We start from the raw sequence: 57,671 nt of genomic DNA, 5'->3' as shown, positions 1-57,671 counted from the left end.
TACACTTAAAAATTATGATTAGGAATATAGGTAAATTTAGATGCGAAATAATATGTGTCTAGGTAATAAGAAAAATTGAGGATATAATAATAGGGATTTTTATGTAATAAAGTAACTGCAGAATATTCAGCAGTTACCCGAGCTAATTATATTAAAACGTGTAAAGCATCAGCACCTTAAGACGCGTAAAGCATCTGCTACTTTTCTTGCAAAATTTAAAGGTTCATCAATAGATTCAAAGTGAATATACATGAGTCTTGGATTATCAAATAACCAATGGTTATGGAGAGCAGTAACTGTTATTCCATGTTCTCTAAGAATTGTAATGAAATCATTAATTTCTTTCTGTAAAATTACTGTTTCACCTAAATTAAGAGTTCTTCCACAGCTATCGGTAGATTCGAAAGAGAATAAAGCAGCTAAAGCTAATGGAGAATGAGTTGGTCTTCCTAATATTGTTGCATCTATATCTCTAAGAAATGTCACAACGCATAAATCTCTTGTAGATGTTAAAATTTCTGCTCCAAGTATCCTGGCAAATTGGTTACAAAGATTACAAGGATTTTTAGTGTGGCTGCAAGAATCTTTAGTTTTTTTATGACAATCTGTCATCTTAAGTCACCCCTATAATATTTTTTAGAAAATCAAGATTATAGCTTGTCCTTAGTCTTTGAGTAAAACTTGATTTTCTATGTAATATGGAGTGGGTACCTGTGGTAATATGATATGCAACTTACTTATATTTGTGCCTAATCAGGTATAATTCCTATAAAATCAAGCGAAAGAGAGAATATGTATGAGTAAGCAATATGTGAGATTAGTGCTAGAAAATATGTACGCTATAGAACATGCATTACAACTTAAAGTAGAAAATAAAAAGATAATGCTTGCGTTCGCTAAAGTAGCCGCTGACTTAAGTAAAAACATTATGAGGAATCTAAAAGATTTCTACAATGGAAATATGGGTATAAGCCAAAGTCAGTAGAAGAGATAGCAGACCTCATGAACTTGGCAAGGGCAGCAGCTTATAGAAAAGGAGAGGAATTAGTAGAAGATATAGCCCAATGGTGCAACTTTATAAACTGAATAATTTGTGACATAAGCATTAGACTGAGAATTGTTGGTAGAATGAAGGAAAACATCTTGATATAGAGAATATGTATATTGCAAATAAAAGATAGACATAAGGGGGATAATAGGATGATAAATTTATTAAATATGAATGATGTTTCAATGGAATGGAGGAATTTTATATCAATTGTTAAAAATAATCCAACAGTGAGACCAATTACATTAGAAGCTTGGAAAAGGTGTACAGAACTAGGATTAAAACCTAATAGCATAAAGTTTAAGTTTCTATCGGATAAAGAACTTAAACAAAAGTTACAAAAGAATTCGAAACTAGTTGAAACCTCAGCGGCATACATGGATTCTTTATCATTGAGTTTAACTGGAATACCTCATATAGTTGCTTTGTCAGATAGTGAGGGGTGGATTATAGATTCTAGGGGCACACCAGAAGAGTTAGGTGGAAGGACAGTTGGTATTTGCCTTGGAGCAAGTTGGGCTGAGAGGAATATCGGGAATAATGGTATCGGAACTGCGTTAGCAACAGGTCAGCCGGCTCTAGTGTATGGCATAGAACACTTTGGAATGGTATATGGGTCCTGTGCTTGCATAGGTGTACCTATTAGGCATAATGACGAAATTATAGGAGCAATTGACATAAGTGTACCTGTTCAGTATGCACACCCAGCAAGATTGCATATAGCTGTTGCATGTGTAACTTCTATTGAAGCTACAATGTCAAATCTTAATAATTATTCACAAAGTGTTTCATCAGACACAAAGTTATCAGCGACAAGTGAGTTAATTGCAACAGCAGTGCATGATCTTAAAAATCCTTTAGCGATAATAAGGGGGTTAGGACAGTTAGGTAACCTGACTACAGATAAACATTTAGCCCAGAACTATTTTGATAGAATAATTAAACAAGTTGACGAAATGAACAGTATGGTAACTGAACTTCTAAGTATATTTAAACCTGAAGAACTTATACCTCAGAAGGTAATTCCTATAATAAAAGAAGTTTTAGAATCATTTAAACCTATATGTAATTCTAGAAATATTAGCTTATATTTAGTTAACAACGTAGACATATATATCAACATGTGTGAAAGGCTTTTTAAGAGAGCAATTGAAAATTTGATAAATAACGCAGTACAGATAATGGGAGACAATGGGATGATTCAAGTAATGACTCAAATAGATAAGGATTCCATAATAATCTCAATTAGCGACAATGCTGGTGGGATACCTGAGGAATTAAGAGAAACCTTATTTGAACCATTTTCCTTTAAAAGGAGTGGTGGAACTGGATTGGGTCTGTTTATGGCATATCATACAATTACTAACACTCATAAAGGACAAATTTGGTTCGAAACAGAAACAGGTCATGGAACTACATTTTTTATAAGATTGCCAATCACCCAAAATGGAGAGAGCAATACAATGAGGCAGTATCAATTAATTTAAATTATACTAATCTTATTTAGTTAAAACCATGAGATAAACTTGAGATTTTATTGAGACAAAAAACTGTTAAAAGTGATTTATAATAGTAGTATAGAAATTTGGACTAAAGGCTGTATTAGGCAATGGGAATTACATGATAGGTTTGAATCCTATTTGTTCCTACTAAACCTCCCAATACTCCGAGAAAAGGCACTTGGAGAAATACCAGGTACTTTTAATTTAATAATCATGTAATACTAACGACACAAGACTGTAACAATAGATATCTATAATAATATTACAGATAAGTAATATTATTGCATCAGATTTTAGTATATACTTCGATGGGAATATAGAAACTCACTTAGATGAGTTTAATGAAAAGACCAAAGAAAACTTTGCAATAAAGCAAGCAATTGCAGTTAAGCAAAGTGGAATAGAGCAAAGTGGAATAGAGCAAATAAAGTTTTAATTATAAAAAGTAGGGCCTTGGACTAAGGGCTCTTTTTATTGTGAATTTTATAAAGGAAGTATCCCATAGAATGTATAATGGATTATAACCATTTGTAGATAACTTAGATATTTTAATAATAATTATTTTATAATTGGATATACTACTTATTACCCCTTACTGATAATGGAGTTTTATTATAGCAACAAGTAGTCCTACACTCTTTTTATAAAGTGTAGGACTTGTTAGTTCTGCAATATAAAAAGAATGCGTCGTATTCTATATAGTTATATTATTCCTTTATTGATTGTTTTCATATGTATCCTCTTCCTCTTTAGAGTTCTTAGCATCTTTCTTATCCATTATCAAAGAAAGGATATATAAAACTAATACTGGCGTTACTAATAATGAAGTACATGCTATACCAGCACTTATAGAAAATTTTGTAGCTATAATCCCAATAATTGGTCCGCCTATAATTTGCCCTAATGCATTAATTTGTCCATTCATAGAAAGTATGGTTGCCCTTGCACTATCATCTATATGATTATTTAGCCATGCATTAAATATAGGATCATTTATAGCTCTAAACAGATTTGTTGCTAAATAAGCTGCTAGCATTAAGTTAAAGTTTCTTGTAAGTGCGAATGCTAACATAAAGAATATATAAAATATATTTACAACCAATAATATCTTCCCACTTTGATTCTTATCCTCTTCTAACTTCTTAGCTATAAACTGCATTGATATAGCACTTAATACCATTCCAGCAATACCAAATATCCCAAACCAAGTTACAGGCTGAAGGTTTCCTATGTTAGGAAGCTTAGTGTCTTGTAGGAAATGTGCATTTGAAAGTCTATCATAACCTTCGCTAGATAAACCATAAAGTAGAGTCACAGAAAGTAAAATCATCATTATAGATTTACTTTTAACAAACTTTAAGCCAGATTTAAAGGTATATCCCATTTTTCTAAAAGTGTTTAGATCTTCTGGAGCAGATGGTGTAAAATTATTCTCTGGCATATACAATGCTAAAAATAATGCAATAATAACAAATAAACTTCCACTGATTATAATAGGTAATCTAACAGAGAAATTACCTACTATGGTACTTAGTATTATCCCGATAACTGCTCCTATTTGTCCTGCTTGTGCTCCTTTTATATACATTTTATCTAAGTCTTGTTCTTTTTCTTCCTCTGCAATCCATGCCTCAACAGACCCACTAATAAAAGTTGAACCTAATCCCCATATTATCTGTGCTGCAAGTACAAAAGTAAAACTAGAAATAGAACCTTCTAAAATAAATCCTAATCCTGTCAAAACTGCACCGATAATAATAGATAACTTACGGCTATATACGTCTGCAACTATTCCTGTAGGAATTTCAAATATAAAGCATGCCGCTTCTAATGTAGTTCCCACAAGTATAAGTTGAAGTGGATTTAAATGAACCTTTTCAATGTGGTATACTATCGTAACTGTAGCAACCAACGAAAAACACATCGCTGTAATAGCTGAAAATAATAAATAAATTCTATATGCTGAAAGTTTTTTAACCATTAATTATTCACCATCCATCCCTATATTATGAAAAAGTTTGTTTGTACTTTGTATTCTAGATATCTTAATCATCCTAATAATCTCCTTAAAAAACAAAAAGCCGCAAATGAACACCGGTTCACTTACAGCCTCATAATTATATGACCTAAATGTAAACATGAAATATAGGACTTTAATTTATACAACTTATTACTAAGTTATATAGACTAAAATCTTATATCATATTTATAAATGCAGCAAAAATAGGCATAAAAATACCGTGTTTAGAACACGGCTTTCCTACTTATGCAAATAAGGTGTAACATGCTCATTTTAATACTGATTATTTTAGAAGTACACAAATAAATATGATAGTTATTAATATTTTTCAAATTAATCCCACCAATAATAAACCTTGATAACTCAAGATTTTTCAAACGTACTTTCTAAAAATAATCCTTATTCAGTTAGTTTAGTTAAAAACTACCTCTTTGCGCATATTTACAACACCTTTTCATTTATATTTTTTTCATGTTTATATTTAAATCTATTTATATTATACATAAATTTAGTATTTTTTCAACAATTTATTTTATATCAATTATGGTACATTCTCAATTTTAACTAAAAAATTGTATCAAGTTTTTCCAATGTGTTCGTTATGTATTCATAAATTTCATTGGTGGAAGTTTATTATAGCAATAAAGCCAGTCTCTGTTTAAGATGTAGGCTTTAAGTGAGAACAGAGTAAAACACTCTATCCTCAAATAAAAGTCATATGGTACTTAAGTATTATCAGTCTCGATATAGTGAATCCTTTATATCTTCGTTAATAAATGATTTATCACCACCAGCAGTTAATGAAGAAGTAGTTTCAGAATCTCTATCAGATAGTCTATTAAAACTATTAACTTGAGAATAATTTTTTAATCTTTTATCACCACTGCCTTTAGTTGGAATATTTTTATTAGCATCCACAGTTAACACCTCCATTTCTTATAGTGTGCAAATAAAAGATAAATATAAGATTTTATAAAAATAGCTAAAAAAAACACACACCATAAGGGGGGATAATTATGGAACAGCAGAAAGAAAAATATAAATGTGACAAGTTCCTAAAAGAGATAGGAGAAAAATATCACATGTGAAAGTCAGCAGTAAATAGAAAGGGAGAAGATATAGTTGATGCTGTCTCTAAGATATTAAGTGTATAGATTTTTATATCATGAATTTAGGGACTCAGCTGAGTCCCTTTTTCCGAGGCACTTATGCCGAGATTAATCCAAGTTCATTGGTGCATAAACATTGTATTTGAAAGCCGGATATATGGCTTCATTCACCACTTTGCTTTCCTCCCTGTTGTTACAGTATGCCTTTATAGAGAGTGTCTTTATCATCATTTTGTCATAGACAACGCTGGTTTTTGTGGCGATGTTTGCGTTTCTTAAAATATCTGCAAACTCTTTGCCGCTGTCCATATTGTCTGCTGTAATATCAAAGATGAAAAGCTTCTCCTTCTCAGATTTTTTAACGACAAGTCCCGGAATCAGAGTTCCTATAAATGTTGCGGTACATATCGCCATGATGCTGAGTATACCATCTGACTTTGCCATCCTCACAACAGCAAGCATATATACAGTTGTAGATAACGCTGCTAGCAAGCTGGAAAAGAAGAATTTTTCACGGGTTAGATATATATTCTTCATTGTGCCCAGAGTGTTATCCAGTAATTTAAGTAAAAATACTATTAAAATTTCCATTTTACCTCCTAATTTTTGTTGCAATAAAAAAACGAAAGCTCTTGTAATAAAAATCACAAGAGCCGAATAATATCTTAATTTATTGATAAAATTGTTTTGCGCCATAGGGCGTGTTCTTATGCAATTATATTAGTATATCATAAAATATATAAATTGTCTACATAATTGATTAATTCACCGATTACATAAATAAAATAAAAGGGTACTACAATTCACCTCTATGCCTTAGGTAGCCAAAAATTCCGCCGCATAGTCCGCCAAATATGTGAGCAAACTGTGATATATTATCTTTAATTAGAAGCCCACTTAGAATTTCCTTTCCGAGAAATACAAATGTAACAATAATAAGAGTAAGAGGTACCTTTCCAGATTCAACATTTGCAAAGGAACTAAGTAGTATTAGCATAAAAACAATTCCACTAGCTCCAAGAAGGCCAGCGTTAAAGAATATTGTATTTATAAGACCAGTTAAAAAGGCTGTTACTAAAATCATTTCCATTAGAGAGGAAGAACCATATTTTTCTTCTACCATAGGCCCGACAAGTAGAATAATTAAAAAATTACCTGAAAAATGACTCCAATTAGCATGACCTAAAATATAACTGAAAAGACGTACGTATTGAAGAGGGTCTTTAATGGAAGTTCTAAAGTTTGTAAAGAGTAAGTTATTAGTAAACCCGCCAGTAGACTTATCAAGTAGAAGAACAGCAAAAGAAATAAAGGTAAAGGTTAAAATCACTGGAGAGTTATAATGAATTCTTTTAAACATAAATTACACCTACTTTACATAATAGATTTATAAGATAAATACTAAGATTTAGGTTATCCAAATTATTATAATTATATCAGCATTGAAATAAATGTAAAGTTGTAAAAACCCCATGTTAAAAACATAGGGTCTTACAGTAATATTGAATTTTTAAGAAGAAGCTAGTTTAAGTTAGCTAGATTTATAATATTTTAAGTAATCAAATAGAGGTTTTCTTATTCTTATAAGTTGAAAAGCTAAATCTATAGTTGGATATCCTATTGTTTGAAAAAAGCTTATAATAGAATCATAAATTCTTACAATTTCATTAGAAGAACTCATAATTTTCTCCAATAAATTGCTTATATATTATTATATGAATTAGTAGAGTTAGCGTTACAAACTATACTACTGAATATAGGCATAATCATGTTTAGTATTATTTGTTATAGTTTTTAAGTATTCCTTCTAATATTCTAGCATGTCTACCTTCATCTTTAGCGGCTATGCTAAAGAATTCTCTGGCTGAATCAATTTTAAGTTCATCTGCTTTTAAGGAATCGGAATTTTTAGCATTATTAGCGAAAATTTCTCCCTCTAACATTTGCCGTATATCTTGAAAGCAGTTATCAGTAATCATTCCGTTAAGTTCAGCACAGGTTGCAGCGTGGTCTAATTCATCTAAAGCCATAACCTTTAGAATTTCTGCTATATCTCCGTAGCCTTGTCTCTGAGCCTGGCGGGCTATGGCCATGTATAAACCTGCTTCCTTTGTTTCACCAGTAAAGGTTTGTTTAACAGCTCTTTCTAATATAGTACCTTTAGTATCTCCTAAAGTACTTTCGATGGTTAGTTTAATTTCATCCATAATTCAAACATCCTTTCTATTATTTAAAATAGTTTTTTAGATTTTATTTTTTAGCATTGACAAATGCCTCATATATCCTGCTGGATAGTTCAGCATTATCTTGTTTTACATCATTTAAGTATAATAAAACGCTTCCGTTATAGTCTTTAGGATTTCCAAATAAAATTACTTCACAAGAACTCCTAAGTATGTTAATGATACATTCTTCATCATGATAAGCATTGCAATTTTTACACTGATTAAGAATAAGGCCAACAGTTTCAACTATAGAGCTTTCGTCAAAGATCTTTGTATCAAACAAAGGTATGTTATCTATTTCTCCATCAATAAATTGTTCATTAGTTTTCAAACAGGTAAGTAGATTTTTTTTACAATAACCAATTAAACAGCTCTCTTTAGAGCATGTACCACAATCCTTTTCTCCTAAGCAGCATTTACCAACAGAAGTTATAAGAGAATTAAAGTTTATATCTGTTTCCAATAAATTCACCCTTTCCTTAATTTTATTCAATTCAAACTCAAATTATTAAATAATATAAGTTACTACCTTGTAATAATTTCTACAACATATTAAAAAATCCTTCTAATTGCTGAAATTTTATTATCAAGTTTAGAGAATTTAAGTTGACTCAATAGTAAAGGCAGTACAATATAACAAGTGATTTACTTGCATTGTACTGCCTTTGTGGTTAAGAGATTAAATTACTCCATTTGATCTATTGTTCTTGCTCTATTTTTTTGTTTTTCTTCTACATTAGCTAAAGTTTTACTATCTAATCTATTGCCAAAGTGGTCTAAGTATTCCTTTGTATCTTCATAATTTTCCTTTAAGTTCTCTAATGGGTGATCATCATATTCAGCACCATAAACAATTTCATTTTTTAGGTGTTGAATCTCCGCTTCTCTAGCACATTGTATATCTCTAGCATGAGCTTTGTTTTTAGGATCACCTATATGAGAATATTGCTCAAGATGTCTCTCTGTTCTAGTATAGTTTTCTACGGTATCTATTAGCTGATCTATACGATGTGCATCCTTTTCTTGTTCTCTTGTTTTTTGCATTAATCTATCTTTTTCTTGTTGATTTGTCATTTATAATTCCTCCTCACATGTCATATGATACACTATTATTTTGACTTCTAAGAGGAGTTTTAATACTATAGAAAGTTTTCTAAAATTACAATTATTTTAGCAAGTATTATTTCTAATTTTATATTAAAGGTTAATGTTACTTTTTAACATTCTTAAATTTTTTATGCTTAAGTCTAAAACTTTGAAGGAATGTGTTAATGCACCTGTAGAGATATAGTCTACTCCAGTTTTAGCAATTTCACCTATACTATCTAAGGTAACATTGCCGGAAGCTTCTGTGGTTGCTTTTCTGTTTACAATTTTTACTGCTGTCTTTAAGGTTTCTATATCCATGTTATCTAGCATTATTATATCCGCTTTAGCTTCTAGAGCTTCTTCAAGTTGACTTAAATTTTCTACTTCAACTTCTATTTTTCTAACAAAGGATGCATTCTTTTTTAACAACTCAATTGCATTTTTTATTCCTCCAGCAGCATCTATATGGTTATCTTTTATAAGAACTCCATCATTTAGCCCAAACCTATGATTACATCCTCCACCTACTTTTACTGCATATTTTTCAAAAACTCTCATACCAGGAGTAGTTTTTCTTGTATCTAAGAGCTTTGTAGTGGTTCCTTCTAATTTTTTTACAAATTTATCTGTAAGAGTAGCAATACCACTCATTCTTTGAAGGAAATTTAGCGCTACTCTTTCTCCAGTGAGTATAGCTCTAGTATTTCCGTAAATCTCACCAAGCTTCTGGCCCTTATAGATTTTATCTCCATCATTAACATAGAGTTCTGTATTAGCACTGCCTAAGAGAGTAAAAACTCTCGTAAAAATTTCTGTACCTGCTATAATGCCATCTTCTTTGGAAATTAAGTCTACAGTAGACTGAGAACAATGTCCAACTATAGAGTTAGTAGTTATATCCTCATAATAAATATCTTCTTTAAGAGCACCTTTAATAAGTTCATCAACAAGTAACCAGTTCATTTTTAAGATCTCCTCTCAACTTAAGTATGTTATCTATTAAAATTTGTTTATACTCTTTCTCATAATACTTAGTGGGATATTTAAGCCTAGGAGCTTGCATTTTATATATTTTTAGGGTATCAATAATGCTATTTATTTGAATAGCACCTCGCTTTGAAAAAACCAATCCCTCTAGGAGAGAATTACTAGCTAATCTATTAGCACCATGAACTCCAGTACAACTTACTTCTCCAAAGGCATACAGGTTTTCAAGAGAGGTTCTGCCCTGTAAATCTACATCTATACCTCCCATAAAATAATGTTGAGCCGGTGAAACTGGAATAGGTTCTTTTGTTATATCAACACCATTTTCTAAACACTTTATATATATATTTGGAAACCTTTTAATTAAAAAGTCCTTATTCATAAAACTAACATCAAGATAGACGTTGCGGCTATTAGTCCTTTTTTCTTCTTCATATATATACCTTGTAACTACATCCCGAGGAAGAAGTTCCTCTACAAATCTTTTACCTTCATTATTTATTAGTTTACCGCCTTCACCTCTAACAGATTCAGAGATTAAAAACCTCTTTTCATCTTGATTAGAGCAAAAAAAAGCTGTAGGGTGAAACTGAATATAATTTAGATTTTTAACTTTTACTTTGTTTTTTATTGCGATGGCGATACCGTCTCCAGTAAGTATTCTCTGGTTAGTAGAGTTCTTAAATATACCGCCGATTCCTCCGGTAGCAAGGATTGTAACTTTGGTTAGGATATTAATTTGTTCATTATTTTTTAGACAAATTCCTCCCATACAAACATTATCCTTTTGTATAATATCTATTAAACAACAATTCTCCAATATAGTTGTGTTTTTTCTTGACTTAATATTAGTAATAAGAATATCTTCTACTTTTTCACCAGTAAAGTCCTTACAATGCACTATTCTATTTATACTATGAGCTCCTTCACGGGTATAGCATAGGCCTTCTCTGTCTTTATCAAAATCTACACCTAAATTACAAAGGTGATTTATATTTTCCATTGATTCTTCAACTAAAGTTTTTACCGCTTCTACACTATTTTCCATTTGCCCAGCCCTTAAAGTATCTTGTGTAAAAGAATCTATATCAGTGTAGCCCCTAGCAACAGATATTCCTCCCTGGGCAAGACTGGTGTTACATTGGTCTATATTACCCTTTGAAATAATCACTATTTTTAAATCTTTTCTTAAATTAAAGGCGGTATACAACCCTGCGATACCTGTGCCGACTATCAAAACATCCGCTAAAATATCCATGGATATTACCTCCCAAGCTCATGCATGTTAGCTAGTGATACATAAGCTTTTTTTCTTATCTCTTCATTTATTTCTATCTTATTTTCCATATTCAATAGACTATTATATACATCTTTTAAATAGGTTTTTTTCATATTTATACAGCTCATACCGCCTCCTGGAAGATAAAATTTCTTTTCAGGATTTTTTCTTTTTATCTCATGAAGAACACCTTCCTCCGTTACAATAAGAAACTTGCTATTAGAGCTTGTACTTACAAAGTTGATAATTTCACCAGTACTTCCTATAAAATCTGCAGCAGCTCGTACAGGTTTTTCACATTCAGGGTGGGCTGCAATTAGTATATCCTTATGTAGACTTCTAGCTTTTTCTAATGCTTCAGCTTTAACTTTTTTATGAGTTATACAGAATCCATCCCATAGTATAAATTCTTTATCAGGAATTTGCTCTGCTATATATTCACCTAGGTTCTTATCTGGTAGAAATATTATTTCCTTTTCCTCTATACTCTTTATAATTTTTAATGCATTAGAAGAAGTGCAGCATACATCAGATAGAGACTTTACCTCAGCAGAAGAATTTATGTAACAAACAACCTTTGCATGAGGATGCTTTTCTTTTAAAATTTTAACTTCCTCAGCTGCTGCCATGTCAGCCATAGGACAACCAGCATCGGCAGCAGGAAGAAGAACTATTTTTTCTGGTGATAAGATTTTCGCGCTTTCAGCCATAAATCTTACCCCACAAAAAACTATTAAATTTTCACTACATTCTCTTGCCATTTTGCTTAGATAATAGGAGTCTCCAACAGCATCAGCTATATCTTGAATTTCAGGTCTTTGATAATAATGAGCTAAAATTATGGCATTTCTCTCTTTTTTTAACTTTATAATTTCTTCATTTAGATTGATTTCCATTACTATTCCCCCGCTCGATATACATATTGTTTTACAGGTGTATATACACCTATAAAACAATATTATCACCAAAGACAGGGAATATCAATATAAAATGAATTTTATTCCATAATTAATTGTAATAGAGCCATTAGCATTCTTCTCTCTACACAAGAAAAATGACAATGGCTCTAAGTTATTATGAAAAATATATTCAGAATAGTGGATCTTTAGGAAGTGGTTTTATATCTTGAAAAATATAGTTATATATTTGCTCTTTAGTTGTACTTAAGCTTGGTTTAGGTACAAGATACCATATGTCATCTACTACTTCTCCTTTACAATAACCATCTACAGGAAATCTTTGTTGTTCTAAATTAGAAATACCAGAAAAGATAAATTTTCCTCCTACAGCCAGTATCTCTGACTTATCGAGACTTGTTTCCACCGATGGTAAAAGTTCAGAAACTATATATGGATATTTTGCAGGGGATACTGTTTTCATCTTGCTTATTATTTGGTTTAAAATTAGACGTTGCCTTTCTGTTCTTTCAAAATCACCATCTCCAACCTTCCGTATTCTTGCATAGGCAACAGTTTGAATACCATCTAATGTTTGGAGTCCAGATGTTTTAACAAGGGAATAACTCTTTTTTTCGATTTCTCCAGTTTCAGCAATACATCTGTTAAGTTCCCTTAGTTCGTATTTTTTTACGTCAAGGTCAATGCCTCCTAAACTATCAATGATTTTTGTCATTCCATTAAAATCTACAGTTACATAGTCTTTAATATTTAAGTCAAAATTATAATTAATTGTGTCTAAGGCTAATTTTGGTCCTCCATAGGTATATGCCTCAGTAATTTTAGTTTGGTTATGACCAGTTACTGCAACGTAAGTATCCCGCATTATTGAAGACAATTTAATTTTATTATGCTTATAATCGATAGTAGCAATTATTATACAATCTGAATGAGGAGGATCTGACTTGCTACTTCTAGAGTCTACTCCGAATAATGCTATATTAACTATTGAGTTATTTGTTTTACTTTGTTCATCATAGAGCTTGGAAGAATCTTTTTCTATGTTCTTTTTAGTATAGGAGCCATATTCATCATTGGATAAACTCTCTGAGTTATTTTCTTCTCTAGTAATAGGGTTAATTTTTATTTTATCTAATTGATAGTTAACATATAAAAAACTTCCTAAGCCGGCTATTGTTATAAATATGATTGTGAGAAAGATTATTTTTTTTAGATATCTTTTTTTATGCCTTCTTTTTCGTCTCATCTTTGGGTCCTCCTTGACTTAAATCAAGATTATTATTAGTAGTATTCGACATCTATAATAGAAATAAATCAAGGAAATACTTCCAAGCTACTGTATGCCACAGTTGGACAGGTTATTAAGAAAAACAATTTTAAAAAATACTTGTGAATTTTCATGTTTTTTAATACTTTGCAAATAATATAAAGTGAAATAGTATTATATTATCAAAGTAAATTTAGAACTATGGTAATGCTGTTAGTTAAATCTAAGGTGAAAATATGCTTTCCAAAAGTGAGGTGAAATTTATGAAAAATGGAATTAGGTCAGATAACAAAGATCTAAAAGGGGAAAAGCTAGATTTTGACACAGTCCTAAGCAATAATAAAAAAGACCAGAAGAAGGCTGCTAAGAGCAAACCAGATGAAAAGTATCCTTGGGACTACTAAATATTAAAATACGGCATAAACTTAGATATGATTATCCTAAGTTATGTCGTATTTTAATATTAGTGAGGTATTGAATTTTCATAGATTACAGAAAGTTCAGTATAAACCTTTTTAAGTCTACTATACTCCTTATTTAAGTTTTCCATATTTAAGGAAGATAACTTCTTAAAGGCCTGAGTTAGTTTTAATTCATATTCTAACATCTGAATCAAAAGCTTTAAATCAAAGGATTTAAGGTTTAGTTCTATATCTTCATCTTTATCCAATGCATTTCTGCATAATGATAACACTGTACTATATACTGATATTCTCCTTTTTAATACAGCAACATGTTCACTATGATGAACATGTCCTTCAATGATTTTAGAAAGAAGGGATTCAGCACTTCCTAAAGCATGAGCAGTGGAAGAGTATACTACATTTAAATCATTTAAGCTAATTTTAATTTTTTTAGCGCCAGGATATATAAAGTCGTCGATAAAATACTCACCACTATTTTTTGGATTATCTTGTTTATCACCGTTCATTTACATTCCACCTTAATCAAGATTTTGTAATGCCATTAAGGTAATTATAGCCATACTTATAAAAAAATATGTATAATGGATTGAAAATAATGGATTTTGAAATCTGCTATAACGTAAAAATGGTAGTTAATATATGCAAGTATAATAAATTTTACTGTAGGAAAGCATAAACAATGTACAAGATGATAAAGTGGAGGTGTTTTATATTATGAAAGTTGGAGATAAAAGAAACTTTAAACAAAAGGGCTTTAAAGATCAAAATCAATTTTCAAAAAATCAAATAAAACAAACTATAGAAAAAAGGGCCTATAACGAAAGTGGTTATGAAAATAAAGATGGAGAACAATATGTGTAATAAAATTCTCTAAGTTGCAGTTGTTGGAAAAAAGTTGACAAATGCAAATATGGTGATAGAATTAAAGTATAACCTAATTATTTGTGAAATCGGATATTTTTAGAAATTTCTAAAATGTTGGATTAGCAGATAAATTCAATGTGTTTTAAGTAAAACCTAACAGAAAGGAAATATCTGATCTGAAGGGAAATTAGAGTACACACAATAAATAGGTATTTATATCTATAAAATTGGGTAGAAATCTGACTTTCCCTAAAGTATAATTTAGGGAAAGTTTTTTATTTTCTGAAATAATGAAGGGGACTTTAGATGAACACGATAAGGGGAATGATTATACCGATATTTATTCTAGTAATATGGTGGACAGGCTCTGTTTTACATATTTTTAATGATTATATAATACCAAAGCCGTTGGTTGTAGCAAGTACTGCTTATGAATTATTAAAAAGCGGTATTTTGCTTAAGCATTTGATGGTTAGTTTTTACAGAGTGTTTTTAGGCTTTATAATAACCTTTGCAATAGCTTTTCCTTTTGCTATTTTCGTAGGAATGAATAAAAAAACTATGGACTATTTGGAACCTTTTTTAGAATTTAATAGACATATTCCACCAATGGCTGTTATTCCTATGTTAATATTGTGGTTTGGCATTGGAGAAACCTCCAAATTGGCAGTTATTTTTCTTGCTACCTTTTTTCCCGTGTTTTCAAGTACGTTAACTGGTATTACTAATTATGACAGAAAGCTTTTAGAAGTAGGAGAAGTATTTAATTTTAGCAGTAGAGATAAGTTTTTTAAGATAATATTTCCTCAAGCAGTTCCATATATATTAACCGGAATACAGCTAGGACTTGGTTACAGTTGGAGAGCTTTAATGGGGGCAGAACTTATTGCAGCATCTTCAGGTATAGGATACATGATAATGGATGCAGAGCAACTGTCCAGACCAGATATTATTATAGTAGGAATTTTTTCTATAGGAATTTTAGGCTATGCTGTTGACTATATCTGCTTAAAGCTTACAAGTAAACTTGTAATTTATCATGGAAAAGAGGTTGAGTATGGAGGCACTGATAATAAGGAGTCTATCCAAGAATTTTAATATAAAAGGAAAAGAAGTAAAGGCTCTTAATAACGTAAATTTATTTATAGAAGAGGGAAGTTTTACATCAATAGTTGGTAAAAGCGGCTGCGGAAAGACAACCCTACTTAAAATAATATGTGGATTAGAACAGCAAACAGAGGGTGAAATTAATTTTGGACAAACAATAAGCGAAGAAGATAGAGCTAAAAGAGTAGGTATTGTTTTTCAAGAGCCTAGACTTATGCCTTGGCTCACTGTAGAACAAAATATGGCCTTTCCGCTTGCTAGAAATAGAGATAAAGAAGAAGTTTATTATACAGTTCATAAATATTTAGACATGTTGGGATTAGAAAATTTTAAAGATGCTTACCCAGCTCAAATTTCAGGGGGTATGGCACAGAGAGTAGCTCTTGGAAGAACTCTTTGTTACAATCCTGAGGTGATTTTAATGGATGAGCCATTAGGAGCTTTAGATGCCTTTAATAGGAGAAAGCTGCAAAATGAATTTATAAATATATTTAGGGAAAATAACAAAACTATAATTTTTGTAACACATGATGTGGAAGAAGCCATCTATCTGGGACAGAAGGTAGTGGTGTTAGACAAAGGGAGTGTCTTAAGTGAAACTCCTGTGCCCTTGGGCTATTATAGAGATGCTGCTTCTTTGGAGTTTATAAGACTAAGGGAACAAATAATGGATCAGCTTTTAAGTACATAGCCACAGGTTTGTAGAAAGTTATTATACAGTTTGTTAAGTAATTTATTTTAAATAAAATTGAGAATAGGGAATAAAGAATTAAGATTACAGTTTTTCTATAGTTTTAAGTTTCTGATTCTCCATTCCAAGCTAGAAGAAATTGGGGGGTAAAATGATGAAAGAATTTTTAGCAGAAGAGTTCATTATAGATTCTGAAATAAGAGAATCTATAGAAGAAGGAAAAGAAAAAGTCAAGGATAAAGAATATGTAGTAGGACTTATAGAAAAGGCGAAGGCATGCAAAGGTCTTACACATAGAGAAGCAGCAGTATTACTAAATATTGAAGATAAAGAAATATTAGAGGAAATGTTTAAAGCTGCGAGAAAGGTAAAGGAGACTATCTATGGAAATAGAATAGTTTTATTTGCACCACTTTATGTAAGCGACTATTGTGTTAATGGCTGTAAATATTGTGGATATAAGTGCACTAATAAGGATTTCCCAAGAAGAAAATTGACTATGGATGAGATAAAGCAAGAGGTAGAGTATATAGAGGCATTAGGACATAAGAGAATAGTGTTAGAGGCAGGGGAAGATCCTATTAACTGTTCTCTAGATTATATAATCGATTGTATTAAAACTATTTACTCTATGAAATTTAAGAATGGCAGTATAAGACGTATAAATATTAATATTGCAGCTACTACTGTAGAGGACTATAAGAGGTTAAAAGATGCAGAAATAGGAACATATACGCTTTTCCAAGAAACCTATAATAAAGAAACTTATGAAAAGTTACACCCAGTAGGACCAAAACATAACTACAATTGGCATACTACTGCTATGCACAGGGCAAGGGCTGCCGGAATTGATGATGTAGGAATTGGCGTGCTATACGGTCTATACGATCATCAGTATGATACAGTAGCAATGCTTATGCATGCCGAACACTTGGAAAAAGCAACAGGAGTTGGCCCTCATACTATATCTATGCCAAGATTAAGAGCTGCAGATGGAGTAGATTTTAAAGAATTTCCTCACCTAATCACTGATGAGCAGTTTATAAAAATAGTAGCAGTTTTAAGATTAGCAGTCCCTTATACTGGAATGATTCTTTCAACTAGAGAGGAAGCAAATTTTAGAGACAAGGTTATATCTGTAGGTATATCACAGATAAGTGCTGGCTCCTGCGTGGGAGTAGGAAGTTATGCAGAAAGCAACGCGCTAAAACATTCAGATGAAAAACCTCAATTTGAAGTAGCGGATCACCGTACGCCGGCTGAAATTCTTAAAAATCTTTGCAAATCTGGTTATGTTCCAAGCTACTGTACAGCTTGTTATAGAGCAGGAAGAACTGGTGACAGATTTATGGAGTTTGCAAAGAGCGGCACTATTCACAATTTCTGTTTGCCTAATGCATTATTGACTTTTAAAGAATATTTAATAGACTATGCAGATGAAGAATTACTTGCTGTTGGAGCAGAAACTATAGAAAAGAATTTAATGGATATTCCAGATGAAAGAGTTAAAAAAGAAACTATAGAAAAGCTTGCAAGGATAGAAAAGGGAGAACGAGATTTAAGATTTTAGAAGGGAAGAGCAACAGTGAAGATTTTAAAAAAGCTAGGAATAATTTTTAGCTGTATTCTGATAACTACTACAACTTTCACAGGTTGTAATAAGTCCCAAGGTACAGCTAGTACATCAAATAATAAAGAGACCTCAGATAAAGTTAGTAATGTAAATATTTCTTATGTAAAGGCACCATTAAATGTACCTTCTATTATTGAAAAAAAGAAAAATATGTTTGAAGAAGAATTTTCTAAGAAGGATATTAAGGTTAGTTATCATGAAATTACAGAAGGCTCTAAGATGACAGAGGCTGTTGCAGCTGGTTCATTAGATTTCTGTAATGCAATAGGGGCTACTTCTGTTATCTTAGCTGCTGCTAATGGGGTAAATATTAAAATTATAGGTATGTATAGCAGAGCGCCAAAGGCATTTACTATAATGGCTAAGGATCCTTCAATAAAAACATTATCAGATTTAAAAGGTAAAAAGGTTGTTGGGCCAAAGGGTACAATACTTCATCAGCTGCTGCTAGGAGCACTTAATAAAGAAAGCCTTAAGGTGGAAGATGTGCAGTTTATAAATATGGGAATACCCCAAGGAGTTTCTGCTATGATGTCAGGTAGTGCAGATGCAGCGCTAGTAGCAGGACCAGCAGTACCTCAAGCTATAGAAAAGGGTGCACGAGTTATAACTACAGGAGAGGGTATACTAGATGCAACTATTGTAATAGCAGCCAGAGGAGAATTATTAGACAAACATCCTGAAATAGCAAAAACATATATGAGTGTCCATAATAAGAGTTTGGAATTTATGAAAAGTAATCAACAGGAAACCTATAAGTTAGCATCTGAAGAAACAGGTCTTTCCGTAGATAAGGTTATAGATATGTATAGCTGGTATGATTTTAACCCTAGTATTACAGCTAAGGATATTGAGGAATTGGAAAAAACTCAGCAATTTTTAAAGGAAAATGGAATGCTTAGTAAGAATGTAGACATTAAAAGTCTAATAAAGGATATTTCAAAGTAAGTGTTTTAATAAAAATAGACTATAGGTAGAAGGCTACTTATAGTTTATTTTTTTCATTATTTTAGGTTTAAATCTATTAAGGACGAAGGTTTCAACTTAGGATAAAGAAGCAGAAGGAGCCTTATAGAAATGTAGTTATATAGGTTTGATAAAGATCAAAGTTATAAGTTTTTTATGGCTTTGATCTTTTACTATTTCAGGCTAGGTTTTTTACTAATAATTATAATTCCATCCTGGAGTTAGAGGGTGTATATCTACCACTGTTTTGAACCAAGATTTCTCGAATTCTATCTTTAATATATGGATTTTCGTATATAATCTCTAAATTATATCTACACTTTTTAACTATAGACATAAAGGTTAATCTTTTATTTGATTTTATTAAATTGTTAGTTGCTCTATCTATTTTTTGATTTATTACCTGTAGTTCTTTATAATATACCATTCTTGTTAGTATATAATTCCTTAACTCAGGATATTTTCTTACTACAAACCGTGTTACACCAGATTTTTCTGCAACCACAGCAAAGACTAATCTTTCCTTTTTAGAAATCATGTATTGTATAACAGTATCAACATCGCTTTTATACTCATCTAAATCTTTATAATAGGTTTCTGCCGCAATTAAACAGTTTTCCATGTTTGTTAACCCCTTTCGACAACATTTATACTATAATCATATAGCATAACTTGAAATTTGTAAATATATCCCTACTTAATTGACATAATGAAAGGAAAAGATAATATTTTGTTATAATAACCAGTATGTTCATAACCTTTTCTTATAAATATTGAAATATATAGAAGCAATTGTTATACTTGGAATTACTATCGTGGGAATTAAGGAGGAATTTACTATGGCAAAGAACCCAAGAGAAATACTTAATGATTTTATGTCAGGTATGAATGAAGTAGCAAAAACTAATGGAGAACAAGTAAGTGCTTTTATGAATCTTGCAGGAGTTACTGGAGCATCAGGTGTAGTTGATGTGAAGACAAAAGAGCTTATAAGCATAGGAATTGCTGCATATAATAGATGTGAATACTGTATAGTTGTTCATACTTATAATGCTCTAAAAGCTGGTGCAACAAGAGAAGAAATAATGGAAGCATCTATGGTAGCTGTAGGTTTTGGTGGAGGTCCATCTATGGCGTACAGCGTAACTTTATTAAAGGATTCAATAGATGAGTTTGAAAAGGATTTTAAATAGACAAGTATGCAAAGCAAAGCTATGTGTTAAAGGCACATAGCTTATTTTTATATGGATGATATTTTAAAAGCTATATTTTAAAGATAAGCAATATAAAGCTAAGTTTGCTCCGAGTTATGACAGTAAGTTAGTAATGGCAGAAAACTTTAATTAGGTTATAATATACTTATAGAAAAGCTAAGGAGGAGTACAGGATGAGTGACTTGAAAAAAATAGACATTAGAAATGTAGTTCGTGACAGCTATAAAAAGATAGCTGTAGCCAATGTAAAAAAATCTGGATGCTGTGGCGATAGTCTTTCTTTAAAGAATTCTTCAGTGGAAATATCTCGCAAGATAGGATATTCTAACGAGGAAATAGAGATGGCTCCAGAAGGTGCAAATATGGGGCTTGGCTGTGGAAATCCTCAGTTACTAGCTGATATAAAAGAAGGGGAAACAGTTATAGATCTAGGAAGTGGAGGCGGCTTTGATTGCTTTTTAGCCTCAAAAAAGGTTGGAGTTAATGGGTACATAATTGGTGTAGATATGACTCCAGAAATGATAACTAAGGCAAGAATTTTAGCTAGAAAAAATAGATACAAAAATGTAGACTTTAGATTGGGAGAAATTGAAAATCTTCCTGTAGCAGATAATACAGCAGATGTAATTATATCTAATTGTGTCATAAATTTATCTCCTAATAAACAAAGAGTGTATAATGAAGCCTATCGTGTATTAAAGAAAAGAGGAAGAATTGCTATTTCTGATATAGTACTTATGAAAGAACTTACAGAAGAAATGAAGCAGGATGAAAAGCTTTACTGCGGCTGAGTTACCGGTGCATCTTCAGTTGAAGAGTTAAAGGCATTCTTGGAAAAGGCAGGATTCAGTGATATAAGTATAGAAACTAGTGAAGTATCAAAGGAATATGCGGAAAAGTGGGGACATAATCTTAAAGTTGGAGAATATATCATGTCTGCATCTATTAAGGCATCAAAGATTTAAGAATAGGGAACAGGTCAAATTAGGAGGGAATAGCTATTAGTTATTCTCTTTTTTTTATTAAATAATTTCAAATTATTTAATTTATATCATTGCAAATAATTTGGTTTTATAAAATTATCTAGATAAAACTAAAAATTCACATATATATTGTTATAATTGTTAGAAAATTTATAACAATAATACAGATAAGATGATATAATGTATTTAAACAATATTTTGGAAACGATTTTACTAGTGGTTATTTTAATTGTATAATTTTTATTGCTATAAGTTTTATAAACATATGTAATTACAAAGGTAGGGGTAAGGAGTGAAAGTTAATGTTTCTTATGATTGACAATTATGATTCTTTTGTGTACAACCTTGTGAGATACTTAGAAGAACTAAAAGAAGATGTTAAGATAGTGAGAAATGATGAAGTAACCCTAGAAGATATAGGGAGAATGAATCCAGAGGGAATTATAATTTCACCAGGACCTAAGTCGCCAGAACAATCAGGAATTTGCGTAGATGTGATTAAAGAGTTTAGCGGTAAAATTCCTATACTAGGAATATGTCTTGGACATCAAAGCATAGGTTATGCCTTTGGAGCAAAAATAGTCAAGGGAAAGGAACCTGTACATGGAAAAATTTTCGATGTTTACCATAGCAATAAAGGAGTATTTAATGGACTAAAAAATCCTGTAAAGGTAACTAGATATCACTCCTTAATAGTAGATAAGAGAACTCTTCCAAGTTGTCTTGTAGTAACCGGAGAAACTTCCGATGGAGTTATAATGGCATTTAGACATAATAGGTACTTAGTTGAAGGAGTACAATTTCACCCAGAAGCAGAACTCACCGAATTTGGTCATGAAATGTTGAGGAACTTTTTAGAAGAGGCTAAGGAATTCAATAGTATGAAAGTGGAATTATAAATATTACAAAAGAGTGAAATAATTGGGAGGAAATGCATGAAGGCTTTAATTGAAGAAATAAAAACTGAATTAGATGGCTTTGATATTTACTCTTTATTTAAAGAGGATAAAACAGTTACTCTTTTAGATAGTGGAATGGATTATGAAGGATTGGGGAGATATTCCTTTATAGGATTAAATCCTTTTTCTATATTTAAATATAAGAATAAGATTTGTACTATAGATAATGAAAGAATTGAAGGAGAACCTTTTGAGGAGCTTAAAAAGCTAATTAGCAAGTATAAGGTAGATAATGATACAGGACTTCCTTATATAGCTGGAGCTATGGGTTACTTTTCCTATGATTTAGGAAGGAGTATTGAAAGGATTCCTAGTATGTCAAAAGAGGAAATAAAAATACCGGACTGTTATTTTTATTTCTATGATAACGCTGTTATAGTAGATAATTTACAAAAGAAAATCTATATCACTGCAGTAGGGATACTAAAAGAAAAAAATGAAAGTATAAATGATATAAAAGGTAGAATTTTGGCAGGAAAAAGGGTTCAGTATGTAGACTTACAGGAAAGGACTACTAAGTTTTATTCTAATTTTGAGGAAGATGAATATATAGATACTGTAGAGAAGGTTAGACAATATATAAGAAACGGAGATATTTATATAACAAATTTAACTCAAAGATTTTCCTGTGAAACTAGAAGATCTCCATATGAAGTTTATAGAGATTTAAGGCACATAAATCCTGCTCCTTTTGCTGCTTTTATAAATGTTGAAGATTTTAGCATAGTATCTTCATCACCGGAAAGATTTTTAGAGGTCAGAAATAATATGGTTGAAACAAGACCAATAAAGGGAACAAGACCTAGAGGCAAAAATAATGAGGAGGATTTAAAAAATAAAGTTGAACTAATGAATAGTGAAAAGGATAAGGCAGAACTCTTAATGATTGTGGATTTAGAGAGAAATGATTTAAGTAAAGTATGTAAACCTAATTCCGTAAAGGTTACAGAACTGTTTAAATTGGAGCAGTATAGTACAGTCTTTCACTTAGTATCAACGGTAGTGGGAGAACTTAAAGATAAGTATACTGCTTTAGATTGCATAAAAGCATGTTTTCCCGGAGGTTCCATAACTGGTGCACCAAAGATTAGGTCAATGGAGATTATTGAGGAATTAGAAGAAACAAGAAGAAATATATATACAGGAGCTATAGGTTACTTAGGTTTTGACGGAAATGCAGATTTAAATATAGTTATAAGAACTATTTTGATGAAGGATGGAAAAGCTTATTTTGGAGTAGGTGGAGGAATTACATGGGAGTCAATAAAGGAAGCTGAATATGAAGAAACTATAGATAAGGCAAAAGCTCTCATGAGAGTACTATAATATTCTCTTGGTTATTTAAATAAATCTATTAATTTTTAATTTTTAAGAAGATATAAACTATTAACAAATTAAAATAAAATTTATTGATTAAAGGAGAGCGAGAAAAATGAGAGAGATGGATGAGATTTTAAAATATATCAGTGGAAGGATTAATATACTTGAGAATGAAAAAGAGGAACTATTTGAATTCTTAAAAAATGTTGGAGAAGTAAGTTCTATGGATGAAAAACAAAACTTAGTAGAGAAAAAAATAGAATTTTATGCAAAAATGGGAGCTTTATCTGAATTAGAAGAACTAAAGGAAAAATTAGCATAACTCTAAGGGGAATAGAAATGATTGTTTTAAACGGAGAGATGGTAAGGGAGAACAAAGTAAATATTGATACTGGGCTTTATTTCGGAAGAGGACTTTTTGAGACTATGCTAGTGACAGAAAAACCTATTTTTCTTAAAGAGCATCTAGATAGGATAAATAAGGGTCTTAAAATTATAGGAATAGATAAAAAAGTAAGTCCAGAACAAGTTCTAGATGCTGTGGAAAAGCTAAATTGCAGAAACTCTGTATTAAAGCTAGTTGTTACAGAAAAGAACACAATTTATAGCACAAGAAAAAATAATTACAGTGAAGAACAATATAAAAAAGGATTTAACGTTAACATAAGTTCTATAAAAAGAAATCCTTTTTCAAGGCTTACCTATTTAAAGTCTTTAAATTACTTAGAAAATATTTTAGAACATGAAAATTGTATTAAAGAAGGATATAACGAGGTATTATTTTTTAATACTAATGGAAAACTAGCAGAAGGAAGTATATCTAATGTTTTTTTTATAAAGAATAAAAAAATTTATACACCCTCTGTAGACTGTGGATTACTTAATGGTACTATAAGAAATTTCATAGTAAGTAATTATGATGTAACAGAAGGTCAATTTACTAAAGAGGATTTAGAGGAAGCAGATGAGGTTTTTTTAACTAATAGCCTTATGGGAGTAATGAGTGTTACAAAAGTTTGTGGAAAGATTATGAGAAATAGTGGTATTATAGAAGTAATAAGAAGAAATTATGAACAAGCTGTAGGCATTATGGATTGCACAGAAACAAAAAAATAAGTAAAATAGTGCATTCCTACTATGATATTAAAGCTTATAAGAACAACAAAAAGGGGGGAGTTCTGGTAGTTAGCTTAATTATTTGCTACAGAAAAAACCAGAAGAGAGATGACAAAAATAATGAAAATTGGAAAGAAAGACTTTCAAATCGGCAAAAAAACTTATATCATGGGTATACTTAATGTCACTCCAGACTCATTTTCTGACGGAGGAAAATTTAATAACTTTGATTTAGCAATAAGACATGCAAAGGAAATGATAGAAGAAGGAGCAGATATTATTGACGTAGGCGGAGAATCTACAAGACCTGGACATACACAAGTCTCTACAGAAGAAGAAATAAGTAGAATTGTTCCCATAATAAAAGCTTTGGTAAAAGAAATTGATGTACCTATTTCTATTGACACCTACAAAGGGGCAGTAGCAGAAGAAGCAATAAAGGCAGGAGCTTCATTAATAAATGATATATGGGGATTTAAAAAGGACTCATATATAGCAGAAGTAGCAGCAAAATATGATGTTCCTTGCTGTCTAATGCATAACCGAGATAATACCGATTATAATAACCTTATGGAAGATGTATTAAATGATTTAAGAGAAAGTATAGATATTGCTTTAAAAGCAGGCGTTAAGCCAGAAAATATTATGACAGATCCAGGAATAGGTTTTGGTAAAACACATGAACAAAACCTAGAGGTTATGAATCATTTAGAGGAACTTTCTACATTAGGATATCCTGTGCTGCTAGGAACATCCAGAAAGAGAATCATTGGCAACACTCTAGACCTTCCAGTAGATCAGAGAGTTGAAGGAACTGTTGCTACCACCGTTATAGGAATTATAAAAAGTTGTGATTTTGTAAGAGTTCATGATGTAAAAGAAAATTATAGAGCAGCTGTTATGACAGATGCTATAGTAAGAAGATAAAGAAGAATGCTTTTGGAATTGTGTCCAAAAGCTTTTTTTACGCCATAATTTACAATGAAATTAGATATAATGTGTCAATACTGATAACACCTGGAGATTTTTCATTTAATTTAATAGAGTAATAACTTGAAAATTACATATAATTTAAGTACAACAAAGGATAAACAAAATTAATAAAAAGAAATTAAAAGGAGGAATTAACTTATGGCAAATAGAGGAAATAGAGTATTAGTACCACAGGCAAAGGCAGGATTAGATCAGTTTAAGATGGAATCTGCTAGAGAGGTAGGAGTAGACTTAAAAGAAGGATATAATGGAGATCTTACAGCAAGAGAAGCTGGATCAATAGGTGGAAACATGGTTAAAAAAATGGTTGAAGCTTATGAGCAAGGTTTAAAATAACATATGATTAAGCAGGAAAAAGTCAGATAGGTCATCTACTATCTGACTTTTTCTAATGATAAAATTTAATAGAATTATATAGGTACGTAATATTTACGAGGTGTTTTTATCATTCTTTTCGATATATATATTTAAAGCTTTAATGGCTAGGTTTGAGAGCTGTATAAATTGTATCAAGCTGTATATTAGCAAACCTACTGTTGAAAGGCAGAGTATTAGTCCTAATATTCCTACCGTAGTAACCAATGCTATGTTCAAAGGAACACCACCTCCTAGAATAAATATATTCGCTAAATAATAAAAAATTCTCATTAGCAGATAATTTAGACTAATTCTAGTAACAGTTTTTAAGGAATTTAATATTATATTAGTGTAAAGACTAAGGAGGTGAACGTGATGATGGATTTAACAGGAATAGGTGGATGCCAAGGACATCAAGGCCATAATACTCAAGGACCTTGTGAGCAAAGAGGAACTTTAATTTGTATTGAAATACCACCAGGAACAATAATTAGACTAGCAAATCTTTTAGAAATATCCTCACCTAGAGGCATAAGTTTGGTAATTAGAATTCCACTGTTAGGAGGTAATTCCAGCAGTGCTGCACTAGATTCTATTGTAAATTCCTTAAAACAAGCAGGCGGAACTATAGAATTTGTTAAGGGATGCTAGCTAGGATAATGATATAAGGTAGTTTATTATACTCCCCGTAGGATAATCCTGCGGGGTTTTTAGATTTAACAATTATATTGTAAGAAGATAATAATTTAATTAACGACTTTATTGAATTAAAAGTTAAAAAGAGTCAATAATTATAAAAAAGAAATTTTAATAGATAATACCTTTATTAAGAGTAGTGTTAAAATATTATGGAAGATGGAGTATGTTTTACTACAGGGACTACAGTGGCAATACAGTACCAATTTTCCAAAATAGTTATAGTGAGCACCTAGGTATCTCTAGGTGCTTATTAAATTCGTAGAAACTTGCTGTTGCCATAAAATACTTCATTAATAGCAATTATAATAACATATAATATTAGTGAAACAACAATTTACAATAAAGTACTTATTGGAGGTGACGCACTGTGGAAAGTAAGGACAAGGAAGAAAGGATGCTTGGAAGAAGTATAAAGGAAAATTTAGATCTTATGATGTCTTATGGTTCTGAGAATCTAGGTTTATATAGAGTAAAAAAGGATAATGCATCTAAAAATAGACTTGAGGAAGATATCAAAAGCTAAGGTATAAGTAGGGTTTTATGCATAAAGTTCTATCCTTCTGAATATGTAAAAGTAGGAGGGATTTAATATGGTAAATACTGTAGTATGTAAAAAAGAAGGTTGCGTAGGAAATAGGTTTAAAATAAGTGTACAAAGGCTTAAAGTTGTTCTAATATGTACAGAATGTAGAACCTGTGAAAAATATGATAGAGAGATGAATCAAAATGTTCCAACCATTTGCAGGCAATGCGGAGGCGAAATTTTTAAAGTATGCAAAGATGTTGAGAAGAATGAAATATATTTTCAATGTGCAGAATGTGATAGAAAGTTTACATTTAGTTCCATGTTATAAATGTCTATGTTTAAAATGTTACTCAGTAAAAAAGAGCTTTTACTAAAATAATTAAAGGCTCTTTTTTGTTATTTTTATTTAAGCTATATAAATTATGTTGTATCATTATAATTAAAGAAACAAATTGGTTGGTGATTTTATTGACAGGAAAAATTAAATCTTTTTTATACGAGAACAAAAAGCGATATGTGAAAGGAGCTATAGCTCTTCTCCTTATAAATGTACTCCAAGTAACTATACCTAAAATTACAGGAAAACTCATAGACAGTGTTCAACTTGGCAGTATTGGCACAGGAGGAGTTGTCATGTACTCATCGCTAGTAGTAGCTGTTGCAGCGGCTATCTTTGGATTAAACTATCTAACAAGACTTCAAATTATGGGTGCATCATTGCTATTTCAATATCAAACGAGGAATCATATCTTTAATCATTTGGAAAAGCTTTCTACTAGGTTTTTTAATAAAAATACTACAGGAGATATTATGGCTCTTTCTGTAAATGATGTCTCCGCAGTAAGAATGGCATTAGGAAGAGGAGTCAACCTAATAATAGATACATTATTTTTATTGATTTTAAGTCTTATTACTATGGGGAACACCATAAGCATTAAGCTCACATTAATAGCCTTTTTACCATTTCCTTTATTAATATTAATAGCAGGTAATTTTGGTATAATTATAAACAAGAGATTTAAGATGGTCCAGGAATCCTTTGGTAATCTTACTACTAAGGTTCAGGAAAATATTTCAGGGATAAGAGTAATAAAGGCTTTTGTGCAAGAGAAGGAGGAAATAGAAAATTTCAAAAAGGTGAATAGAGCAAACTATGAAATTAACATGAAATTAGTTAAAACCTGGGGAGCTTTTTATCCTTTAACTGAATTCCTGACATCAGCTTCATATTTAATTGTATTGGTGTACGGCTCCACTTTGGTGCTAAAAGGCGAAATAACCTTAGGAGATTTCATTGCATTAAATAGTTATATAGGTGTTTTAGTTAGGCCTATTAGGTTTATAGGTTCTATAGTCAATGTAATTCAAAAGGGAAGGGCTTCTATGGAAAGGATTGAAAAGCTTTTTGGCGAAAAGTCTGAAGTCTTTGACAGCATTAAAGAGGAGGCAGTGAATTATAAAATTAAAAGAGAAGACTTTAAGTTAGAAGGAACAGTTGATTTTAAAAATCTTACTTTTCGATATAGTAATGAACAGAAACCTGTTCTTAAAGATATAAATTTATCTCTAAAGAAGGGTAAGATAACGGCGGTAGTGGGGAAGGTTGGTAGTGGCAAATCTACCTTGGCGAACCTAGTATTAAGACTTTATAATCCTCTGGAAAAAGGACAGCTTTTAATTGATGGTATAGATATTACAGAAATTCCCCTAAAGACTCTGAGAAGCTCTATAGGATATGTACCACAAGATAATTTCCTTTTTTCTCAATCTATTAAAGATAACATTGCTTTTTCAGAAAAGGAATATAGTATGGAAGAGATAAAAGAGGCAGCAAAGATAAGTCAGATATACCAAAGCATTCTGGATTTTCCAGATGGATTCAATACGGTGCTAGGCGAGAGGGGAGTAAATATATCTGGAGGACAAAAACAGAGAATTTCTATTGCTAGAGCAATAATAGGAAATCCATCTATACTTATTCTGGATGATTGTCTATCTGCAGTGGATACAAGTACGGAGAGTAAAATATTAAAAGAACTTAAAGATATTATGAAAAGCTGCAGCTGTCTAATAATTTCTCATAGAATTTCAACTATAAAATATGCAGATGAAATAGTCCTGTTGGATGAAGGTTCTATTGCAGAAAGAGGAACCCACAATGACCTTATAGAATTAGGTGGACTATATTACGAGATGTACAAAAAACAGATTTTAGAGGAAAGTAATTAACATACCTAAGGGGGCAGGGTGATAGCATGAGAAAAAATTCTAGAAGATTAGAATATAACACAGCTGATAGTGAAAAAGTTGTTAAAAAAAATAATTCTAAAATGACCAAAAGACTTATGAAGTATATATTGCCCCACTGGAAGGGATTTTTGTTATCATTGATGCTAATTCTTATAGTATCTGCTGCAAGTCTTGCTAGACCTTACATAATAAAAGTTGCTATAGATAGCTATATAAAGAGAGGTTTGGATAAGTCTATACCTGTGAATAGTGCTGTTAACAGTATAAAGATTTTAGCCTTTGTTTATTTCTCACTAATGCTTTTGGAGTTTATTCTAAGTTATTTTCAAGCTTATATTCTACAAAGCACAGGGAAAAAAATTATAATGAGGTTAAGAGAGGATATATTTAATCATCTGCAAAAGCTCCCTGTGGCTTATTTTGATAAAAACCCTGTAGGAAAGATTGTAACTAGGGTTACAAATGATACAGATTCCCTAAATGATATGTTTACAGATGTGGGAATTGGTTTTCTTCAGAATGTATTTATAATGTCAGGCATAATTGTTGTTATGATAAACTTGAACTCTACACTTACAGTGATATGTCTTTTAGTAACTCCGCTAATGTTTTTAGCTACCCTTTCCTTCAAAAAAAGAGCAAAGTCAGTCTTTAGAGAAATAAGAGCTAAGCTTGCTCTTATTAACAGCTTCATATCGGAAAATGTACCAGGTATGAAAATAATTCAGATATTTAATATGGAAAATAAAAAATATGAAGAGTTCAACAATATTAATAAGGATTTTTACGATTCCAGTTTGAAACAAATTGTACTTTTTGGTGTATTTAGACCCTTTATGGACGTAGTTAAAACTCTATCCCTTGCTCTAATTTTACTTTATGGAGGTACAGCTCTAGTTAAGGGCACAATAGAAGTTGGAACTCTTTATGCCTTTATAAATTACATAAATAGATTGTTTCAGCCAATTATAGAGCTTACAGACCAGTATAATACTTATCAAAGTTCCATGATTTCTGCAGAAAAGATTTTCGATTTATTAGATGAAGAAACGGAAAAACAACCACAGAAAGAAGAAAAATTGAGTGAAGTTAAAGGAGAAATTCAGTTTAGAAATGTATGGTTTGCTTATGAAGGTACAAACTGGGTGCTTAAAGATATTTCCTTTAATATTGGAAAGGGGCAATCTGCAGCTTTTGTTGGAACTACTGGAGCCGGTAAGACCAGTATAATAAATTTAATCTGTGGATTTTATCAGCATCAAAGGGGAGAAATATTAATTGATGGCATAAGTATAAAAAATATAAAAAAGGAAGATTTAAGGAAAAACATAGGATTGATTCTTCAGGATGTATTTTTATTTGCGGGAGATATAGAAACAAATATAAGATTATATAGTGAAGATATCTCTCTAGATGATGTAAAAAAGGCGGCAGAGTATGTAAATGCAGGTTATTTTATAGAAAATCTTTCCGAGGGCTATAAGCATCAGGTTAAAGAAAAGGGGGTTGAATTTTCTATGGGACAAAGACAGCTTTTATCCTTTGCAAGGGCTTTAGTACATAATCCGGCTATATTGGTTATGGATGAGGCTACCTCAAATATTGATACAGAAACGGAAGCAACTATACATCAAGTAGTGGAAAAGTTGATGAATGGCAGGACTAGTATTAGAATTGCTCATAGACTGTCTACCGTAAGAAATGTAGATAAAATTATAGTACTAGATAAAGGCCAGATTGTGGAAATAGGTTCTCATCAGGAGCTAATGCAGAGAGAAGGATTTTATAGTAATTTATATAAGCTTCAGTATAAGGGTATTATTTAGAACTGAAAAATATAGTTTTATGAATAGTTACTATGAAAATTCCTAGACTTAGAATTGGAAAAAGAAACGGTTTGCAAAAAGAACACTATAGTTATAAAATATAATCGAATAAATAAATAGGAGTTGATAAATTTGAATAACATCCTAAATATAATAAAAGATACAGTATTAACTTATGAGCAAAAGGTATTATCTCTTGCACGTGAAGCAGAAGCATCATTACAGGTTTTAAATATAAGCGAGGATGTGCAAAAGCTAAGGGAAGAGGGAATAATTTGTGATTTAAATGAGGGAAATGCACCTTATAGACCAAGATATATAGTGCCAGATTATGAAAAGTTTATGAAGCAGGGCAGTGAGTTTTTAGGATTAAAGCCTGCTGAAGATATTTGGGAGGCAGTTAATAACCTTTTAATTTTATACAAGCATGTCCCTTCTATAACATCAATGCCTGTATATATAGGAAACATTGATGAGTTATTAGAGCCTTTTATAGAAGATGAAAAAGAGGCTTACAAGGCAATAAAATTGTTTTTAACTCATATAGATAGAACTATTACAGATTCCTTCTGCCATGCAAATATTGGGCCTAAGGAAAGTAAAGCAGGAAAGATAATATTAGAGGTGCAAAGGGAACTTCAAACTGCCATACCTAATATTACACTAAAATACAGCAAAGAAACACCAAGGGATTTCGCGATAGAAGCTGTAAAGACGGCTTTAGTTACAGCTAAGCCTAGCTTTGCAAATCATGAGATGTTTTCTGAAGAATTTAAACCATATAACTACTCAATAGCTAGTTGTTACAATGGACTTTATATTGGAGGAGGAAGTTATACTTTAGTTAGGTTAAACTTAGCTGCTTTAGCTAAAAAGGCATCTAGTGTAGAGGTTTTCTTAAATGAAATTTTGCCAGATACTATGAAAAAGATGGCAGATTATATGGGTGAAAGAATAAGATTTATAGTAGATGAAAGTGGTTTCTTCCAGTCTAATTTCCTAGCAAAAGAAGAACTAATTTACAAGGATAGGTTTACTGCTATGTTTGGTATGTTTGGATTGGCAGAATGCGTAAATAGTCTCTTAGGTGCCGTAGAGCAAGAGGATAGATTTGGTCATAGTGAGAAGGCTAATTCTTTAGGTCTTCAAATTATAGATAAAATGTACCAAGTTGTTAATAGTAGAAATAATAAGTACTGCGGAATAACAAAAGGGCATTTTCTTCTTCATGCACAGGTAGGTATTGAAACGGATAACGGAACAAGCCCAGGATGTAGAATACCTATAGGAGAGGAACCTCAACTATATGCACATCTACTTCAAAGTGCTAAATTTCATAAGTACTTTCCTTCAGGTATTGGTGACATATTTCCATTTGAAGCTACAGCGAGGAACAATCCTGATGCAGTTCTAGATATAATAAAAGGTGCATTTAATGAGGGAATGAGATATTTCTCATTATATTCCTCTGACAGTGACGTGATAAGAATAACTGGATATCTTGTTAAGAAATCAGATATAGAAAAGCTAAATAGAGGAGAACAGGTGCTTCAGGATACAGTGGTTTTAGGTCTTGGTGCAGTTAAAAACTCTAGAATATTAGAGAGAAAAGTAAGAGAAACTCTATAGATCAAGGGGAATGAATTGTAGTTATTTTCAAGTTAGCTATGTAGAAAATATTGAAATAGAAAGGTAATAATAATGCTTAAAGGTATTGTAAATAAAATTATTCCATTTAGTTCAGTAGATGGACCAGGAAATAGAACAGCAATTTTTTTTCAAGGATGTAATTTTGACTGTCTATATTGCCACAATCCAGAAACTATAAAAAGATGTGTAAATTGTGGAACGTGCCTATTTAGCTGCAACTTCGATGCTATATCCATGGTAGGAAATACAGTAGTATGGAATGAAGATAAATGTAAACATTGTGATGAATGTGTAAGAGTATGTAAAAATAGCTGTGGGCCAAAACAAAAAAGAATGAGTGTAGGAGAAATACTGAAGGAGATAATAAAGGTTAAGCCTTTTATATCAGGAATAACAGTGTCAGGGGGAGAGTGTACTCTTCAGGCTGAATTTCTAGTAGATTTATTTGATAAGGTGAAAAAGCTTGGTCTTACAGTATTCGTTGATACAAATGGATCAACGGATTTTAGAAAAAATAAAGAGCTTACAGAGTCTATGGACAAGGTTATGCTAGATATAAAGTCCTTTGATAGTGGAGAACACAAGATGCTTACAGGAAAGGACAATAATATTGTATTAGAAAACGCTAAATATCTTGCTAGCATTGATAAGCTTTATGAAGTAAGAACAGTAGCAGTGCCTAATGTTTTGGATAATTATAATAACGTAAATGAAATCAGTAAACTGATAGCATCCTTAAACCCTGAAATAAGATACAAGCTTATAAAGTATAGACCTCTAGGAGTTAGGTTGGATAAGATAAATTCAACTCAGCCTACAGATGGAATGATGGAAGAACTTAAGCTTGTCGCTGAAAAAAACGGATGTAAGAATGTATTGGTAATATAATATATAAATTTTTAGATGCTGTATTAATATTTGTCATTATTGTCAAAAATATAAGTTAATGAAGTGAAACTTGAATCAGGTGGGTTTTCAAACCCACCTGATTCCTTAGTTGAACGAATCCAGGGACGTAGCCGCTCTAATACTCCCTCTTGGAGAAGAGGGAGTATTAGAGCGGGTAGTCATCGGATAAATAATAATTAACAAATTATAGTTTTAGAAAGGTAAGGTACAATAATGATAAAGGCATTTAAAAAACTATTATATATTACTATGGTTTTTATAATTGTATTTCCTCTTTCAGCATGTTCTGCTAATCCGGATACAACTATAAAGGGGTTTTTTGATGCATTAAAAAAGTCTGATATAGAAACAGCCTCAAAATACTTAAATGGAAATACTTCTATAGATAAAGGTGGGCTAAAATTTACTAAACCAGAGCATGAAAAGTTAGCTAAACAAGTGTTTACAAAAACAACCTATCAGATACTATCTTCTACTAATCACGGTGACACAACTATAGTGAAAACTAAAGTTACTGCTCCTGATTTGAATAGTATAGGTGGAGAACTTGTAACAGAATTATTTCCAACCATATTTAATAATGCAGCAAAAGGAGAGGAAATTAGTCAGGAAAAAGTAAATAAATCTATTATTGACTATTATAGCAAAAGACTTAACGAAGGAAATATCCCTATGACAACTAGTGAGGTGGATATAAAATTAAGCAAAAGTAAGGATAAAAAAATGTGGCTTATAAATCCAGATGAAAGTCTTTCAAATGCTATGACAGGTAACTTGTTTAAGTCATTAGGCACATTAGAAAGTGGGAAGATGACTATAAATCCCAGGAATAATTCTGGAGTTTACAAAGTAGGAGAAGAAGCTAGAACAGGCAATGTAGCAGTAAAAGTAAATAAAGTACAAAAGTGCCTAGGTGATGATTATGTCAAACCTATGATTGGAGACGAATTCCTAATAGTCACAGTGAAGGAAAGAAATCTAAGTAAGGATAGCAATATAGATTACAATGAAGCCTACTACCAAATACAAAACTCTAAAGGTCAAATCAAGGGTTTAGCTACAAATGCTTTTGATAGAAGACTAGATTCAGGAAGATTAATACCAGGAGGAGAGGTTGATGGAACTTTAACATTTGAGGTTCCTAAAGATGATCCTCAATTAACCCTTATATATAACCAAGATACAAAGCCAGCATTGAGATTTAAGCTAAATTAAATAATTAATCTATATGAGATTATGTGAAATTAAAGTAACATAGTGGTATTATATTTGCTGGCAGAGTATAATAAAGACAATGGGTAAACTGTTTCACGTAAGGGAGAGGATAATAATGCTTAGTTACGTAGTAGCAATGGACAAAAATAGTACTATAGGAAAAGATAATGCTTTGCCTTGGTACCTACCAAAAGATCTAGAAAAATTTAAAGAAATTACAACAAAAGGGACCAAAACTATGATAATGGGCAGAAAAACCTTTGAATCTCTTCCTAAAATATTGCCAGACAGGCATCACATTGTCATTACTAGAGATAAAAATTTTAGGATAAATGATAATAGAGTAACGGTCATTAACAGTATAGAAGAGTTAACTCCATTAATAGAAGATACTAGAGAATATTTTGTTATAGGTGGAGGAGAAATTTTTGCTTTATTACTTCCTTTTACCGAGAAAATGTATATAACTAAAATAGATAAAGAGTTTCAGGGGGATACTTATTTTCCTAAATATGAGGAAAATAAGTGGAAGATACTTATGGAAGAAGAGGGAATAGTTGATGAGGAGAATAGGTATAGCTATAGATTTTTGATATTGCAGCGGATTTGTAATATATCTTCTAATTGACCAGCATAGTTCCATTAAGGGCAACATGAGTGCTTCTAAAAAGGGTAGTATTTTTAACTATTAGTCATATTTAAGAGTTTTAGCAAAAGTAGTAGTTACTGAAATTTTAGTAACTACTACTTTTATTTTATATAAGGATAGCCTAAAGTTTTTTACATTAAGTTATTATGTCATATCCAGTATTTTTTATACATCTTTCAATTTCCATTTGATTTGCAGGTTCGTTATAATCTATTTCTATAGAACCTCTACTCAAATCTACTGCAACCATTTGAATGCCTTCTATTTTATCTAAGGCGTTTTTCACCTTAGTCTTGCTTTGAGAACCAGCTAATCCAGAAACATTGTAGTGAACTGTTTTCATAAAAAAGTCTCCTTTCAGAATGTTATTTTAGTAAAATTATAATCTTAAGCTAGTAATTCTTCATCTACCATAGTATTTGAAAAGGTAGCTAATTTAATTCCAATAAATTATTTGCTTAACTTAAAAATAGAGAAAACTATAATAAGCATAAGACAAATAAATTCTACACATAATTGTAAGGTATAAGCATAGATTATTTTAAAGCGGATTTCTTTAATAAGGGGGCAAAGGTATGCCGGAGAAATATTGGCCAGAAACAGTGATACTATGGGGTGCTGGAGCTACTAAATCTTTAGGTCTTTACGCCACTAAGGAGTTAATTCAATTAGTAATTAAAATTAATAATAATGATTTTTCCTTTTTAGAAAATAAAGATGAAAAATTAAAAAAGGCTTTTAAAAAATTAGTAACTGAAGATTTAATAAAGGATCCTAGGCTTTCAAAAATATATGATTTGAAAGCTTTAGAAACTATTTTAAAGACAAATACTAAATTAAATATGCATGAGCTTTTTACAATGCTTGATCAACTTATAGATAATGATATGGGTTTTAATGCTTTTTGTAATGGGAAGACTGAATTTTTAAGGGTTGATAGAATAAAAGCAGCGAAAAGATGCTTGATTTTACTTATAGAAGAACTGGAAAGAATAAGTGTGCAGAAGTCACCAGGGTATATGGATGAACTTAGTGTAAGTTCTTACTACGAATTTTCTAAAGTACTTACAGAGCTTATGAGAGAAGAGGCCTTATTCTTTGAGAAAAGAGGGTATAAACGGGATGCTAGGAGATTTTACCTTTACTCTTATGCTATTATATCCTTTAACTGGGACCCGATACTGTTATGGAATATATTTAATGCCCATAAGGAAGAAAATGATAATCCAGTTCATTTAAGAGACGGACTAAAATTGAGGCTATTTGATGATTTTGGAAGTAAAATAACTTCAACAGAAATGGACAGTTCAGAATCAGAAATATGGTACACTGCAGATGAATCTCAGTGCAAGAGAGTTAATGATTATAAATATCCATCTAGGATAGTTAGAATAGGAAAGATACTTTTTCCTCACGGAGTATTTGGATCAAGAATATGTCCAGAATGTGGTAAATATATAACTACCTTTGGCAGTAGGTGGGACAGATTATCAACAGAAGTTTTTGGGCCATCTGTATGTGAAGAATTACAAATTAATTGGAAATACAAGACAAAAAAGGAGGCTAAGTACAAGAGAGGGGCCATAGAATGTCCTTATTGTGGTCAAGTAACCTACCCTTATGATATGCCTCTAATAATGCAGACTTTAGCAAAAAAAAGAAGTATACCTCCCTTAGAAGAAATAAAAACAGAGATGGGATTACTAATGAAAAATGCAAAGCACATAATTTTTGCTGGATATAGCTTACCACTAGACGATATTATGGTAAAAACCTTTTTCATGTCATCTATATCAGGAAACGATAGAAGTAAACTAAAATGTACAGTAGTAAATTTTGATGAAAATTATAGAGGCAATGAAGATTGGTTAAGAGGGGAAGAATTAAATAGATATGTAAAGGAAAGCGGTAATAGTCAGGTAGTAGAATGCATAGAAAATGTTTGCGATATATTTAATATACAAAATGTAAGAGTATCCTTAAAGGGCGTACCTGATGTATTTATGGAACATGGAAGGTGCAAGAAAGAGAAAGTAATAGACTTACTATATCCAAAGGAATACTTTAAGGAAGGATTTCCTTTGATAAGAAATTAATTTTTTTCTAGGATTAAGAAAATGTGGATATTGATTAAGGTTAGCTTTAGGTTAAAAATCCTTTTAATCTAAAGCTAATTAAAAAATAAATAATTTTTTCAAAAACTAAGAATATTATTACTTTGAAAGTAATATTGAAATTCCCTATAAAAGTGGTAAAATTAAAACGTCGGTATTCTTTAAGAAACTGAACAACATTTTATAAAGGAGGGAATTTCGAATTATATCCATTAAGGAATAATATCGAAGAAGAATTATGGAAAAAGGATTAAGAACAGGAGTAAAATTTAAAACAAGACAGCTTACTGTAATTGGTATGCTCTCAGCTATCTCCATTATATTAGGAGTGACTGGACTAGGGTTTATACCAATTCCACCAGTTAAAGCAACTATACTACATGTGCCTGTTATTATAGGTGCTATTTTAGAAGGACCGGTAGTAGGGGCAATGGTAGGATTAATTTTCGGTATCTTCAGTATGGTACAAGCCATTACAACACCGACACCAGTATCCTTTATCTTTATGAATCCATTGGTAGCGGTAGTACCAAGGGTGCTTATAGCTTTAACCGCTTACTATACTTATAGGATTGTGAAAACAAATGTTAAAAGTTTAAATATAGCAGTTGCAGCAGCAGTTGGTTCTCTTACAAATACCATAGGAGTTCTTGGAATGATATATGCTATTTATCTTGAACCTTACGCAAAGGTACTTCATTTAAGCGTTAGTGGTGCAAAGAAAGGAATAATAGCTGTTGGTGCAACTAACGGAATTCCAGAGGCAATTTTATCAGTAATAATTACTGCAGCAGTAATAACTGCAGTTTCAAAAATAAGACGAAGATAAATTAAAATTAAAGAAAGACATAGTTTAGGAGTAATTACTTCTAAACTATGTCTTTTTCTGTTTATAAAAAAGTAATTTTTAGTCTTTTTAGAGCATATTTATATATCAGTGAAAAATTAATTCTATTATATAGAATTGAATTCCGCAATGTAGAATATTAGGAGGGAAAAAGATGACCAAGTTTAAGGTGCCGATTCTGATCTTCAACAGTATGAAAAGAAGGTATTGAAGAAATTGTATTAGGCTATAAATACAATAATTCAAGGTGGGGGGTATTATAAATGAAGATAGCTATAATTGGTGCAGGAGCTATGGGCAGTTTATATGGTGGATATCTATCAAAGTCTGGTGAAGAAGTGTATCTGGTTGATATTTGGCAGGAGCATATAGATAAAATAAACGAAAATGGTCTTATTATAAAAGAAGAAGATAGAGAATTAATCACTTACCCTAAAGCAACTACAAATGCTTCTGAGATAGGTATTGTAGATTTAGTAATAGTTTTTGTTAAGTCTACCTTAACAAGGGAGGTCGTAGAGAATAATAGGGATCTTCTAGGCCCTAATACTTTAGTTATGAGTTTACAGAATGGATATGGCAATATTGAGCAGATAGAGAGATATGTTAAAAGGGATGACATAATAGCAGGAATAACATCCCATGGTGCTATCATGATAGGCCCAGGAAAAATCAGTCATGCAGGAAGAGGGGACACTTGTATAGGCTGGGTAGGTTGCAACAAAAGTAATAGCATAGATGCTATCAGTAAATTACTACATAAATCAGGATTTAATACTATAATCTCAAATAACGTGATGGAACTTGTATGGAAAAAGCTTATAGTTAACGCAGGGATAAATGCTCTTACAGCTATACTAGAAGTAAAGAACGGAGAACTTTTGAATGAAGAAGATACAAGAACAGTTATGACAATGGCTATTGAAGAGGCGGTAGATGTTGCAGAAGCTGCAGGTATAAAACTCAATAAAGCAGAAACTGTAGAAAAGGTTATGAAGGTTGCTATAGACACTGCAAATAATAAATCCTCTATGCTCCAAGATATTTTAAATAAGAGAAAAACAGAAATAGATACAATAAATGGTGCTATTGTACAGGAGGGTAAAAGATATTGGATTAAGACACCGGTAAATCAGGTGCTTTATAATCTTATAAAGGCAAAGGAAAATCAGTATTTAGGTGGTGATTATTATGAGGATTACATAACTAATTTAAATCCTCACTAATCTTATGGAGGGAGTAAGGTGAAAAATAGTAAAAACCAAAATATAGGATATGCACAGAGTTATAAGGAACAGCTTACAGCTAGAAGTTTAATAATTGGAGCTTTAGGTGCTTTCATAATCACTTTAAGTTCAATGTATGTTGCACTTAGAATGGGAGCCCTTCCTTGGCCAACGATATTTGTTGCAATCTTATCTATGGCGGTACTAAAGCCATTAGGAAAGACAAATTTAAACGAAATAAATGTTGCAGCTACCACTATGTCGGCAGGAGGGCTTGTAGCAGGGGGATTAGCATTTACCATACCTGGAATATGGATGATAAATAAAAATGCAGCAGTAAGTGTATTATCTTTGCTTATGGTCACTTTATCAGGAACCATTTTAGCAATAATCTTTACTGTTTTAATTAGAAAGTACTTTATTGAGAAGGAGCAATTGCCTTTTCCTATGGGGATTGCAGCAGCTCAGACCCTTGTCGCAGGTGATGAAGGTGGAAGCAAAGCCAAAACTCTATTTATAACATTAGGGATTACTGCAGTGTTTACAGCAATAAGGGATTATTTTGGAAAAATTCCTGCAGCTATAACTTCTTCTACTTTAGCAGCAAAAAATATATTCTTTGGTGTTTGGGTATCTCCGATGGCAGTAGGCATTGGATATATTATTGGACCATTATACATGGGAACCTGGTTTCTAGGAGCTGTGATTAGTTATTTCTTTCTAATTCCTGTAGGTATTTCACAGGGAATCTTTAAGGATGTAGCAGCAGCTACAGCTTTTAAAGATAGCCTAGGTATAGGATTTATAGTAGGGGCAGGCGTTGGAGTTCTTATAAAAGGTATACTTCCAAAGGCTAAAGAGTTATTTGCACCAATGCTTAAAGGTGAAACTGGCGACAACGGTATAAATTTAAAATGGGCTCCTATAGTTTTTGTAGTTATTGCTTTTATGCTTACAATTTTTACAGAAATGAGGCTTATTCCAAGTATTATTACAATATTAGGTGTTTGGGTCACAACTTCAATGGCAGCGACTATAACTGGTCAAACAGGTATAAACCCAATGGAAGTGTTCGGAATACTAATACTACTTTTAGTAAAAGCTTTAGTTAATGTTGGTCCTATAGAAGGTTTCTTAGTAGCTGGAGTTATTGCTGTTGCTTGTGGTCTTGCTGGTGACGCTTTACAGGATTATAAAGCAGGATTTATTCTTAAAACCTCACCAAAAGCTCAGCTTATAGCTCAGACTGTTGGGGGGCTAGTAGGTGCCTTTGTATCAGTAGCAGTTTTATTTGTTATGCATAAGGCTTATGGAAATATGGGACCAGGGACAGAACTGGTAGCACCACAAGCTTATGCAGTATCCACTATGGTTTCAGGATTGCCAAACTTTAATGCCTTTCTAGCTGGGCTTATTATAGGAACAATTTTATTCTTATTAAGAGTCCCTGTAATGACAGTAGGAATAGGAATATACTTACCTATGTATATTTCCACCGCCGCTTTTATTGGAGGACTGTTAAAATTCATAGTTCAAAAGGTAAAACCGGATTCAGATGAAGATGGACTGCTTGTATCATCGGGATTACTTGGTGGAGAGGGAATTACAGGAGTGTTAATTGCGCTTATTAAAGTATTTACCTTAGGGTAGAGTTGAGTGGTAAAATGATTTGAAGTAAAATATTAGTTGAAGTACTTTAATTTTATTTTGACAATGGATAGCAATGTCCATTGTCAATTATTTAAATTAACAAGTAGTAGGAGGAGTTTATGAAAGAAATTTTAGTAAATGAAATAAAAGGTATAAAGATTGGAAGTGCAGAGGACTTAAAGGCTCTTACAGGGTGTACTGTGGTTATTTGCGAAGCTGGAGCTACAGCTGGCGTTGATGTAAGAGGGGGATCACCAGGCACTCGAGAAACAGATCTGCTTAACCCAGTGAATATGGTAGATAGAATCCATGCCGTTACTCTTTCAGGAGGCAGTGCTTTTGGATTAGATGCATCTAGTGGGGTAATGCAATACTTAGAAGAAAAAAATATTGGTTTTGATGTAGCTGTTACAAAGGTACCTATAGTATGCTCTGCAGTACTATTTGATTTAGTTGCTGGAGATTATAAGGTAAGACCGGATAAGTCAATGGGCTATGCAGCATGTAGAAATGCAGAGCTCAACCAGTGCAGAGAAGGTAACGTTGGTGCAGGTACCGGTGCAACAGTGGGAAAAATTAATGGGCCTGAGTACTCCATGAAAGGTGGATTAGGGTGTTATGCCCTTCAAGTAGGAGATCTTCAGGTAGGTGTGGTTATTGCTGTTAACTGCCTTGGTGATGTGGTAGATCCTTTAACTGGGAAAATAATTGCAGGGGCATTAAATGAAGATAAAAGTACCTTTGTTGATACGGAAGAAGTAATGATTTCTAGATATTCTGAAAAGAGGAATCTATTTAGCGGCAATACAACTATTGGTGTAGTAGTTACCAATGGAAAATTTACAAAAGCGGAAATGAATAAAATAGCATCTATGGCCCATAATGGATATGGGAGGACTATGAGACCTGCTCACTCCATGTTTGATGGAGACACAATATTCGCTATGGCAACAGGAACGGTTGAAGCAGACCTTAGTGTTGTAGGATTACTTGCAGCAAGGGTGGTAGAGCAAGCTGTGTTAAGAGCAGTTAAGAATGCTGAATCTGTGTTAGCATATAAAGCATACAAAGATATGTAATGCATAACAAAAGTTTGGAGCACTGAATACCAGTGTTCAGTGCCTCAAATTTTTGTGTCGCATCATACCTATAAAGTAATGTACTAAAAAAAATGTATTATTTTTTTATATTTTGGATAAAATTATATCGAAAAGTAGTTGACAAGTATGACATAACTCATTATAATATATAAATGTGTGGTGAACAAAACAACACATTGGGATATCGCCAAGCGGTAAGGCACCAGACTTTGACTCTGGCATTCGTAGGTTCAAATCCTGCTATCCCAGCCAGATGGTTTACTAGCTCAGTCGGTAGAGCACATGACTTTTAATCATGGTGTCCGGGGTTCGATTCCCCGGTAAGCCACCAAAAGCAATTGAATAAAGATATTAATTTATAATATTCTGTTGCTAATTATAAATTAGATATGCAGGTGTGGCGGAATTGGCAGACGCACTAGACTTAGGATCTAGCGCCTTAGGCATGGGGGTTCGACTCCCTTCACCTGCACCATATTTAAACCATAATATTGGTACAATAGAAAGCTCTTGAAATCAAGGGCTTTTGCTGTTTTTTGGAGAAAAGCGAGTAGAAAATTTTAAGGTTTTAAGGTTTAATTTATAGATTTTTATAATTTCTATGCACACCCCTATGGATTTTAGATAAAGGGGTGTGCATTTTTGGCTTGAGGTGTGCACTTTTTAGCAGAAATAGAAATGGACTTTTATAAATAACTTTAGAGGATTAACTTGCTATTATTAGGATTCAGAGCGAATATATCACTACTAAATTAATATTTTGGAAGGAGAATTCGAAATGAATCAATACAAAGTAACAATTATACTGCGGACAAATCCTCAAAATGCAAATAAATTCATGGGAACACCGGGAAAGAAGCGTGTTGTTGGTTATTCACGAGTAGTTAAGGGAAGCGGCGCTGGTTTGCAAATCAGAAAAAACATCAGGCAGTTAATCAAAGACAAACCGTATTGGGAATTAGATTATGTAACAACCGACCATAAAAAGACCTGGAGCCAAGAGTCAACATGGAGTAGATTTCTTAACATATCTTCATGCTATAATGGGAAGATTGCCGGACAATATTGGAATAAGAAACTTTGTATTTAGAGAATATTTCAAATTTCAAACGATGTGTTTATTTTTGATTTTTGATGCTTCTGATATTATGGCAGGATTACATCCAATTGCTACAAGCTTATCTCTCTCGCCTTTATTTGTATAACGCTTTGACTCAGGAAAACCTTCATTATATGTTCTATAAGCAATAACATTTCCGGTGTATTCTTCATTTGACAATAAATTTTCTATGGTACACTTGCACCATTTAGTTCTATGAGTTGGGGATACTATAGCACAGTGCTCAAGCTCTTTGATAACTTCTATAATACTGGCTCCGCTTAGGTACATGTCGAAAATTTGTTTTACAACTTTAGCTTCATCTTTTTGAATTTGAAGATTGCTTTCATTGTTCTGATAATTCTGTTAGAGCTTTCTTCTTGAGCCAGGCCCTCTAACAAGGAGATTAAAAATGTATTTTTTCCGTCTTTAGTATGAATTTCCTCATTTTCAAAGTATACATCAACGTTACAGCTTCGCAATGTATTTAGGGCTTTTAAGGTCGCGGTTGAATTTCTCCCGAATCGACTTATACTTTTTGCTAGAATTATATCGATTTTACCGTTCTCGCTATCATGGATCATTCTCTGAAATTCACTGCGGTTAGTAGTATTACTTCCAGATTTTATATCTATGTAAATGTCTATTAGTCTCCAATTTACTTTTGCAGCAGTTAGTTGAGTAAGGTATGAAATTTGGTTTGCAAGGCTATCCAGCTGATCCTGGCTTCTAGTGCTAACACGGCAGTATATAGCCACAGGACATATTATTTTTGTGGAAGGGGAAATAACAGTTACTTTACGTTCATTTGGCATAACAAAGCCTCCAATATTTATCTTTTACGTAAAAAGAATTTAGCCTACTATAACTGAAAATTAATAAAATATATTTTACAAAAATATTATACCTAGAAGCTAGTAAATACAAGTGTTATATGAATTTTGTTTCAAAATTTTAGTTTAGCCTAATCTGTTCAAATAAGAACTATAATATTGATACAATAGAAAGGGGCTGTCGCAATAAGAAATTTACATACAATATATTGGTTTGCAGATTAATTACAAACACAATATGTTGTGAGTTTTATTCTTAGTGCGACAGCCCCTTCTTATATTAAATTATTTGATGTTTAATTTTACCCTTAATTTTTCTAACATATCCGTTGTCATTAGTGATAAATCATATTTTGCATTAAAGTCCCATTCTTCTCTTGCTGCACTATCGTCTATAGAATCTGGCCAAGAATTAGCAATTCCCTGTCTTATTGGGTCAACATTGTAACTAATTTCAAAGTTTGGTATATGATTTTTAATTTCAGCTGCCACCATTTCTGGCTCGATACTCATAGCTGTGATGTTGAAAGCGTTTCTATGAACAAGTTTCTTAGGATCTGCTTCCATAAGAGCAACTATAGCATTTAATGCATCTGGCATATACATCATATCCATATAAGTTCCCTTATCAATAAATGACGTATATTTGCCATTTTTCAATGCTTCATAATAAATATCTACTGCGTAGTCTGTTGTTCCGCCGCCAGGTAATGTTTCGTAGGATATAAGTCCTGGGAAACGTACTCCTCTGGTGTCAACTCCAAATCTTTTATAGTAGTAATCACAAAGAATTTCACCAGATACTTTAGTTACTCCATACATAGTTTGAGGACGCTGAATTGTGTCCTGAGGAGTTTTAACCTTTGGCGTTGAAGGTCCAAAGGCACCAATTGAGCTTGGAGTAAAGAAAGAGCAGTTTAGTTCCCTTGCTACTTCTAGGGCATTGAATAATCCTCCCATGTTAATTTCCCAAGCCAATACTGGTTTTGCTTCTGCAACTGCTGATAATAATGCGGCAAGATGTATTATGGTATCAGCATTATATTTCTTTGCTAATTCTGCCATAGCCTTTGGGTCAAGAACATCGAGTATTTCAAAGGGACCAGATTCAACTGCTGGCATACCTTCTAATCTTCTTATATCTGTTGCAATAACATTGTCGTTTCCGTAAATATTCCTCATATGCATAACTAACTCTGATCCAATCTGTCCTAATGATCCTGTTACTAATATTTTCTTCATCCTAGTTCCTCCTTAGATTAAATTCTTTGGTGTATTAATTACTTTATTATACCTAGCTTTCTTCCAACATTAGCGTATATTCCTAAACTATCATCTAACATTTGTTTAGTATGAGCAGCTGTTGGCATGTTTCTCACTCTAGCAGTGCCTAATGGTACTGTTGGAAATACTATTGCTTTAGCATAGACACCTTCATTAAATAATTCTCTGCTAAATTCTTGAGCTTTATCAGCATCCCCAATGATGCAAGGGGTAATTGGAGTTTCACTATGACCAATATCGAAGCCTAATTCTTGAAGACCTTTCTTTAGATACCTTCCGTTTTCCCATAGTCTATCAACAAGTTCTGTGCTTTCGCTCAGTATATTAATTGCTTCTATACATGCAGCTGCTGCACCTGGGGTCATAGAAGTTGAGAATAAGAATGGTCTTGCTCTGACTTTTAACCAATCAATTAAGTCTCTAGTTCCTGCTACATATCCGCCGACAACTCCGATAGCTTTTGATAGTGTTCCAATTTGGAAATCTATTTTACCAACTAGGTTATGGTGGGTTGCAGAACCAGAACCATTTTGGCCAAGTACACCGGAAGCGTGAGCATCATCAACATAGGTTATTAAATCAAATTCATCTGCTATTTTTACCATTTCAGGAAGTGGTGCTATATCACCATCCATGGAGAAAACGCCATCGGTAATAACCATTATTTTTTCATATTGCCCTAAATCTCTAGCTTCTTTAGCTTTTTTTCTTAGATCATCCATGTCAGCGTGCTCGAATCTAATAGTTTTAGAGCCTGAAAGACGACAGCCATCTATAATTGATGCATGATTTAAAGAATCAGATAGTATTGCATCATTTTTATTCATTACGGCAGAAATAGCTCCCATATTACAGTTGAATCCTGACTGAAAGGTTATAACTGCTTCTGTATGTTTGAACTTTGCAAGGGTTTCTTCTAATTGTTCATGAATGTCTAGAGTTCCATTTATTGTTCTTACAGCACCGGCACCAACTCCATATCTCTCTGTAGCCTTAATGCTAGCTTCCATCATCCTTTCATTGTTAGCTAAGCCTAAATAGTTATTTGATGAAAGGTTGATTAGCCTTTTGCCGTTAACCTCAATAATTGGTCCATTGGCACCTATTATTGTGTTTATCTCATTGTAAAGACCTTTATTTTTTAAATCATTTAGATTTTCTGTTAAAAAATTTTGCAGTGCCTTACTTCCCATAGATTTACCTCCTTGAAACTTAAATTAAGCCAATAATTACTGCTTAAGTTAGTCTAAATTATATTTTATATTTGACAAAAAATAACTGTAGGTCAACTTAACCTTTTCGGTCATTAATAGAATTCCTCTTTTTCTTACTAATCATGCGTGAATACTTGATTATTTTTTCTGTAAATCATAAAAAATATTTTTTCCTTATAATAAGGGGCTGTCGCAATAAAAAATTTACATACAATATATTGGTTTGCAGATTAATTACAAACACAATATGTTGTGAGTTTTATTCCTAGTGCGACAGCCCCTTTTAGTGTTTTTTGGAGAAAAGTGAGTAGGAAATTTTAAGGTTTTGAAGTTGAATTTATAGATTTTTACAATTTGTATGCACACCCTTATGGATTTTAGATAAAGGGGTGTGCATTTTTAGCGGAAATGACTAAGGAAATACAAAAGCGAATTCCAGTAGTTTTGATGACTGTAAGCACATATGTTCCCATATACACAGCACGTGGAGACCGTAGTAAGGCTAGAAAGGAAACACAGTTAGAGCCTTGAATATCAAAGCTTAATAAAATTTATATGTTCCCTTAAACGTACTTAGGAGACAAAGAACCATGGCTATAGCTGGTTTTACAGATCATGGACCATTTATATGGGATATTAGGTATGATAGTGAAAGTATAACAGGAATATATAGAGCTGGATAAGTAGCTATAAATAAAGCCTCCCTAAGATATATCCTAGGAGGCTTTATAAGCGTAGGCTTACAGATTATAGGAATATGGGTTGATTATCTCTACAAGATCCTCTTCAAAAATTAAATATTGCTTATTACCGTTTAACTTGAAATTTGAAGGTATCAAGCTTATGTCTGCCCTATTAAGAGAGTAAATCTTAGTGTCAGTTACAAGAACTAAGGTACAATCTTCGCTGCTTGGTTTAGCGAGAAGAGCATCAATTATTGACTTCATAGGCCCCCAAAATCCCCTATCAGAATCAGAATTACGCATTTTAAAATAGTACTCCTTTAGTGGGACAAAATTAGAATCACATACTGTAAATCTGTTAGAGTTTGTTGCCTCCTCTACAATTAGACCTAGCGAAGAAAACTCGTCTCTTAGAAATTCTACAACTGCTGGTTTTACCATTTATATTTCCTCCTCATATAATAAATATTTTATGATTTTATTATAAGGTAGTTTATATATGGTGGCTAATTTGCAAAGGGGCCTAAAAGGTTTGCAGACATTTTGTTTATTTTGATACGTTATAAAAACTTTTCTATGACGTTTCTAGTATTGTTTCTGATTTTATTTCTGAATTAGCTATAAAGTTTCTGTTTTGCTATATTATTTATAGATATTTTGTTTCATCGAAGTTTCTAATTAGTTGAATAGCTTTTATAGCGCTAATGTGTCTCTCAAGCGTATTAAGATAAATTTCTAGAAGTTCAGGCTTTATCTCTTTATAGTCAGAACTCTTTAAACTACGCATAATATCTCGGCATTGATTTACTCTGTGCTCCGCAGAATTAATATCCTTACGTTTTAAAAATATTGCATATGCAACAAGCGTGAGAAATTCACTATTATATGTATCTTTAGCTTCATCAGGCATAGTGTAATTATTATTCTTAACTTGAATAATAAAGGATTGGATTTTTTGTCTCAACACACTTTCTTCCATACTTTCGCAATAATCATCTTCACTATTTTTGTAGAGTAACATTTGTTTTTCGCCTCTTAAGATATTTATATTAATATGAGTTTTTTCTGCTATTTCGCCAAACTTAATTCTATTGTTAGCTCTTCCGGTACATAATGACTCCCATAGGTGATTAGTTATTGTTTTAATATCTTTTTTAAAATCCTCTTGTGCTCCTAACCCTGTTAATACTTCTTTAAAAAAAATGCCGAAATTAACTTTATGCTTCGGATTTATCGGCTGTCCTGGCATATGGTATCACTCCTTTATTGTTAATAATAACTTTGCAGTATGGGGCTTTAACTTGTAAGTGCAGAAAAGACTAAGCTATATTATTTTAGCCTACAAGCTCGACTATCTTGTCATCTATGCAAGCCTTGATGGAAAGGGTATTAATTATAATTCACAATACTGCTGTAAAATAACTTTATAAAAATTATAACATCTTCAATGGCCTTATTAAACAGAGCTGTATTATATTGTTTAAGTAATCCCGCTTTTAAACCTCTGCTTAATATTTCCATCAGTATAATATTCAATTCCGTCCATAAAGGACTTTTGTTTTTCAAATAGAGGGTAACCTGTTGGGCTACGTTTAAAGTGAAAAGAACCTTCGTACCATAGACCTCCAGATTTATAAAATAATTTACCCGAAACAAAATATTTAGGACCATAATAAGTTCTGGGGCCTCTATTATATTCTCCTATAAATTTAATGTTTTCGTCTTCGTAGTATTCAGTACCATACTCAATAAACCAGTCGTTACCAAAGTGACCTTCCATATGTTTATTACTATTCTTAAAATATTTAATGCCTTGTTCAGATGGAATAAGCTCTCTTGTAGAACCTTCAAACATTGCAGAACCCTCATAAAGTAGTTCACTAGAGGGATGATATATTCCTGTAAGTTTTACTGCATCATTCATAGACAATATCACCTTCAATCTTCATAATAATTGTCATAATTAAAGCACTTATTCCATTGGTTGCACTTGTAAAGCTTGAGGTTTTCATCAAAAGTAAAGTCATTCTTGTCCTCCCATTCGTTACATACAACACAATGAGCAAGAGTTTTTATGGAGATATAATTATCATTGTAATCTAGCTCTTCAGGCTGTTTTTCATCGTACAAGGATTTAAAATAATTGAGGCTTCTAATGTATATATTTTTTATGTTTTCAGCTTCTTCCAGTGTATTTACGCAGAGTTTATCTTTAAAACAGCCAAGATCCTGTGAATCATAATCATATACATTTTCACAAGAAATACCTGACATTCTACTTTCAAAGAATCTAAAAATCATTTCGGCAAGTTCATCGCCAAACAACTGTACTAAGGAATCCCAGTAAATAATAACTGCTAGTTTTTGCTCTAATTTTCTTCCTATAAATATGTTGTGAATTTTACTATATAACTGATTAAGAACTGGGGCTAGAAGAATTAATTGCCTCTTATAAAAAAGTCCTTCATCATCCCCGTAAGTTTCCAGAATGAGAGAATGGGATAATTCATCAATCTCATTTTCCAAATCTAATCTATCTTCAAGAGCTGCAATATTATCAATGCGAGCTTCAATATCTCTTATACTGTCCATAAAATTAAAATACTCATAAGAGTATGGCCTGTTCATCGCGGAATCAGGTACACACTCAAAGCTGCAATATTTTTTCTTACTTGAATAGGTTATATAGGGTTGATTATTAAATTTCTTTTTACAATGGTTACAGGTATACATAAAAGCATCTCCCTTTAATTTATATTAGTAATAATTTTTTCTATACTGATAACATACACATGGATTTTTCTTTTTTGCACGAGAATTAATTTGTTGTTCATACTACCTAAAAATAAATTTTAAAAATGAATCTATATTTCACTTGAAAAAGTAGTTCTGTTATGGCAAAGTATCAATAATGTTATAGATACTTAAATGATTTATATTCATGAACTTATAGGATTATTTTTTGAGATGTTAATTTATTAAAATTAATTTTGGGGGTGGTCTTTAAATAATTATTTGTGATAAAATATATAATTGACTAGCATTAAATGAACGGCCATATACTAGGAGGTATAAAGTGATAAAAGTAGAGTATAAAGATTTAGATACATTTTATAATGAAGAAAGCAAAATAAGAAACATTTTTAACTTTGATGATATTGATTTAAGTGATAAGGATAGATTAAGTGATCCCATATTTAAATCAGTAGGTTACCCGAGTAAAATATTTTATAAAAATATTCAACCTTTTATTGAGGCATATACTGAAGAGGGTGGAATAGTAATAGATTCATGCGCAGGAAGTGGTTCAGCGGGCATTGCATCTCTTCTTACTAATAGAAAATGTATATTAATTGACGGAAGCCCAAATGCAATAAATATGGCGTATAATCTTATAAATTATATTGATATGAAAAAGCTAGATAAGGTATACAAAAAGTTAATTTCAGATTTAGAAGATGAAATCAACGATATTTATTTTACTAAAACTAGTGATGGGTTTTCAGGTTATGCAGAAGTAATAATTGCAAGTAATATATACGCATGTCCAACTTGTAATAAAGAAATAATATTATATAAAAACCAGACAGGCACAAGGTCGGAATATAAATGCACTAAGTGTGATACTGTAATTAATATAAGCAAAAAAGAAGTTAAAGATAGGCAAGTGGATAAAAGAAGACCTGTTGAAGTGACCATTAAAGTTACAGATAAAAATGCTACTAAAACTAAGGAAGTAAGAGCAATTACCCAGGAAGATGTTGATTTATGGGAAGAGAAACTAAGCGAGTACAATAAGAAGTACGATCACTATTGGTCACCACAGGAGAAAATTGTTTATAATCGTTCTTATCCTAGAGTTGGTGGCTGGCCAGGTTTTCCGATAGATTCTACTGTAAGTGATTTATTCCCAGCTAAGAATTTGCTAGCCTTGAAAATAATTAATCACTACATAGAAAATAATATAGAGGACAAAGATATAAAATCATTCATAAAATTTATGTTTTTAGAAACCCTTTTTAGAACTAGTAGTAGATTGTTTACAGCATCAGGTATAAAAAATGTATATCATATACCACCTGTTGGTAAGGAGCAAAATGTATTAACTGTTTTCAAAAGAAAGTATAGAGATATAACTAAAGGTAAGAATTTTCTTCAAGAAATGTTAAATAAAGAACTCGTTGAAAATAATATAAGAATTATAAAGGGAAATGCTCAAGAAATAGGTGTACGTTCAAATTCGGTTGACTATGCATTCATAGACCCACCTTATGGAGGTATGGTACCATACGCAGAGTTAAATTTATTTTATAGTGCATGGTTAAATGAGAAGGAAGACTTGGAAAACGAAATTATTATTCCAATGGATTTTGAAAAAAAAGACGAATATGTTAAGTTGTGGGGAAGGTATATTGAAAATGCGTTTGGCGAAGTTTATAGAGTTTTAAGGCCAGGGGCATATTTTACTATAGTATTCCATAGTACATTCAATAATATTTGGAATGAACTTAAAAGCATTATGATTGAGAGACTAGGATTTGAGTTCGTAAATATTATTGAAAATGAAAGGGGAACAACCTTCCACACCAATCATATTAATGATACAAATCCAGTTAGTGCATTTATTACTTATAGAAAACCTGAAAATGAATATGCAATTACAAAGGACAGCTTATCAGACGAGTCAATATTTAAATTTTTTGATAAGGACATTTTAAAAGAAGGTAAATCATATAGAGAGATACAGTCAAAAATTATATTTCTGGCACATGAAAATGCTATATCCATACCTACTGAATATGAAATTAAAAAATGGTTGGATGACATATGTGAATATAATGATGGAATATATACTATTAAGAAGTAAATTTATTTTACACAACAAAACCCACATAAAATATGCGGGTTTTGTTTTTTTATGCTGCTTATTTTTAGTTTATAAAATATTTAACAGTCAAGAAATCTGCACCAAAAAGAGTTCTAAGTTCTGTAAGTATTTTAACATCAGGTAAAGGTTTTGATGGATCATCATAATATTTTTGCGCTGCAAGCATATTAGTGGTAGCATTTTCTTTGTCGTTACTAAATAAGAAGCTATAGTATGGTAGGTCAATAACTTCTATATTAGAACGATCGGTGAATTTAACAACCGAAAATGCTTCAAGTATGTTAAGAATGAATGGTAATCTTCTTTTAGCCCCTTCCTCAGAATCTTGCTCAATTCCATTCATATCAAAATACTGTTTAACAAATGGACTATTAAAGTAGTTTGAATAAATATCGCCTCGTGAAAAATTTTTCTTATTTTTATTTTCATGGAATAGATATTTAAGCATATGTTTTACCGCATCCATATTGAAGAATACCCTTTGTAACTGCTGTTTTACATCAGAAGGAAGGGATTTGACAAAATCATTGAAATATTGTGCATCGTGAGCCATCTCCCAGGTTAAATCCTTAGCGCTATTAAATGAATAAAAGTCAGCATCGGTAACATATTTGTTTAATGCATCATATAATAGGATACCTTCAGATGTTAGATGAGTGAAAGTTGTTGCATCTACGTCAGTTGATGGATTTCTATCATCAAATATAAAGCCAAGTTCCATACAAGCCCAAACCTTGTATCTTGTTTGTCTTCCAAGTTTGGTTACAGGAGTGTCTGTTGGAGCATAGATGCCCGGACTTACTAAATCTGTAGAGATACCATCCCCAAGAGTTTTAATAACATAAAAAATATGACCGAGATGTGTTCCTTGAGGATAATGATAACTAGCTAGTGTAGCTTCTCCTATTTCTGAGATAAATTTACTCCAAGATCCAAATAGATTTCTATATACTGAAACTTTATATTTACTTATATCTTCTGCGTTGATATCATCTTGTGAAGGCTTCCTCTTAATCTTTTCTTTTACTTCGTAATAATTATCAACGAGATCTTGCTTTGTAGTTTCACGATTTTCATCCTCAATTTTTCTAAATAGCTCTTCAACGGATTCATCAAAGTTGACCTCGCAACCAAGAGGCCACTCAATAAAGTCTTTTGTACCAAAACCTTTACCAGATGAACAACCACCGCCAGATGAGTCTGAACCACCTTTACCGCCCTTAATAAAATCCTTAATTCTTTCGACATTTTTGAAGTTCCCAATGAAATCCAATACCGTAACATGAGTTTTGTATGGATTTAATCTTAAACCTCTACCTAACTGCTGTATGAATATTGTTTTTGATTCTGTAGGTCTTAAGAATAGGAGTGCTTCTATATCAGGAAAATCAACACCTTCATTAAATACGTCAACTGTAAAAAGTATTTGAATATTGTTATCTCTAAAGTCTTGTATATAAGCTTGTCTTAGTTCATCAGATAGCCTACTTTTATTGCTATGGATTGCTTCTGCTGATATGCCTTTATCTTTAAAGAATTTAGCCATAGAAATTGCATGGTCAATGTTAACACAGAAACCAATAGCCTTTTTATCGCTTGCATATTCAATGTATTTATCATAAATTGCTTGATTTCTTTCAGGAATATCAAGTTTGCGTCCTAGGTCAGCAACATCATATTTTATACCATTATGTTTAATTTTGGTATAATCTATATCATCCTTAAGACCATAATAGATAAATCCAGATAAATAGCCAGATTCAATTGCTTCCTTTTGAAGTAGTTCATAATAAATGTTATAGTCAAATAGCTCAAGAATATCAGCCCTATCTTGTCTTTCAGGGGTAGCTGTTAAACCAACCATATAAGTTGGAGTGAAATAATCAATTATTTTTGTATAAGTAGTACATGCAGAGTGATGAACTTCATCTATTAAAATTAACTGGAAATCATTCGGAGAAAATAATTGTATATTTCCATCTCTATAAAGAGTATCTTTAGAAGCAAATATAACTTGTGCTGTTGTATTTTTTTCATCAGCATTAAAAAAGCCCTTTGTAGCTTCAGGCCATACCTCATTAAACTTATTGTATGCTTCCTGTAGGATATCATTTCTGTGAACGACAAAAAGAGTTTTAACATTTAACCTTTTAGCATCCAAAGCAGCTAAAATAGTTTTGCCCATACCTGTAGGCATTATTATTACACCTTTGTTAACATTTGAATTTCTATAGTATTCAATATCATCAAGGGCTGTTTGCTGCGGAAATGTAGGTTTAAAGCTATCCTTGTTAAGAAAATATGGATTAATCTGAGGGTCACTTCTAAAAGCCCTTCTTAATGTATCTATACAAAGACCAGGGTTTGTTCTAATCTGATTGTATGAAAATCTGATAAGTAACCAGCCATTTAATATAAGATCGTTTTGCTTTATAAGCAAATCATCAAAATATTCAGGGGTTACTCTTAAGGCACCTTCAGCGTGGTAGGTGTAACCATCAATTTCAATACAGTACTTATAGCGGTTTGTTTTAATTGTAAAGTCAAGCTTACGCTTTTTGAATTGAGAATCTTCCATGGGCGTCTGGACATCTAAGTAATCAAGTCCATTTTCACCAGCATATATATAGAAAATATCTTCAACGAATGTTTTTTCAATGTCATTCATTTTATGCCCATTTTCTTCTAAGAAGCTTAGCAATTCCATAATATAACATTCCTCCTTTTGTTCAACATTAAATAAATATGTGATACAATATAATGATATCACAATTTACATAATAAATGTACAAATTGGACTTACTAGGATGGGTGAAAAATGGAAAAACACTTAGATAATGAATTTACGTTTCATATTCCTTTGATTAAAGATACACTAGAATTGTTGAAAGAACTTCCAGATGAATCCGTACAACTTGTTATAGCTGATCCGCCCTATAATATTGATATTGAGGAATGGGATAAATATGAAAATTATTTAGAGTGGGCAAAAGAATGGATTCATGAGGTTTATAGGGTTTTGAAGAAGACAGGAAACTTTGTACTATTTGGAGGTTTTCAATTTGAGAGTGCTGAAAGAGGAGACCTGATGGATTTAGTGTACTATATTAGGAAGAATACCAAATTAAAGCTTGTTAATGTTATTATATGGTACTATAAAAATGGAATTACAGCTAGAAGGTTTTTTGCAAACAGGCATGAGGAAATCATATGGTTTGCTAAAACAAATAAATACATATTTAACCTAGATGATGTGAGAATTAAATATAATCAAGAGACAGTAGACCTTTATAAAAGAGACAAAAGGCTAAATGTTGAGAATTTATACAAGGGCAAAAATCCTACAAATGTATGGGAAATCTCTAGACTCAATAGTAACTCCAAGGAAAGAGTGGGGCACCCTACACAAAAACCTGAAAAGATTATAGAGAGAATAGTAAAATCTATGAGTAATGAAGGTGACATAGTTTTAGACATTTTTGCAGGGTCAGGTATTAGTACTAGAGTTTGTATTAATAATAGAAGAAATTCTATTTCCTGTGATAGTGATCCCAAATTTATGAAATATCTTGGTCTGCAACTAGATAAGATTTCTGAAGATAATAAATATGTCTTATTGGATAATTTAGACGATATTTTTGTTAACGGGTATAAATAAAGTAGCAAGTAATATGGTTTGTAATTTACAGATTTGTCATAATGTGATAATATTTTACTGAGTAATTAAGTGTATAAAATGTTTAATAAATTGATTTTTCAGTATGTACCATTATTTTGGCAGTTTTGCTTTACTGTATAAAGAAATATAATGATTGGGGGGGAGAAATATGAACCTTAGTAATAGACATTCCCAGTGCCTTGAAGCACTAAAGGTTTTAGGAAATGCAACAGCTAGGGAAGTGGCAGAATACATGTATAATAAAGGATACACAAAAGTATTAGAAAGAAATATAGCTCATCCAAGGTTAAATGAATTGGAATCGGAAGGATATATAAAGGTAGTTGGAACAAAATTTGATACACTTACAGAAAGAGATGTATTTGTTTACGAAAGAATTAAATAGTGTTTATATTCTTAAAGTTTAAAAGATACATATATGTTATTAATAAGCACTTATGTACCTTTTAAACTTTAATGAAAATATAAAGCAACCTATTAAATCTATGGTCTTAAAGGCTCTAAAAGTATTAAAATAAAAGTGTTCCAGTATAAGATTGTGCTGGAATATTTTTTGTTAAAAAGGTATATCATCCTCATCAATTATAGATTGCTGAACAGGATGGTAAAAATCATCCATACATGCAATCCTAACATAATTAATATTTATATTGAATTCAGCTTCAGCTTTTTCTCTTATTAACTCCAGATAGGCATCTTTCAAAAGGCGATCCTTATATGTGGCATTAGCAGCATAAATTACAAGTGTGTCGCCGCAAATTCTACCAGATGAACCTTCTAATAATGTATATAAAAAGTGGTAGTTTTCAGCATCAAGACTGAAGCCTAGAAACTCCCAGTTATTTATATCTTCATTAGCGCCTGTGCCTCCGCCAATATCATCTTCAAATTCCATCTTATTAAGGAATGTTTCTCTAACTACATCCCACTCTTTAAGTAGACTATGAAACTTACGTGTAGATAATTAATGGAGTTTCGGTCATCATTAATTTCGCTAAACCTGAATTTAGCGAAGAAATATTTGTTTTTTAGTTTCCATAAAATTATTTTTAATTCGGCATTAGGTATTTTCGGTGGATTATTTTGAACAACATAGGTAAATTATTGTAATTACTAAATAAATCGTATATTATTATGTATAATAGAGACATGACTTGAAATTACAAAATTACTTTTTATTCGGGTATGAATGCCTAAATCATGACAATCTGTACAAATAATATTCAACTTAATTTGACGTGATATACTAAAGTTGTAAT

At 31.9% G+C, this 57,671-nt stretch carries 61 protein-coding genes, 3 tRNA genes and 1 pseudogene; 38 read left to right on the top strand and 27 right to left on the bottom strand.

Features of this window, described 5'->3' with window-relative positions:
* Window positions 1-168: 168 nt before the first annotated feature.
* Window positions 169-612, bottom strand: coding sequence for a DUF1259 domain-containing protein (locus tag N4T77_RS16000; protein WP_261672842.1), 444 nt, complete (start codon window positions 610-612; stop codon window positions 169-171).
* A 184-nt stretch (window positions 613-796) separates the two neighbouring features.
* Here N4T77_RS16000 and N4T77_RS15995 point away from each other — a divergent pair, with 184 nt between their 5' ends.
* Both N4T77_RS15995 and N4T77_RS15990 read left to right on the top strand, forming a co-directional pair.
* Complete coding sequence (locus tag N4T77_RS15995; protein WP_261672841.1) at window positions 797-985, top strand: hypothetical protein; 189 nt, start codon at window positions 797-799, stop codon at window positions 983-985.
* Window positions 986-1,200: 215 nt separating this feature from the next.
* A complete protein-coding gene (locus N4T77_RS15990; protein ID WP_261672840.1) occupies window positions 1,201-2,535 on the top strand; it encodes an ATP-binding protein in 1,335 nt (444 codons plus the stop codon).
* Between the two features lie 730 nt (window positions 2,536-3,265).
* Here N4T77_RS15990 and N4T77_RS15985 read toward each other — a convergent pair.
* The 12 genes from N4T77_RS15985 to N4T77_RS15930 all read right to left on the bottom strand — a co-directional run bounded on the left by N4T77_RS15985 (window position 3,266) and on the right by N4T77_RS15930 (window position 13,422).
* On the bottom strand, window positions 3,266-4,531 hold the full coding sequence (locus tag N4T77_RS15985; RefSeq protein ID WP_261672839.1) for an MFS transporter: 1,266 nt from the start codon (window positions 4,529-4,531) through the stop codon (window positions 3,266-3,268).
* A gap of 774 nt (window positions 4,532-5,305) precedes the next feature.
* Window positions 5,306-5,488 carry a hypothetical protein gene (locus N4T77_RS15980; protein ID WP_261672838.1) on the bottom strand — a complete coding sequence of 61 codons (183 nt, stop codon included), beginning with the start codon at window positions 5,486-5,488 and terminating at the stop codon, window positions 5,306-5,308.
* 299 nt (window positions 5,489-5,787) lie between these two features.
* On the bottom strand, window positions 5,788-6,270 hold the full coding sequence (locus N4T77_RS15975) for a hypothetical protein (protein ID WP_261672837.1): 483 nt from the start codon (window positions 6,268-6,270) through the stop codon (window positions 5,788-5,790).
* A 205-nt stretch (window positions 6,271-6,475) separates the two neighbouring features.
* Window positions 6,476-6,907 carry a rhomboid family intramembrane serine protease gene (locus N4T77_RS15970; RefSeq protein ID WP_315903179.1) on the bottom strand — a complete coding sequence of 144 codons (432 nt, stop codon included), beginning with the start codon at window positions 6,905-6,907 and terminating at the stop codon, window positions 6,476-6,478.
* A gap of 303 nt (window positions 6,908-7,210) precedes the next feature.
* Window positions 7,211-7,360, bottom strand: coding sequence for a hypothetical protein (locus tag N4T77_RS15965; RefSeq protein ID WP_261672834.1), 150 nt, complete (start codon window positions 7,358-7,360; stop codon window positions 7,211-7,213).
* A 97-nt stretch (window positions 7,361-7,457) separates the two neighbouring features.
* A complete protein-coding gene (locus tag N4T77_RS15960; RefSeq protein ID WP_261672833.1) occupies window positions 7,458-7,886 on the bottom strand; it encodes a ferritin family protein in 429 nt (142 codons plus the stop codon).
* Window positions 7,887-7,929: 43 nt separating this feature from the next.
* Entirely contained in the window at window positions 7,930-8,367 is a 438-nt protein-coding gene (locus tag N4T77_RS15955) for a hypothetical protein (protein WP_261672832.1), read from the bottom strand.
* Window positions 8,368-8,588: 221 nt separating this feature from the next.
* Window positions 8,589-8,978, bottom strand: a complete 390-nt coding sequence (locus N4T77_RS15950; RefSeq protein ID WP_261672831.1) for a hypothetical protein — start codon at window positions 8,976-8,978, stop codon at window positions 8,589-8,591.
* A 123-nt stretch (window positions 8,979-9,101) separates the two neighbouring features.
* A complete protein-coding gene (gene nadC / locus N4T77_RS15945) occupies window positions 9,102-9,956 on the bottom strand; it encodes a carboxylating nicotinate-nucleotide diphosphorylase (protein ID WP_261672830.1) in 855 nt (284 codons plus the stop codon).
* The gene (locus tag N4T77_RS15940; protein ID WP_261672829.1) at window positions 9,937-11,238 is read right to left on the bottom strand and encodes an L-aspartate oxidase; all 1,302 of its coding nucleotides are present in this window, start codon (window positions 11,236-11,238) and stop codon (window positions 9,937-9,939) included. The genes nadC and N4T77_RS15940 overlap by 20 nt, the downstream gene beginning before the upstream one ends.
* A gap of 5 nt (window positions 11,239-11,243) precedes the next feature.
* Window positions 11,244-12,155 carry a quinolinate synthase NadA gene (gene nadA, locus N4T77_RS15935; protein ID WP_396125146.1) on the bottom strand — a complete coding sequence of 304 codons (912 nt, stop codon included), beginning with the start codon at window positions 12,153-12,155 and terminating at the stop codon, window positions 11,244-11,246.
* A gap of 193 nt (window positions 12,156-12,348) precedes the next feature.
* A complete protein-coding gene (locus N4T77_RS15930) occupies window positions 12,349-13,422 on the bottom strand; it encodes an LCP family protein (protein WP_261672828.1) in 1,074 nt (357 codons plus the stop codon).
* A 284-nt stretch (window positions 13,423-13,706) separates the two neighbouring features.
* Between N4T77_RS15930 and N4T77_RS15925 the strand changes: the two genes are divergently transcribed.
* Entirely contained in the window at window positions 13,707-13,847 is a 141-nt protein-coding gene (locus N4T77_RS15925; RefSeq protein WP_261672827.1) for a hypothetical protein, read from the top strand.
* A gap of 59 nt (window positions 13,848-13,906) precedes the next feature.
* Here N4T77_RS15925 and N4T77_RS15920 read toward each other — a convergent pair whose 3' ends face one another.
* Window positions 13,907-14,374 carry a hypothetical protein gene (locus N4T77_RS15920; RefSeq protein ID WP_261672826.1) on the bottom strand — a complete coding sequence of 156 codons (468 nt, stop codon included), beginning with the start codon at window positions 14,372-14,374 and terminating at the stop codon, window positions 13,907-13,909.
* A gap of 208 nt (window positions 14,375-14,582) precedes the next feature.
* On the opposite strand from N4T77_RS15920, the gene N4T77_RS15915 reads away from it, so the two are divergent.
* The 5 genes from N4T77_RS15915 to N4T77_RS15895 all read left to right on the top strand — a co-directional run bounded on the left by N4T77_RS15915 (window position 14,583) and on the right by N4T77_RS15895 (window position 19,111).
* Window positions 14,583-14,729 (top strand): hypothetical protein, encoded by a 147-nt coding sequence (locus N4T77_RS15915; protein WP_261672825.1) that lies wholly within the window; start codon window positions 14,583-14,585, stop codon window positions 14,727-14,729.
* Between the two features lie 309 nt (window positions 14,730-15,038).
* Window positions 15,039-15,830: an ABC transporter permease gene (locus tag N4T77_RS15910; RefSeq protein ID WP_261672824.1), complete on the top strand. Its 792-nt coding sequence runs from the start codon at window positions 15,039-15,041 to the stop codon at window positions 15,828-15,830.
* Window positions 15,790-16,530 (top strand): ABC transporter ATP-binding protein, encoded by a 741-nt coding sequence (locus N4T77_RS15905; protein WP_261672823.1) that lies wholly within the window; start codon window positions 15,790-15,792, stop codon window positions 16,528-16,530. Before N4T77_RS15910 ends, N4T77_RS15905 begins: the two co-directional genes overlap by 41 nt.
* 154 nt (window positions 16,531-16,684) lie before the next feature.
* On the top strand, window positions 16,685-18,100 hold the full coding sequence (hydG, locus tag N4T77_RS15900) for a [FeFe] hydrogenase H-cluster radical SAM maturase HydG (RefSeq protein ID WP_396125145.1): 1,416 nt from the start codon (window positions 16,685-16,687) through the stop codon (window positions 18,098-18,100).
* Between the two features lie 15 nt (window positions 18,101-18,115).
* Entirely contained in the window at window positions 18,116-19,111 is a 996-nt protein-coding gene (locus tag N4T77_RS15895) for an ABC transporter substrate-binding protein (RefSeq protein ID WP_261672821.1), read from the top strand.
* Window positions 19,112-19,331: 220 nt separating this feature from the next.
* On the opposite strand, the gene N4T77_RS15890 is transcribed toward N4T77_RS15895, so the two are convergent.
* Window positions 19,332-19,751: a hypothetical protein gene (locus tag N4T77_RS15890; protein ID WP_261672820.1), complete on the bottom strand. Its 420-nt coding sequence runs from the start codon at window positions 19,749-19,751 to the stop codon at window positions 19,332-19,334.
* 217 nt (window positions 19,752-19,968) lie between these two features.
* Between N4T77_RS15890 and N4T77_RS15885 the strand changes: the two genes are divergently transcribed.
* From N4T77_RS15885 to N4T77_RS15850, 8 genes are all read left to right on the top strand, one after another.
* Window positions 19,969-20,322, top strand: a complete 354-nt coding sequence (locus N4T77_RS15885) for a carboxymuconolactone decarboxylase family protein (RefSeq protein ID WP_261672819.1) — start codon at window positions 19,969-19,971, stop codon at window positions 20,320-20,322.
* Between the two features lie 194 nt (window positions 20,323-20,516).
* A complete protein-coding gene (gene arsM, locus N4T77_RS15880; RefSeq protein WP_261672818.1) occupies window positions 20,517-21,308 on the top strand; it encodes an arsenite methyltransferase in 792 nt (263 codons plus the stop codon).
* A 320-nt stretch (window positions 21,309-21,628) separates the two neighbouring features.
* Window positions 21,629-22,225, top strand: coding sequence for an aminodeoxychorismate/anthranilate synthase component II (locus N4T77_RS15875; RefSeq protein ID WP_261672817.1), 597 nt, complete (start codon window positions 21,629-21,631; stop codon window positions 22,223-22,225).
* A 36-nt stretch (window positions 22,226-22,261) separates the two neighbouring features.
* On the top strand, window positions 22,262-23,611 hold the full coding sequence (gene pabB, locus N4T77_RS15870) for an aminodeoxychorismate synthase component I (RefSeq protein ID WP_261672816.1): 1,350 nt from the start codon (window positions 22,262-22,264) through the stop codon (window positions 23,609-23,611).
* Between the two features lie 106 nt (window positions 23,612-23,717).
* On the top strand, window positions 23,718-23,927 hold the full coding sequence (locus N4T77_RS15865; RefSeq protein ID WP_261672815.1) for a hypothetical protein: 210 nt from the start codon (window positions 23,718-23,720) through the stop codon (window positions 23,925-23,927).
* Window positions 23,928-23,944: 17 nt separating this feature from the next.
* Window positions 23,945-24,721 carry an aminotransferase class IV gene (locus N4T77_RS15860; RefSeq protein WP_261672814.1) on the top strand — a complete coding sequence of 259 codons (777 nt, stop codon included), beginning with the start codon at window positions 23,945-23,947 and terminating at the stop codon, window positions 24,719-24,721.
* Between the two features lie 120 nt (window positions 24,722-24,841).
* Window positions 24,842-25,648 (top strand): dihydropteroate synthase, encoded by an 807-nt coding sequence (folP, locus tag N4T77_RS15855; protein ID WP_261672813.1) that lies wholly within the window; start codon window positions 24,842-24,844, stop codon window positions 25,646-25,648.
* Window positions 25,649-25,852: 204 nt separating this feature from the next.
* Window positions 25,853-26,050: an alpha/beta-type small acid-soluble spore protein gene (locus N4T77_RS15850; protein WP_261672812.1), complete on the top strand. Its 198-nt coding sequence runs from the start codon at window positions 25,853-25,855 to the stop codon at window positions 26,048-26,050.
* 93 nt (window positions 26,051-26,143) lie between these two features.
* Here N4T77_RS15850 and N4T77_RS15845 read toward each other — a convergent pair whose 3' ends face one another.
* Window positions 26,144-26,308 carry a hypothetical protein gene (locus N4T77_RS15845; RefSeq protein WP_261672811.1) on the bottom strand — a complete coding sequence of 55 codons (165 nt, stop codon included), beginning with the start codon at window positions 26,306-26,308 and terminating at the stop codon, window positions 26,144-26,146.
* 138 nt (window positions 26,309-26,446) lie between these two features.
* Between N4T77_RS15845 and N4T77_RS15840 the strand changes: the two genes are divergently transcribed.
* The 9 genes from N4T77_RS15840 to N4T77_RS15800 all read left to right on the top strand — a co-directional run bounded on the left by N4T77_RS15840 (window position 26,447) and on the right by N4T77_RS15800 (window position 35,774).
* The gene (locus tag N4T77_RS15840; RefSeq protein ID WP_261672810.1) at window positions 26,447-26,722 is read left to right on the top strand and encodes a hypothetical protein; all 276 of its coding nucleotides are present in this window, start codon (window positions 26,447-26,449) and stop codon (window positions 26,720-26,722) included.
* Between the two features lie 415 nt (window positions 26,723-27,137).
* Complete coding sequence (locus tag N4T77_RS15835) at window positions 27,138-27,293, top strand: hypothetical protein (RefSeq protein WP_261672809.1); 156 nt, start codon at window positions 27,138-27,140, stop codon at window positions 27,291-27,293.
* A 67-nt stretch (window positions 27,294-27,360) separates the two neighbouring features.
* Window positions 27,361-27,624 (top strand): hypothetical protein, encoded by a 264-nt coding sequence (locus N4T77_RS15830; protein WP_261672808.1) that lies wholly within the window; start codon window positions 27,361-27,363, stop codon window positions 27,622-27,624.
* A gap of 140 nt (window positions 27,625-27,764) precedes the next feature.
* Window positions 27,765-29,525, top strand: a complete 1,761-nt coding sequence (locus N4T77_RS15825) for an ABC transporter ATP-binding protein (protein WP_261672807.1) — start codon at window positions 27,765-27,767, stop codon at window positions 29,523-29,525.
* Window positions 29,526-29,551: 26 nt separating this feature from the next.
* On the top strand, window positions 29,552-31,372 hold the full coding sequence (locus tag N4T77_RS15820; RefSeq protein ID WP_261672806.1) for an ABC transporter ATP-binding protein: 1,821 nt from the start codon (window positions 29,552-29,554) through the stop codon (window positions 31,370-31,372).
* A 132-nt stretch (window positions 31,373-31,504) separates the two neighbouring features.
* The gene (locus N4T77_RS15815) at window positions 31,505-33,001 is read left to right on the top strand and encodes a YjjI family glycine radical enzyme (RefSeq protein WP_261672804.1); all 1,497 of its coding nucleotides are present in this window, start codon (window positions 31,505-31,507) and stop codon (window positions 32,999-33,001) included.
* Between the two features lie 72 nt (window positions 33,002-33,073).
* Window positions 33,074-33,910 carry a YjjW family glycine radical enzyme activase gene (locus N4T77_RS15810; RefSeq protein ID WP_261672803.1) on the top strand — a complete coding sequence of 279 codons (837 nt, stop codon included), beginning with the start codon at window positions 33,074-33,076 and terminating at the stop codon, window positions 33,908-33,910.
* Window positions 33,911-34,144: 234 nt separating this feature from the next.
* Window positions 34,145-35,146: a DUF4352 domain-containing protein gene (locus N4T77_RS15805; protein ID WP_261672802.1), complete on the top strand. Its 1,002-nt coding sequence runs from the start codon at window positions 34,145-34,147 to the stop codon at window positions 35,144-35,146.
* A 115-nt stretch (window positions 35,147-35,261) separates the two neighbouring features.
* On the top strand, window positions 35,262-35,774 hold the full coding sequence (locus N4T77_RS15800) for a dihydrofolate reductase (protein WP_261672801.1): 513 nt from the start codon (window positions 35,262-35,264) through the stop codon (window positions 35,772-35,774).
* Window positions 35,775-35,931: 157 nt separating this feature from the next.
* On the opposite strand, the gene N4T77_RS15795 is transcribed toward N4T77_RS15800, so the two are convergent.
* Window positions 35,932-36,138, bottom strand: a complete 207-nt coding sequence (locus N4T77_RS15795) for a heavy-metal-associated domain-containing protein (protein WP_261672800.1) — start codon at window positions 36,136-36,138, stop codon at window positions 35,932-35,934.
* Window positions 36,139-36,370: 232 nt separating this feature from the next.
* Here N4T77_RS15795 and N4T77_RS15790 point away from each other — a divergent pair, with 232 nt between their 5' ends.
* The 9 genes from N4T77_RS15790 (at window position 36,371) to N4T77_RS15750 (ending at window position 43,822) form a co-directional block, all read left to right on the top strand.
* Window positions 36,371-37,891, top strand: a complete 1,521-nt coding sequence (locus N4T77_RS15790) for a hypothetical protein (RefSeq protein WP_261672799.1) — start codon at window positions 36,371-36,373, stop codon at window positions 37,889-37,891.
* Window positions 37,892-38,147: 256 nt separating this feature from the next.
* Window positions 38,148-38,738: an ECF transporter S component gene (locus N4T77_RS15785; RefSeq protein ID WP_261672798.1), complete on the top strand. Its 591-nt coding sequence runs from the start codon at window positions 38,148-38,150 to the stop codon at window positions 38,736-38,738.
* A gap of 281 nt (window positions 38,739-39,019) precedes the next feature.
* Window positions 39,020-39,982 carry a ketopantoate reductase family protein gene (locus N4T77_RS15780; protein ID WP_261672797.1) on the top strand — a complete coding sequence of 321 codons (963 nt, stop codon included), beginning with the start codon at window positions 39,020-39,022 and terminating at the stop codon, window positions 39,980-39,982.
* 18 nt (window positions 39,983-40,000) lie between these two features.
* A complete protein-coding gene (locus N4T77_RS15775) occupies window positions 40,001-41,632 on the top strand; it encodes an OPT/YSL family transporter (RefSeq protein WP_261672796.1) in 1,632 nt (543 codons plus the stop codon).
* A 119-nt stretch (window positions 41,633-41,751) separates the two neighbouring features.
* Complete coding sequence (locus N4T77_RS15770) at window positions 41,752-42,711, top strand: P1 family peptidase (RefSeq protein ID WP_261672795.1); 960 nt, start codon at window positions 41,752-41,754, stop codon at window positions 42,709-42,711.
* Between the two features lie 198 nt (window positions 42,712-42,909).
* Window positions 42,910-42,984 (top strand) — tRNA-Gln (locus tag N4T77_RS15765).
* Window positions 42,985-42,987: 3 nt separating this feature from the next.
* Window positions 42,988-43,063: transfer RNA gene (locus tag N4T77_RS15760), tRNA-Lys, on the top strand.
* 60 nt (window positions 43,064-43,123) lie between these two features.
* A tRNA-Leu gene (locus tag N4T77_RS15755) sits at window positions 43,124-43,207 on the top strand.
* Between the two features lie 303 nt (window positions 43,208-43,510).
* Window positions 43,511-43,822, top strand: a complete 312-nt coding sequence (locus N4T77_RS15750) for a hypothetical protein (protein ID WP_261672794.1) — start codon at window positions 43,511-43,513, stop codon at window positions 43,820-43,822.
* A 15-nt stretch (window positions 43,823-43,837) separates the two neighbouring features.
* On the opposite strand, the gene N4T77_RS15745 is transcribed toward N4T77_RS15750, so the two are convergent.
* The 4 genes from N4T77_RS15745 to N4T77_RS15730 form a co-directional block, all read right to left on the bottom strand.
* Complete coding sequence (locus tag N4T77_RS15745) at window positions 43,838-44,122, bottom strand: recombinase family protein (RefSeq protein WP_261672793.1); 285 nt, start codon at window positions 44,120-44,122, stop codon at window positions 43,838-43,840.
* Window positions 44,123-44,136: 14 nt separating this feature from the next.
* Entirely contained in the window at window positions 44,137-44,646 is a 510-nt protein-coding gene (locus N4T77_RS15740; protein ID WP_261672792.1) for a recombinase family protein, read from the bottom strand.
* A gap of 303 nt (window positions 44,647-44,949) precedes the next feature.
* Window positions 44,950-45,906 carry an L-threonine 3-dehydrogenase gene (locus N4T77_RS15735; protein WP_261672791.1) on the bottom strand — a complete coding sequence of 319 codons (957 nt, stop codon included), beginning with the start codon at window positions 45,904-45,906 and terminating at the stop codon, window positions 44,950-44,952.
* Window positions 45,907-45,944: 38 nt separating this feature from the next.
* Window positions 45,945-47,141, bottom strand: a complete 1,197-nt coding sequence (locus N4T77_RS15730; protein ID WP_261672790.1) for a glycine C-acetyltransferase — start codon at window positions 47,139-47,141, stop codon at window positions 45,945-45,947.
* 429 nt (window positions 47,142-47,570) lie between these two features.
* On the opposite strand from N4T77_RS15730, the gene N4T77_RS15725 reads away from it, so the two are divergent.
* Window positions 47,571-47,693, top strand: coding sequence for a hypothetical protein (locus tag N4T77_RS15725; protein ID WP_261672789.1), 123 nt, complete (start codon window positions 47,571-47,573; stop codon window positions 47,691-47,693).
* Between the two features lie 209 nt (window positions 47,694-47,902).
* On the opposite strand, the gene N4T77_RS15720 is transcribed toward N4T77_RS15725, so the two are convergent.
* The 4 genes from N4T77_RS15720 to N4T77_RS15705 all read right to left on the bottom strand — a co-directional run bounded on the left by N4T77_RS15720 (window position 47,903) and on the right by N4T77_RS15705 (window position 50,578).
* On the bottom strand, window positions 47,903-48,286 hold the full coding sequence (locus tag N4T77_RS15720) for a hypothetical protein (RefSeq protein WP_261672788.1): 384 nt from the start codon (window positions 48,284-48,286) through the stop codon (window positions 47,903-47,905).
* Between the two features lie 205 nt (window positions 48,287-48,491).
* A complete protein-coding gene (locus N4T77_RS15715; protein ID WP_261672787.1) occupies window positions 48,492-49,094 on the bottom strand; it encodes a hypothetical protein in 603 nt (200 codons plus the stop codon).
* Window positions 49,095-49,325: 231 nt separating this feature from the next.
* A complete protein-coding gene (locus N4T77_RS15710; protein WP_261672786.1) occupies window positions 49,326-49,769 on the bottom strand; it encodes a hypothetical protein in 444 nt (147 codons plus the stop codon).
* Window positions 49,770-49,783: 14 nt separating this feature from the next.
* The gene (locus tag N4T77_RS15705) at window positions 49,784-50,578 is read right to left on the bottom strand and encodes a hypothetical protein (protein WP_261672785.1); all 795 of its coding nucleotides are present in this window, start codon (window positions 50,576-50,578) and stop codon (window positions 49,784-49,786) included.
* Between the two features lie 331 nt (window positions 50,579-50,909).
* On the opposite strand from N4T77_RS15705, the pseudogene N4T77_RS15700 reads away from it, so the two are divergent.
* Window positions 50,910-52,712 (top strand): annotated as a pseudogene (locus N4T77_RS15700) (DNA methyltransferase); the annotation flags it as partial.
* 64 nt (window positions 52,713-52,776) lie between these two features.
* Here the strand turns inward: N4T77_RS15700 and N4T77_RS15695 are convergent.
* Window positions 52,777-55,440, bottom strand: coding sequence for a DEAD/DEAH box helicase (locus N4T77_RS15695; protein WP_261672784.1), 2,664 nt, complete (start codon window positions 55,438-55,440; stop codon window positions 52,777-52,779).
* A gap of 111 nt (window positions 55,441-55,551) precedes the next feature.
* On the opposite strand from N4T77_RS15695, the gene N4T77_RS15690 reads away from it, so the two are divergent.
* Entirely contained in the window at window positions 55,552-56,391 is an 840-nt protein-coding gene (locus N4T77_RS15690) for a site-specific DNA-methyltransferase (protein ID WP_261672783.1), read from the top strand.
* Between the two features lie 169 nt (window positions 56,392-56,560).
* The gene (locus tag N4T77_RS15685) at window positions 56,561-56,797 is read left to right on the top strand and encodes a hypothetical protein (RefSeq protein ID WP_261672782.1); all 237 of its coding nucleotides are present in this window, start codon (window positions 56,561-56,563) and stop codon (window positions 56,795-56,797) included.
* Between the two features lie 171 nt (window positions 56,798-56,968).
* On the opposite strand, the gene N4T77_RS15680 is transcribed toward N4T77_RS15685, so the two are convergent.
* Window positions 56,969-57,307, bottom strand: coding sequence for a hypothetical protein (locus N4T77_RS15680; protein WP_261672781.1), 339 nt, complete (start codon window positions 57,305-57,307; stop codon window positions 56,969-56,971).
* Window positions 57,308-57,671: the final 364 nt, after the last annotated feature.

The sequence above is a fragment of the Clostridium sp. CX1 genome, assembly GCF_025398335.1.
Classification (GTDB): Bacteria; Bacillota; Clostridia; order Clostridiales; family Clostridiaceae; genus Clostridium_AM; species Clostridium_AM tanneri.
This window is presented reverse-complemented; position numbering and strand designations above follow the sequence as displayed.

What these genes read in the sequence shown, in the direction of transcription:
- N4T77_RS16000 (WP_261672842.1), bottom strand. Translation starts at nt 612, where the DNA reads ATGACAGATTGTCATAAAAAAACTAAAGATTCTTGCAGCCACACTAAA.
- N4T77_RS15995 (WP_261672841.1), top strand. Translation starts at nt 797, where the DNA reads ATGAGTAAGCAATATGTGAGATTAGTGCTAGAAAATATGTACGCTATA.
- N4T77_RS15990 (WP_261672840.1), top strand. Translation starts at nt 1,201, where the DNA reads ATGATAAATTTATTAAATATGAATGATGTTTCAATGGAATGGAGGAAT.
- N4T77_RS15985 (WP_261672839.1), bottom strand. Translation starts at nt 4,531, where the DNA reads ATGGTTAAAAAACTTTCAGCATATAGAATTTATTTATTATTTTCAGCT.
- N4T77_RS15975 (WP_261672837.1), bottom strand. Translation starts at nt 6,270, where the DNA reads ATGGAAATTTTAATAGTATTTTTACTTAAATTACTGGATAACACTCTG.
- N4T77_RS15965 (WP_261672834.1), bottom strand. Translation starts at nt 7,360, where the DNA reads ATGAGTTCTTCTAATGAAATTGTAAGAATTTATGATTCTATTATAAGC.
- N4T77_RS15960 (WP_261672833.1), bottom strand. Translation starts at nt 7,886, where the DNA reads ATGGATGAAATTAAACTAACCATCGAAAGTACTTTAGGAGATACTAAA.
- N4T77_RS15950 (WP_261672831.1), bottom strand. Translation starts at nt 8,978, where the DNA reads ATGACAAATCAACAAGAAAAAGATAGATTAATGCAAAAAACAAGAGAA.
- nadC (WP_261672830.1), bottom strand. Translation starts at nt 9,956, where the DNA reads ATGAACTGGTTACTTGTTGATGAACTTATTAAAGGTGCTCTTAAAGAA.
- N4T77_RS15940 (WP_261672829.1), bottom strand. Translation starts at nt 11,238, where the DNA reads ATGGATATTTTAGCGGATGTTTTGATAGTCGGCACAGGTATCGCAGGG.
- nadA (WP_396125146.1), bottom strand. Translation starts at nt 12,155, where the DNA reads ATGGAAATCAATCTAAATGAAGAAATTATAAAGTTAAAAAAAGAGAGA.
- N4T77_RS15930 (WP_261672828.1), bottom strand. Translation starts at nt 13,422, where the DNA reads ATGAGACGAAAAAGAAGGCATAAAAAAAGATATCTAAAAAAAATAATC.
- N4T77_RS15925 (WP_261672827.1), top strand. Translation starts at nt 13,707, where the DNA reads ATGAAAAATGGAATTAGGTCAGATAACAAAGATCTAAAAGGGGAAAAG.
- N4T77_RS15920 (WP_261672826.1), bottom strand. Translation starts at nt 14,374, where the DNA reads ATGAACGGTGATAAACAAGATAATCCAAAAAATAGTGGTGAGTATTTT.
- N4T77_RS15915 (WP_261672825.1), top strand. Translation starts at nt 14,583, where the DNA reads ATGAAAGTTGGAGATAAAAGAAACTTTAAACAAAAGGGCTTTAAAGAT.
- N4T77_RS15910 (WP_261672824.1), top strand. Translation starts at nt 15,039, where the DNA reads ATGAACACGATAAGGGGAATGATTATACCGATATTTATTCTAGTAATA.
- N4T77_RS15905 (WP_261672823.1), top strand. Translation starts at nt 15,790, where the DNA reads ATGGAGGCACTGATAATAAGGAGTCTATCCAAGAATTTTAATATAAAA.
- hydG (WP_396125145.1), top strand. Translation starts at nt 16,685, where the DNA reads ATGAAAGAATTTTTAGCAGAAGAGTTCATTATAGATTCTGAAATAAGA.
- N4T77_RS15890 (WP_261672820.1), bottom strand. Translation starts at nt 19,751, where the DNA reads ATGGAAAACTGTTTAATTGCGGCAGAAACCTATTATAAAGATTTAGAT.
- N4T77_RS15885 (WP_261672819.1), top strand. Translation starts at nt 19,969, where the DNA reads ATGGCAAAGAACCCAAGAGAAATACTTAATGATTTTATGTCAGGTATG.
- N4T77_RS15875 (WP_261672817.1), top strand. Translation starts at nt 21,629, where the DNA reads ATGTTTCTTATGATTGACAATTATGATTCTTTTGTGTACAACCTTGTG.
- pabB (WP_261672816.1), top strand. Translation starts at nt 22,262, where the DNA reads ATGAAGGCTTTAATTGAAGAAATAAAAACTGAATTAGATGGCTTTGAT.
- N4T77_RS15865 (WP_261672815.1), top strand. Translation starts at nt 23,718, where the DNA reads ATGAGAGAGATGGATGAGATTTTAAAATATATCAGTGGAAGGATTAAT.
- N4T77_RS15860 (WP_261672814.1), top strand. Translation starts at nt 23,945, where the DNA reads ATGATTGTTTTAAACGGAGAGATGGTAAGGGAGAACAAAGTAAATATT.
- folP (WP_261672813.1), top strand. Translation starts at nt 24,842, where the DNA reads ATGAAAATTGGAAAGAAAGACTTTCAAATCGGCAAAAAAACTTATATC.
- N4T77_RS15850 (WP_261672812.1), top strand. Translation starts at nt 25,853, where the DNA reads ATGGCAAATAGAGGAAATAGAGTATTAGTACCACAGGCAAAGGCAGGA.
- N4T77_RS15840 (WP_261672810.1), top strand. Translation starts at nt 26,447, where the DNA reads ATGATGGATTTAACAGGAATAGGTGGATGCCAAGGACATCAAGGCCAT.
- N4T77_RS15830 (WP_261672808.1), top strand. Translation starts at nt 27,361, where the DNA reads ATGGTAAATACTGTAGTATGTAAAAAAGAAGGTTGCGTAGGAAATAGG.
- N4T77_RS15820 (WP_261672806.1), top strand. Translation starts at nt 29,552, where the DNA reads ATGAGAAAAAATTCTAGAAGATTAGAATATAACACAGCTGATAGTGAA.
- N4T77_RS15810 (WP_261672803.1), top strand. Translation starts at nt 33,074, where the DNA reads ATGCTTAAAGGTATTGTAAATAAAATTATTCCATTTAGTTCAGTAGAT.
- N4T77_RS15805 (WP_261672802.1), top strand. Translation starts at nt 34,145, where the DNA reads ATGATAAAGGCATTTAAAAAACTATTATATATTACTATGGTTTTTATA.
- N4T77_RS15800 (WP_261672801.1), top strand. Translation starts at nt 35,262, where the DNA reads ATGCTTAGTTACGTAGTAGCAATGGACAAAAATAGTACTATAGGAAAA.
- N4T77_RS15795 (WP_261672800.1), bottom strand. Translation starts at nt 36,138, where the DNA reads ATGAAAACAGTTCACTACAATGTTTCTGGATTAGCTGGTTCTCAAAGC.
- N4T77_RS15790 (WP_261672799.1), top strand. Translation starts at nt 36,371, where the DNA reads ATGCCGGAGAAATATTGGCCAGAAACAGTGATACTATGGGGTGCTGGA.
- N4T77_RS15785 (WP_261672798.1), top strand. Translation starts at nt 38,148, where the DNA reads ATGGAAAAAGGATTAAGAACAGGAGTAAAATTTAAAACAAGACAGCTT.
- N4T77_RS15780 (WP_261672797.1), top strand. Translation starts at nt 39,020, where the DNA reads ATGAAGATAGCTATAATTGGTGCAGGAGCTATGGGCAGTTTATATGGT.
- N4T77_RS15770 (WP_261672795.1), top strand. Translation starts at nt 41,752, where the DNA reads ATGAAAGAAATTTTAGTAAATGAAATAAAAGGTATAAAGATTGGAAGT.
- N4T77_RS15750 (WP_261672794.1), top strand. Translation starts at nt 43,511, where the DNA reads ATGAATCAATACAAAGTAACAATTATACTGCGGACAAATCCTCAAAAT.
- N4T77_RS15745 (WP_261672793.1), bottom strand. Translation starts at nt 44,122, where the DNA reads ATGTACCTAAGCGGAGCCAGTATTATAGAAGTTATCAAAGAGCTTGAG.
- N4T77_RS15740 (WP_261672792.1), bottom strand. Translation starts at nt 44,646, where the DNA reads ATGCCAAATGAACGTAAAGTAACTGTTATTTCCCCTTCCACAAAAATA.
- N4T77_RS15735 (WP_261672791.1), bottom strand. Translation starts at nt 45,906, where the DNA reads ATGAAGAAAATATTAGTAACAGGATCATTAGGACAGATTGGATCAGAG.
- N4T77_RS15730 (WP_261672790.1), bottom strand. Translation starts at nt 47,141, where the DNA reads ATGGGAAGTAAGGCACTGCAAAATTTTTTAACAGAAAATCTAAATGAT.
- N4T77_RS15725 (WP_261672789.1), top strand. Translation starts at nt 47,571, where the DNA reads ATGACTAAGGAAATACAAAAGCGAATTCCAGTAGTTTTGATGACTGTA.
- N4T77_RS15720 (WP_261672788.1), bottom strand. Translation starts at nt 48,286, where the DNA reads ATGGTAAAACCAGCAGTTGTAGAATTTCTAAGAGACGAGTTTTCTTCG.
- N4T77_RS15715 (WP_261672787.1), bottom strand. Translation starts at nt 49,094, where the DNA reads ATGCCAGGACAGCCGATAAATCCGAAGCATAAAGTTAATTTCGGCATT.
- N4T77_RS15710 (WP_261672786.1), bottom strand. Translation starts at nt 49,769, where the DNA reads ATGAATGATGCAGTAAAACTTACAGGAATATATCATCCCTCTAGTGAA.
- N4T77_RS15705 (WP_261672785.1), bottom strand. Translation starts at nt 50,578, where the DNA reads ATGTATACCTGTAACCATTGTAAAAAGAAATTTAATAATCAACCCTAT.
- N4T77_RS15695 (WP_261672784.1), bottom strand. Translation starts at nt 55,440, where the DNA reads ATGGAATTGCTAAGCTTCTTAGAAGAAAATGGGCATAAAATGAATGAC.
- N4T77_RS15690 (WP_261672783.1), top strand. Translation starts at nt 55,552, where the DNA reads ATGGAAAAACACTTAGATAATGAATTTACGTTTCATATTCCTTTGATT.
- N4T77_RS15685 (WP_261672782.1), top strand. Translation starts at nt 56,561, where the DNA reads ATGAACCTTAGTAATAGACATTCCCAGTGCCTTGAAGCACTAAAGGTT.
- N4T77_RS15680 (WP_261672781.1), bottom strand. Translation starts at nt 57,307, where the DNA reads ATGGAATTTGAAGATGATATTGGCGGAGGCACAGGCGCTAATGAAGAT.